We start from the raw sequence: 57,671 nt of genomic DNA on the forward strand, positions 1-57,671 counted from the left end.
CTTCTTTTATCTTATTTGTATCCATGATGTTTTCTTATAAAGATACTACAATAAAACGCTATTGTAAACTACAGCCAAGATGTTCTGTATGCCATAGATAGTGATGATTTTATGGAATATACCGATCCGTTTTATTTGCCCGGTAAAACAGGGAAGCATACCGTTAAATATTTTGCCAGGGATAATGTGGCAAACGATAAAAAACATTCGGAATATAAGCATGTGGTTGGAGTAGTATATGTAGATTTAACCGGCCCAAGTTTGTCATACGACTTTAATGGGGCCCGGTTTAAAAAAGGCGAAATGAATTATATCTCGGGTAAAACAGATATAGTGCTGAGAGCTACAGACCAGGAATCCGGTTTGAAGGAGATCAAGTATATGATTGACGGAAGCGGGGAGGTGGCCTATGATAAACCGTTTAACATTGAAAAAGACGGACTTCACAGCATTACTATTGTGGGGTATGATCACGTCAACAACCGAAATGTGGATAATTTTGAATTTACCGTTGATAATGTTCCCTCGGATATTTTTGTAACCTATTCGGCTTCCCCTACCGATACTATAAATAATATTCCGGTATACCCTTCATACACCTCCATCTTTTTGGCCGGAACAGATACAGGAACGGAGTGTCATAGAATAACATACTCCATTAACGGGCAGCCTCTTCAGGTTTATGACAACAAAATTACGGGGTTTAGAAAAAACGCCCATGTAGAACTGAAAATTTTTGCCGAAGATAAACTTCTGAATAAATCGGAAATTGATATCGAGTTCAAAACAAATGCGTTGTAGGATGTTATAATCAGGTACGACTTTGAGCGGAATATATAGGTCGTACCCAGGCTATTTATTTTTTATTATTGGAGAGACTCCTGCATCAACTTACTCACCTTCAAAACTGATAGATCCCCTGTTATCTTCATCGGCATCGTAGGCATAAATTTTGCGGAGCAGGTCGGCGTGTTTGTTGTACAATACTCTGCGTTTAAGCTTAAGTGTAGCTGATAGCTCTCCGGAAGCTGCGGTCCAGGGTTCGTAAACTACCCTAAAACGCTTGATCTGTTCGTGTTGTCCCAATTGTTTGTTGGCTTTGTTAACTTCTTTCTGGAAAGCTGTAAGGACTTCCTTGTTTTTTATCAGTTCCTTATTGTCGCGGTAATGTATTTTATGGTCGTGTGCAAACATATGCAAGTGGTCGAAGTTAGGAGAAAGCAGGGCGCTGGCATATTTCTCGCTTTCACCAACGACCATTGCTTGCTCAATGAATATGGATTCTTTCAGCAGGTTTTCGATGGCCTGCGGTGCAATGTACTTTCCGCTCGATGTTTTAAACATCTCTTTTTTCCGATCGGTAATTTTCAGGAATTTGTCGTTGACCAGCTGGCCAACATCGCCCGTATGGAACCAGCCATCCTCGTCTATTACTTGGGCAGTAAGTTTGGGAGCCTTGTAATAGCCTTTCATGATACACGGGCCTTTGGTAAGTATTTCGCCATCCTCATCAATCCTCACTTCAATGTTTTTCAGTACAGGGCCCACTGTTCCTATCATTAAATTGCCCCGTTTGCTCGTATAATTTGTCGCAATTACCGGCGATGTCTCTGTTAGTCCATACCCTTCCATCAAGTGAATTCCTGCCGCAAAGAATAGCCTGCTTAATCGTGGCTGAAGGGCTGCTCCGCCGGAAATGACAAAATCCAGGTGGCCTCCAAATGATTTTTGCCATTTGCTAAAAACCAGTTTGCGGGCAATATTTAGTTTCAAACGATAATAGATGTTGTTCTTGTTTTCTTTGCTATAACGCTCTCCCAATCGCATGGCCCAGAAGAAGATGATTTTATTAATGCCCGATAGGTCTTCACCTTTTGAAACAATTTTATCGTATATGCGCTCAATTACCCGCGGAACGGTAGCAAACGCATTGGCTTTAACCGAAGCCATATCGGCAGCAATTGTGCCCAGGCTTTCCGCGTAAAAAATACTGCATCCCTTCGCCTGAAACAGGTAATTAACCAATCGCTCGTACACATGGCATAGCGGTAAAAAACTGAGAACCCTGGAGTCTTCTCGCAAATCAAATAAATCCCACACACCATGCACGTTGGTCATAAAATTGCCGTGTGTCAGCATAACGCCTTTAGGCAACCCTGTTGTTCCAGAGGTATAGATGATCGATGCGATATCCTCTGATTTGATACTCTTTTTTATTGCTTTATAATGGCTATTGTATTTTAACTTGTGTTTGGTTCCAGCCTCGGTGACAATGCTCCAGGATTGAGCCCCTTCCACGTTATCATACGTGAGCAGTTGAGATACGGAGTCAATGTTATCGGTTAGGGGTTTTATCTTTTTGTACAAAGAAACATCCGAAACAATCACCATTCTTGCCCCGGCGTGTTTAAATATATGTTCAAATTCCTCTTCGCTAATGGTTGGGTAAACGGGAACGTGAATCACTCCTACCATGGCCATTCCCATGTCAACAAAGTTCCATTCGGGACGATTGTTTGAAACGGTCGCAATTTTATCACCGGGTTTAAAACCCATGCTCAAAAGCCCCAGAGCAAATTTCTTGGCGTTATCGTGATATTCTTTTACACTGAACTTGTACCAATGACCATTGCTTTTTGAGCAAAGGATTTCGTTTTGGGGGTTGTTTGTTTTAAGGTGTTTTAAAATGTCGAATGTTCTTTCAAAAATCATCTTATATCACTATTTACAACGCAAAATGAGTTATAGGATCTGACATTGCCTGCCTCTTATACCTCATTCATTTTATTACTTTCCAATGTCTGCATTCAAGAAGCGCAATTTAATATTTATTTGAATAAATCTTTAACGGGTATAAATTGAAAATTTAAACCCGTTAAAGAAAATAAAAGTTGCAGGCAAAAATATCAGATTAATCAAATGTAAATTCCAAGGCTATAAAATGATGATTGTATAATTTAATAGCTTAAACCCGCAATATGCATTAGAAATTCTATTACACATTGAATTTACTTCAAAACAAGACACTTCGTTGCATCACTTCAACTCACCAGAACGATGCTCCCGAAAGTAATCGGGACAAGTTATGCCTCGTTTCGGTAAAGCCTTGTTTTATTGTACTTGCAATGCTCATGACGAACCCCCAATACATAATCCGGGTTAAATCGGTAAGCATTTTATATTTGACTTTCAAAAATGCTTATGGGTTACCTCCGATTTTGCAACTCACTCTTTGGAGGATTGTATGCGAGCCAAGGAGATGGATGCTCCTAATTGAATCCACAAAAGATACAACCAGATAGCTGAGAGATTTTTTGCGGATTTTGGCGTAATACTTTTTATATTGCTGTAAACTATTCTGGAATATACTCGTTTAAGATTATATTTACATTTTCCTTTAAAAAGATGGTGATGGCACATAAAGTTCCGGTTATAGTATTTATCGTTTTAGCAATTAGTATTCATTCTTTGCGTTCTCAGGAAACATCGAAAGTATCCCTTGTTTTTATGGGGGATGTGATGGGGCACGGAACCCAAATAAAAAGTGCATTCAACCCTGAAACCAAGCAATACAGCTATGACGGATGCTTTAAGTATGTTAGCAATATTTTTGAAGATGCCGACTTTGCCATCGCAAACCTGGAAGTAACATTAGCCGGTCCCCCGTTTGAGGGATATCCTCAGTTTAGTTCGCCCGATGCGCTGGCCGTTGCCATGAAAGATGCGGGTATAGATGTTATGGTGACCGCTAACAATCATTGCGTGGATAGGGGAAAACAAGGATTGGAAAGAACCATTGATGTGCTGGATAGTCTGCATATTCCCCATACAGGAACGTTTAAAGATGAAACGGAAAACCAACGTAATAATCCTTTGTTGTTGCAAAAAAATGGAATAAAAATAGCTGTCATTAATTATACTTACGGAACGAATGGAATTCCTGTGACGAAGCCCAATGTGGTTAACTTTTTGGATAAGGATGTGATTGCTCGCGATATAAAGAAGGCCAAGAATCTTAAACCTGACAAGATTATCGCTTTTGTTCATTGGGGGCTGGAATACCAAACCCTGCCCAACGCCGAACAAAAAATGTTTAACGATTACTTTAAGGAGAACGGTGTTGATGTTGTCATCGGTTCACATCCTCATGTACTACAACCCATTCAATACGAAAAGGATCATTTTGTGGTATATTCCCTGGGTAACTTTATTTCCAATCAACGAACGGCTCCCCGGGATGGAGGGGTTATCATTCGGCTGGAGTTGTCCAAAACAGGGAATAAAACGGAGGTTAGCGATGCGGGCTATTACCTGACCTGGGTTCATGCACCACTGGTAAATGGTAAAAAAGAGTTTATGATACTACCAGTCACTGCCTTTGAGCGGGAGGCCCAGTTTATGGATCAAGAAGCTTATGAAAGATTACAAGAATACGGACAAGAAGCCCGTGATATCTACAAACAAAATACCAATATTCAGGAATATTTTTTCGATAAGAATCTACCTGGCTGGGTTAGGGTCGGTGATCAGTCAATAGTGATCAGTCAACAGTAACCCGGAGATAATAGATGTTGGAAACTAATTGTTTAAAAGTATTGCCGGTGAATCAATGCTGTGATGTCTGTTTTTCCTATCTTTGCATTAAATTAGGATTCCATGAAGCTTCCAAAAATCAATTTGCCATCGTACCTAAAAAACAAGTACATACTTACACTTGCGGTTTTTGGCGTTTGGGTGGGTTTTTTCGACCAAAATAACCTTTGGGACAGGACCAAGCTTTCGTCAAGGATACGTCAGTTAGAAAAACAGAAGCACCACTACGAAATAGAAATAGAACAGAACGAGCGCAAGCTGAGCGAAATCAAGGAAAGCCCGGAAAGTCTTGAGAAGTTCGCACGTGAAGAATATCTGATGAAAAAGAAAAACGAAGATATTTTTGTGGTGATCGAAAAAGAAGATTAAAGCTTGATTGAGTTACAATTGATTGCTTCGGACTGGCTATATATGATCTACTCCAATCATTTTCTTCTTCTTACTTCTCTCGTACTGCCCGCAGCATTTCTCTCTTACCGGGAGGGCCGGGCAAACGTTCCACAGTGAATCCTACTGCCTGCATGGTTCTGCGAACCACACCTTTGGCACAGTAGGTAGTTAAGATCCCCCCTGGCAACAAAGAACTGTACGCTCTTTCAAATATCTCTTTGCTCCAAAGTTTGGGTTGGATATCCGGTGCAAAAGCATCAAAATAAATGAGGTTGTATTTTGGTTCGAGTCTTACTTCCTTAAAATCAACTTGCTGTTTGTTAAGGTAAAAACCGTCCTTTATTTTGTTTTCTTCTTCCCAGTTTGATTGATGTAAGCGCTTAAAAAGTTCCTTATGTTTTCCCTCAAAAAGATCACCATAATTGAGTTGATTGATCATGCTTGATTCTATGGGATATTTTTCCATGGAATGATAATGGATTTCATTACTCTCTTTATTTAAAGCCGTTAGAAAGGCATTAAGACCCGTTCCGAACCCAAATTCCAGGATGTTTATTTTGTCCGCGGTAACCAGTCTTAAACCAGCATTGATAAACACGTGCATCGATTCCTGCACGGCGCCATTGGTAGAATGATAGTGCTCGTTTAAATCAGGTACATAAAGTGTATGGGAACCATCTTTGGATGTTATTATTTTGTGTTTCATTAATATGCTTAATCTATTTTTTTTTATTTTTCTTCAATCTATATTCCTTAAAGTAGTCATTAATTATACTGATATAGGATTCATAAGCATTTATGCCATTTTCTGTAATAGTACAAGTTGTAAGAGGGTAATTGCCTTTAAGCGATTTTTTTATATCTACATACGCTGCATCTTTTAGCTTGCTCAACTGAAAACTTAAATTGCCTTTTGTAGTGTTTATATTATCCAAAAGATAAGCAAACTCAGCACTTTCAACACCAACCAAAATGGACATAATAGCAAGCCGAATTTGTGAATGCAATATGGGGTCAAGATCTTTAAACATTATTTTTTTCTTTGCGTTGAGCATATAACATATGTCCGGGGATCACAAATGCAACAAACCAGGCAATAGCTTCAATAAGCATTTGACTAATTAATAAAAAATATGACGCTGTTAATCCCAATATGGCAAATGAAATACCCCCAATGATAATCATTTTATACCTGATAACAACGCCTGAAATAGTAATGGCAAAAGCAATTAGAATCATAAAAATTGGGTGTTGAAGTTCAAAATTTATCTTCTGCAATACGTTGAATTGAATAAGATTAATAAATACCATACAAATGAACATTGACACCCAAATATACCTAAGCGAAATTCCTATGTAGGTTTTTACTTTCTTTCGCTCTTTGGTGATATAATATATGGTGAAACCAATTGCAAACAAAGGTAATAGTATTCGCAAAGGACGAACTATTGACATAACTTGCTGAGAAGTAACCAGAATACTTGTCAGATAGTTTAGAAAGAAATAATTGATAAACATGGTCCAACCCCAAATGATAAAAAGAATTCCGTCATTTTGTAGTTTTTTACGTGAAACTTCAATCATATCCTTAATTACCCTTATGGATTGTTCTTCATCGAATACATGTATGTTTTCATCTGGTTTCATAATTAAATAATTTAGTATACAGACTAGTTTGTAATACAAACTTAATAAAGTTTGTATTACAAACCAAAAATATTTGAATGAATAATTAATAACAAATCTTTACGGAGGTGTTTAAACAAAAGCTATTTTTACATGATACATGAAGAAGGAAGCGCAAATAGGAGAAGAGGGAAAAGTAAGGAAGATTATCCATATTGATATGGATGCTTTTTTTGCTTCGGTGGAGCAGAGAGATTTTCCGGAGCTAAGAGGTAAACCGGTTGTTGTGGGTAGTCCTTCACCACGGGGGGTAGTTGCGGCAGCTAGCTACGAGGCACGTAAATTTGGGGTAAAATCGGCCATGCCTTCGAAAATTGCACTAAAAAGATGCCCACATCTAATTTTTCAGCCACATCGGTTTGATGTTTACAAATCTGTTTCGGCACAAGTAATGGATATATTGTACGAGTACACCGATTTGGTAGAACCATTAAGCATTGATGAGGCTTTTTTAGATGTTACCACCAATAAAAAGAACCATAAGTCGGCCACCATCATAGCGCGTGAAATTAAGCAGCGTGTGCGGAAAGAGACTCAGCTGACAGCCTCGGCCGGAATTAGTGTAAACAAGTTTCTGGCTAAAATAGCATCCGATCAGGACAAGCCCAATGGCCTGTTTGTGATTAAACCCGATGAGGTACTTCCATTTATCGAAAAATTATCTATCAGGGATTTTTTTGGTGTAGGTAGAAAGACGGCGGAAAAAATGAACAAGCTGGGGATTTATACTGGCAAGGATTTGCAGGCCTGGAGTTTAAACGGACTGGTAAGGCATTTTGGGAAAGCGGGTAATTTCTTTTACTCCATTTCCAGAGGGGTAGATAACCGACCGGTTGTTCCCAATAGAGTAAGGAAATCTGTAGGTATTGAAAATACGTTTGGTAAAGACCTGGAAACTGATGCTGAGCGAAACGATCAGTTAGGCATACTTAAAACGGGTTTATGGCAGAGAGTCAATAAATCGAGGAAATTTGGAAGAACGATAACACTTAAAATAAAGTTCAACGATTTTAAGCAGATCACCCACAGCAAAACGGTTTTGCATAAAATTGAAACTGAGGAAGAAATGTCGAAACTTGTGATGCAGTTGATGGAGGAGGTGAAGTTCGACAAGAAAGTTCGTTTGATGGGATTAAGTATTTCCAATCTGGAAGGAGAGAAGACCCATCATAATCCGGTTCAGTTGACCATTGACTTTGACTGACCGGAAGAAACTTTTCCAAAGTTCTAAACTTTGGAAAAGTAGCAGTTGGTTATTTGATTTCTTGAATTTTTTCAAGCAGTTCTAGGGATTTGGTCATGAGGTCGCTACGGAGCTTGGTGTAGTATTTTTTCACCAATTTTTTGTTGTGTTTGCCGTCAGGGTGATTGGCTCTTGCAACGAATTCGTTTCTCATTTCAATCGCTTCGGTTAATATAGGCGTAAGATCTTCTTCTTTTACGTTTTCCATCAGCGTCAGCTTCAAATACCCTTGCGTTACAATTTCTGATGCCAGGTAATTAATATCTTTTTTAAGTTCTTTAATGTTTGCCATTGCATAAATTTTTACGATAGAATAATAATGCAAGATACATTATATTTTACAGGCGTCAATTAATACTATACGAAAAGTATTAATTGATTTTAAAATTAATCAGACAATTAAACGTGTTTATAAAAATATATATCTACTTGGCCTTTTAATAATATATTTAAGAATGATTATTACTATTTTTAGGGTAATTATGGGATTGTGTATCGAGCATGATGGGGTTGTAAGTTGTAATTTTTACAATTACCATTGAATTATTCTTGCTTAATAATGCCGAAACTCCCTTTTGTTTTGAATACGCAATGAGACCAAGTATTCTTTTTTGATGTTCGTTGGTTGTAATAGCGACTAGAATGTAATAGATGAATAAAAAGACCTAGCCTATGAAGAAAGTATATTATTTATCCACTTGTTCTACATGCCGCAGGATAATTAGGGAGGTGGAGCCAGATAGCGAATTTGTATTCCAGGATATAAAGAATGAAACGATAAGCAAGGCGCATTTGGATGGTATTTACAAACTTTCGGGCAGCTATTCAAGTATATTTAATAAGCAGGCCCGTAAATACAGGGAAATGGGATTGCATTCGCAAGAACTGGGCGAGGAAAGGATGCGCCAATTGATATTAGAGGAATATACTTTTTTGAAGAGACCTATCTTTATCATTGACAACCAAATATTTATTGGAAACAGCCGTAAAGTTGTGAATGAGCTAAGCACATTTATGCAGATTCATAAAAGGCATTCGGTTTCACCCAACTAACTGTCTAGCCACTCCTTAAAAACGGAGGCTTTAGCTCTGCTTACCATAAACTTTTCATCGAACTGAGGTAGTAGCTTAACCACCAGTTTACCGCCAAAATGATTTTCGAGCGAGTGAATAGCCTTAAGGTTAACTATTGCTTGTCTGTTGGCTCTTATAAATACGGCAGGGTCAAGTTCTTCTTCCAGCTTGTCGAGTGTGAAATTAATAATGTGTTGTTTCCTGTCAAAAGTCACCACATAGGTTATTTTAGCCTCAAAGTATATGTAAGCAACATCTTCTACCGGAATGGCAAAAAAAGCATCTCGTTTAGATACTAAAAAACGCTTGCGATAGTTGGCCTTCCCTTCCTTAATCCCCTTAACCAGCTCGGCGTAATTAATGTCCGGTTTATTCTCTTCCTCAAAGCGTTTAAGTATTTTTTCTACTTTTTCAATAGATTCCAGCAAAGATTCTTTTTTAACCGGTTTCAATAGGTAATCAATACTGTTTAACTTAAAGGCTTTTACTGCGTATTCGTCATAGGCTGTCGTAAAAATTATCCCACTCTCCACCTTTACCTTGTCGAAAATTGAAAAACTTAAGCCATCGGCTAGTTGAATATCCAAGAATATTAATTGGGGATGCTCGTTGCTTTGTAACCAGTTAACCGTATCTTCCACACTATCGAAAATACCAAGTATGTTCCAGTCAGGGCGTAGTTCTCTAATCATGCTTTCCAGCATTTGTGCGCTAAACTGTTCGTCTTCTATAATTATGGTGTTAAAAGCCATGGTCATTTTTTTAAGGTTAATCAATTAGCGGTATTTCGACCTTGAAGTTATACTCGTCTTCGGTAATCTTGTATTCCTCGTCGGTTAGTATTTTCAACCTTTTGCCAAGGTTGGATAGTCCCGTTTTAGTGGAATATGTAGATTCTTTCTTTTGTTTGTTATTAATCACATAAAGTTTTCCGTCCTCGGTACCAATTTTAACAGACAGTGGTTTTGAACGCGAGGTAATATTGTGTTTTATCGCATTTTCAACCAAAACCTGCAGTCCGAGGTGCGGTAACCGTTTGTTGAGCATATCGTCGGGTACATTCACTTCAACCTCTAATCCGTCCCCAATTCTGGCTTTATGCAATGTGGTATATGCTTCAACAAAAGCAAGCTCTTCCTTTAAACTAATGGCTACCTGTCCTTCTTCAATTAAAAGATATCGGTAAACATCGGTAAAGTTTTCTGCAAAATCAATGGCTTTTTCCTTATCTGTTCTGATAATAGCAATCAGCGTACTTAAGTTGTTAAATAAAAAATGCGGGTTCACCTGATCTTGTAGCGCTTTGTAATCGGTTAGTATTTTGTCCTGCTTTAGCTTTTCATTTTCCACCATAAAATACTCCATGCTTTTATGAAAGTTTCTTGCTATTATCATAATTAGGAAGATAGCCATATATAGAATACCAAAAGCAAAGGTGAGGTTGTATTTTTCGAGGTCGACTATGGGTCTGGATACAAAATATGGTTCGATTTGTGGTGCTATCCATTTTGTAAGTAGCATCCAAATGATTGCAAAAACTATCAAAAGGAAAGTCCTTGTTTTGACTTTTTCGTGCCAGGGGAATTTTTTTTCTATGAATTTATCGAATAAAACAACTGATTCTATGTAAAAAACAAAAATACCCGAGGTAAACACAAGACCTCCCCAATCAAATGTTTCACTACTGAAGATAAGTTTATGTACTATAATATAAAAAGATATGTTCATCATCAGCTCAAACACAATTCTTCTTCTGAAACTTACAAATCCTTTGTCTCGATGTAACTTTCTCCAATGTTTACACTTATCGTCTATGTTCAAAAGCTTTTTCATTCCCATGCATTAAAATTAAAGGTTACCCGCAAAAATCCAATAATTATGAAAAGATTATTTACACTGCATTTTAAAACCTAATTGTTAACATACCTTTGTATGCTTATTTTCGCAGGCAACCTTTTTCTTATAATAAACCTAATGCTTTTTGATATCTTGTTTTTAACACCTGAAAGTTTGTCAATGCTTCAATTTCTTTTGAATACGCATTTTGCCACGAAGCCTGTGCATTTAATAAATCTGTTGTGGTATTTAACCCCACATCGTAACTAGCCTGTGTTTCCTCCAGGCTTTCCTGTGCTTCTTGTTTGTTTTTTTGCGCCCAAAGTATCGATTCGTACTCTTCCTGTAGTTGAATCATCACTTGTTGAACCTCCAATGTAACCAGCTCCTGTGTATCGTGCAAGTTAAGTTGAGCCTGTTGAATACGGGCCTGCGCAGCCGACTTTCTGTGTTTCTTTTCTCCCCAGTGAAAAATAGGTATGGATAAAGAGGCACCCAAGGTTACCATTCCGTCTTGGTACAAATCGCCATACTGATTATATTGGTATGCCACCTGTGCCCCCAATTGAGGCAGAAACTCGGCATTAACCATCTTCTTTTGGTAATCTGAAATTTGAGCCTGACCATCCAATATTTTTAATTCCTGACGTCCGGCAAGGGCTTTTTCCTTACTGTCCGACATGTTGGGTAATGTTGGGTTTGGATTCACCTCCTCGGTTATGTCAATTTGGGTATTTAGGGGTAAGCCAATAATCCGGCACAAATTCATTTGCATAATACGATAGCCGTTACGGGCTTTTAAAAGATTCAGTTCTGCTTCATTTTTCTGAACGGTAACCCTTAGTTTTTCACTTTTGGGTATCAGGCGTAACTCGTACATGTCGTTTAGCTGGTCTTCCAGACTATCCAACATCTGCACGTATTTCTCGGCAAGTTTTACCGTTTCGTTCATGGCCGCCAATTGCCAATACGCTTCATCTGTATTTAAAATAACCTGGGCTTCCTGCAACTGATAAGCCTGCTCGCTGATTTCAACACCCGTTTTGGCCATCTTATTACCCAGGCGAACTTGTCCTCCGGCATATATCGCTTGCTGGGCAGTAACCCCAGTCTGAAGTATAGATAAATTTTCGGTTTGAAGAGCTATTCCCGGGAAATACGCATCACTTGCAGCTGCACCTTCTTCAGGTCCTGTTGGTAACTGGAAACCTGGCAGTTCAATATTATCCAATGTGGGTATTAAGGAAGCAGACCCGTTACCATCGATACTTGGTAAGTAATTGGTGAAAGCTTCTTTTCTTTGTGCTTCTGCTTCTACTTTTTGCAAGGCAGATATCTTTAAACTCTTGTTGAACTCCAACGCAAGGTTACGAGTCTCCTCAAGGTTTAAAGGTTTTTTTTGAGCTTCGGAGGATAGTCCAAAAACTACCCATCCTATGCCTAATATTATAATTTTTAAATAACCTTTCATATGTTTAATAATTTATTCTGGTCATGCCAGTTAATCATGTAAAACTTTAGTGTTCACTCTGTAAAGAATGGCGTACAATACAGGTACTACTAATAAGGTAACCAATGATCCGATTAACAGACCAAACATTACCGCTACTGCCATACCCTTAAACATCACATCAAACAATAATGGCATCATACCTAAAATAGTAGTTAAAGAAGCCATCATCACAGGACGCATCCTTGAAAGTGCGGAATTGATGATAGCATTCAACTGATCTACCCCCTGATTAATTTCAAAGTTGATTTCATCGAGTAAAACAATAGCATTTTTAATCATCATTCCAATTAGTCCCAGTGTACCAATAATTCCCATAAAACCAAATGGGGTGGCCATTACGTGATGCCCAAGGGCAACACCAACTAAAGCCATTGGTACAACGCCCATTACAATCATTGGCTGTTTTAAGTTGTTAAACAGTAGGATGATAATCAGTACCATAAGTCCAAGTGCCAATGGTAACAGAGCAAACAAATTCTTGTTTGCTTTTGCACTATCTTTATGGTCACCTAACCATTCTAGTTGGTAACCATGAGGCAGTTCTATAGCCTCAACACCTTCGTGAACAGAGTTCCATAACTCAGGAGCGGTAACGTCTGCAACCGGGTTGCATTGTGCCTTGATGGCTCTGATACCATCGTATCGACGTATGGTTCCGTCCTGCCAGCTTATGTTCACGGAATCGATAACCTGACCAAGCGGTGTGCTCGTCATGGCGTTACTCCAAACCGGTACCGACTCTATGTTTTCAACATGATTTCCAATAGGTTCTTCCATTTTTAAAATTACCGGGAGCATGTCTACTCCTTCGTATAATGCACCTACAGGCATGCCGTTAGAAGCTATGGCCAATGAATTAGCCACATTACTCCTGGAGATTCCTGTTAATCTTGCCTGATCAACAGAATATTCAGGTGTTAATATTTTGGATTGGTTTTTCCAGTTATCGGTGGCCACTTGCGTTAACGGGCTGGCTCGCATCGCTTCTTTTGCTTGTTTGGCCAGGTCGCGTAATACGGCTGGATCGGGTCCTGTAAATTTAGCTTCTACCAGATACTCGCTAAAAATTGGGCTGTAGGTTCTCACCCTTACAAACGCCTGCGGATATTTTTTCTGCAGAAATGGAAGGATTTCAGCTGATGATTTTTGATATGCTTCAAAATCCGTTGCGTCGATAATCAACTCGCCATAGTTGCTGTTCAATGTATTCATCGGACGTAATAACGTATACCTGGCAGGTGTTTGTCCTATGGCCATGGTGATGCTTTCTACGCCATCCCAATCTTTCAAATCTTCATATACATTGTCCAGATCTTCTTCTACCTGATATATATCACTACCTTGTGGTAACCAATACTCAATTACATACTGAGCATAGTCGAGTCCTGGCATAAACTCTTGCCTAACAAATTTGAAGGACCATAAGGATATAAACAATAGTATAGTTGTAATGGCTATAAATACTGATTTGTGCCATAACATTTGCTTCAGGGTATTTTTAAACCATCTGTAAATACCATTATCATATGGATCTTTGTCTTCACCGTCCTTTTTCAGCCCATCCTTTTTATAAAACCAACTGGCCATGTAGGGTGTTTGAATCATGGCAAATACCCAGCTCAGGAAAAGAGAAATGGCCAATACGTAAAAAAGTGACTTTAAAAATTCACCGGCCCCTCCTGGAGAAAACCCTAATGGCATAAAGGCCAGGATGGCAATAACCGTGGCTCCTAATAGTGGAACAGCTGTTTTTTGAGCGGTATTGACAAAAGCTTTTTTGCGCTCCACACCTTTTTTAAGGTCTATCAGAATTCCATCGGCAATCACAATGGCATTATCTACCAACATACCCATTGCCACAATGATGGCTGCCAAGGATACGCGCTGTAGTTCAATCCCCATAGCCTGCATCACAATAAATGTAGCCAGTATGGTAAAAATAAGTCCACTAGCAATTAGTAAACCGGAACGAAGCCCCATTGCAAATAACAGTACAACGATTACAATTAATACCGATTCAATCAGGTTGATCATAAAACCTTTGATGGCAGTACTAACCGCATCGGGCTGAAAGTAAACTTTGTTGATTTCGATACCTACTGGTAAATCTTTTTGAATATCTGCAATTTTTTCGTCAAATACCTTTCCTATCTTAACTACGTTTACTTTACTTTCTACCGAAATAGCCAACGACATGGCAGCTTTCCCGTTGTATTTAAAAGCACTTCTTTGTGGCGTATAAAAACTTCTTTCTATCGTTGCAATTTCGCCTAAAACAAAAGAACCACCTTCTGGCACCTGCACCAATAAGTTCTTGATATCATCGATACTTTTAAATTTGGCACCGAGGCTTAATCTGATACGTTCGGTACCCACTACCACATCTCCCGGATTTACGATACTTGCCTGGTCATTGATAGATTGAACAATTAACATTGGGTTAATACCCAGTGAAGCAAATTTCTCAGTAGAGAACTTGATATCAATTGTTTCTGTTTGTTGACCGAAAATTTCGATTCTACGAATATCATCAACCAACAATAATTCACGTTTAATATACTCTACATAATCGTTCAGTTCACTGTACGAATAACCATCGGCACTGACCGATATAAATATACCATACACATCACCAAAATCATCCACTACTATCGGTTCGCTTGCTCCTTCAGGGAGGCTACCCTTGGCATCGTTAATTTTTCTTCGCAGATGATCATACAACTGCGGCATTTGGGGTGTTCGTACTTTGTCACTAACATTTACAGTAATCTCAGACATGCCATCAACAGAACGGGATTCCACAAAATCGATGTTCTCTAGTTTTTGTATAGCTTTTTCCAGTACATCGGTTACTTCTAACTCTACTTCTGCTGCAGAAGCGCCTGGATAAGGAGTCATCACAACGGCCGACTTAATTGGAATTTCCGGATTTTCTAATTTTCCTAAGCCATCAAAAGCAAGAAAACCTCCCAAAAACACAGTAAACAAAAGGGTGGTGATAAACGCCTTTTGATTCAATACCTTTTCTAACATTCCTTTACTCATTATAGTAAACCTCCGATATTTGTTTCAGATTGTTTAGGTAAAACTTTTACTTTTTGGCCTTCGATTAAAGAATGCACACCGGCAGTTACTACTTGCTGGCCTGCTTTGATATGGTTTTTAATTTCGATTAAACCATTTTCGCGAACTTTAGATGCAAAGACTTCATGTTTCTCAACAGTTGAGTCTTCAGAAATAATCCAAACATGTTTTTTCCCGGCTTCGGCAAAAACAGATTCAATAGGAACCAACATTCCGTTTTCACCTTCTTCGAATTTTAAAACGTTTACTTTGGCCACCATACCGGGTTTAATGCCTTTGTTTAGGTCGTTGCCTTGCAATAGTATTTTAGCTTCAAACATACGATCGTCGCCAGTCTTTTTGCTTAAGGTTTTTACTTTAGCAGGAATATTGAACTGGTTCGCATTTTTAATATCGCAAGTTATTTTGCTTATCTCGTTCATCGCATTGATCTGTCCTTCAGGGATACTGACAACCACTTCTAAATCTGAAAAGTCAAGCAACTCCACGACAGGTTGACCGGCGCCGACTGTTTCAAAGTTTTCAATTAGCTTTTGGTTTACATATCCGGCAAAAGGAGCTCTTAAATCGGTGTCGGTTAGAGCATTTGTGGCAGCTTCATATTGGCTTTTAGCCATTAGATAACCTGCTTTTAGCTGATCTAAAGTGTTTTCCGGAAGTTTTTTGCGTTCGTAAAGTTCCAGGTATCGTTCGTATTCCGCTTTCGCCTGGGTGTATCGGGCTTCCGTGGCCTGAACTTGTACATTGTAATCACGTTTATCTATACGTGCTAGTACTTGACCTTTTTGCACATAGTCACCTGCATCTACTAATAACTCTTGAACCGGGCCACCCACTTTAAAGGATAACGTAACTTGTCGGTTTTCCTTTACCACTCCATTGTAAATTAGTTTGCTGTTTCCGTTGGCGGGCAACACTTCACTTGACTTTACATACCTTACTTGTTCTGCTTCCTGTGTTGCGCACTTATCGCCACACGATGTAAATACTACGGCAATCAAAACTAGCATTGAGAGCCATAAACTTTTACTTTTCATCTTAATTATTTTAGGTTTTATTTTTATCGGTTTTATGACGTTACAAATGTATTATTTGAATACGTGCGCGTAATGTTTAAATAAAACGAAATGGTTAAATTTCTGATTGAAATAAATGATGACGGAATTGGATGGGAAATGGTTGGTGTCTTCTTAAATATAAGGGAGGAAGTGTTTAAGAATGTTAAACCCGGATTATGCAATAGAACTTCGTCGTGAACATTGAAAGTGCAATCTTACTAGGTTTTCATCGTTATGGTGAGTTGAAGTGAAGCAGCGGAGTGTCTTGTTTTGAAACAATTTTAATGTGTAATAGATTTTCTAATGCATATTGGGGTTAAAGATAAGGTGGCTTTTAAAGCCAGGTGGCATTTTATAATGATAGGTGAAAATGATCCGGCTAGTCACTTTTGTTCAAGCAATGCCCACTTTTGTTCAAGCAATACTTTCTATAGTTCAAACAATGCCCATTTTAGTTCAGGCAATAACCTCTTTAGTTTAAACAAAGCCTTCTTTAGTTCAAGCAATGCCCGCTTTAGTTCAAGCAAAGCCTACTATTGTTCAAGCAAAGCCTACTATTGTTCAAACAATGCCCACTTTAGTTCAGGCAATAACCTCTTTAGTTGAAGCAATGGCTTCCCATTGTTTTATGGCAAGAGAATAAAACAACCATACCCCTTGGTAAAATTGCGGCATAAATGCTTAGTTTCGAATCATTAAGTTTTATAATTTAGGTTCATTCTAATAGGAGCGGCTATGATCAACATTTGAGCAGTATCTATATCTATAATAAGTTAGAAAGCTACTTACTTTACCGGTACGGTAAATTTAAATTCACTACCTTTCCCAAGTTCGCTTTCCACCCAAATTTTACCGTTGTTTTTTTCAACAAATTCTTTGCAGAGGATCAAACCTAAACCTGTACCTCTCTCCCTGGCAGTTCCTGTTTCCGATAGTTTGCTGTCAATTCTAAAAAGTTTGTCGAGATATTCTTTTCGGATACCGACTCCGTTGTCCGAAATTCCGAATTGGATGCCGTGTTTTATGCATTGTGTGGTTATTTGCACCGTTCCTCCCTCACCTGTAAATTTTAAGGCGTTGGAAACCAGATTTCGCAATACGGTTTTAAGCATGTCCTGGTCTGCCCATATTTCAAGGTCACATTCTATTTTCGACAACAATTGAATCCCCTTTGCCTTTGCTTGTTGATCTGCTTGTGAGATGATTGCGTTGATGGCTTCCGAAGGTCTAAATCTATGCGGGTTTGTATTCAGCTTATTGGATCTAAGGCGAGACCAATCCAGCAGATTTTCAAGCAATTTAAAGGTGTGTGTAGCCGCTTCGGTAATTGAATTAGCATACTGTTGTATTTGATCTAAGTTGCCGTTTTTTACGCTGTCGGACAGTATTTTGGATAATCCCAGTAAAGAATTGAAAGGATTTTTGAGGTCATGGGCTATTATCCTAAAAAACTTATCTTTTGTAGCATTTAACTGGGATAGTTGATCAATCTGGTCGCTAATCAACTCCTCGATTTCCTTTCGTTGGGTAACATCTCGTTCAATATACAACACCCCAACAGGTGTATCGTTCCCATCGCGCAGCACATTGGTGTTGACCTCGCTATAAAACTTGCTGCCATCCTTACGGACCATTAAATATTCGGCGGCACCGGTTAAATTGCCTTTTATCACTTCCGAAATAAAGAATACCGATTTGTCGTGAAAGCTTGGGTCAACAAATTCCAGTGCATTCCTACCGATGATCTCATCTTCATAATCATATCCCCACATCGAAACTATTTTAGCGGTAACAAATTCTACTTTTCCGTCCAGGTCTGTTATCGCAATTCCATCAGGAGACGTTTCGATGATGGTTTTGAATTTTTGCTCGCTTTCTTTCAGTGCTCTTTCAACCAATTTTCTTTCCTGTAACGTAAAAATAAGTTTGTTAAAATAGAAGGATGTGTCTCCCAGGTAACTAAAGTCTTGATGCAGATCGCCTTCCGAGATACGCTGAATTTGCCACATTAAGTGGTTTAGGTTGGTTTGCAGTTGCTTGAAAAGAGCTATGTATGGGTTGTTTTCCGGAGCCTGTGTTTCAAAGTTCCCTTTGGATAATTCTGTAATAAAATTCCGGGATTCGTTGTTTTTGTGGGCAAGATCGATGATAGAATAATATAGGTCCTTTTCGTCACGATCCGCGATTTTTTCTAGGTCCGATTTGAGGTTGTGGAGAGAAAGATCGACACTTTCGCCTTTTGATATTTGCTTTATGATTTCGGTTAATTTTTTTTTCAATTTGCGGATGTTATATGATGAGAGCAATGTTATATCGACAAACTGCGTGCCAGTCGACCGATAAATTATTTCTCTTACATTTTATAAAAATAAGCAGGCGCCACAACTAAATAAACATCGATTTTGACTATTCCTCACCATTAAACCAACAACTGGTATAGGAATAATCAACAGGTTTTATTGGGGCGTATTCTGTCGCGCTAAATTAACACAAAAAATCAGATTTTCATTAAACATTGATGCAGGCATCAGTTGAACGTATCTCATCCAATATTATTCAATCGTAAGGTTATAGGCACCTTTGGTAAGTACTTTTCCACTGAGGTTTATTTTTTCTTTCAGTTCGGAATAAAGGTTATTTTCGCGAACTATATTTACTTTTACCTTTTTAAAGGAATAACTTTCATTGGTTTCATTATGAAGGAGTAAAATAAATCGATCATTATCGCTATTTAAAACAGCGGATGTATTTATGGCCAAAGCGGAATCTTCTGTTAATATGATATCTCCTTCAACATACTGATGGTTTACCATATTTGTAACATTCTCTATGTTGGCAAAGCATTCGACTGCCTTGGTGGTTGAATTTATGGTTTTTCCAACATGAGTGATTTTACCGTAATAAGCATTGCGGCTACTACCGGTAGTATTAAATTCAATTCTTTGTCCGTTAAATATTTTCCCGATGTCCTTACCGAAAATAGGAATGGATAAACGAAAGGTAGATTGATCGACAATTTCGGACAATGCGACCTGCGGTTCCACAAATTGACCAATAACTGCATTCAATTGCGTAATATAACCATCAATTGGTGTTTTTAAAGTATAGCTTGCTGAGAATTTGCCATTGGCAATTGGCGTAGTGTTTAATCCGGCGTTTTCAAGTTTTATTTTAAGTGCATTGTTCCTGGCCAATTCCACCTTATATTCACTTTCCGATTGCATAAAGTCTTTTTGGGCACCAATGTTTTCCTGAAACAAATTACTGGTTCGTTCAAACTCTTTTGTTAGGCGATGAAGGGTAGCCGCAGACTCGGCAAAATCTTTCTGTAAATCGATAATGTCCAGGCCTGAAATCTCAATTACGGGAGTTCCCTTTTTTACCTGATCACCATTGGCAACACGAATACTTTTTATGGTTCCTGCAATAGGTGCGCTGATGATCGCTGTTCCATTGGGAGAAGAAACAACTGTTCCCGTAAAATGGAGCTTATCTGCAAATGGAATGGACTCTATTGATCCTAACTCCATGTTTTCCGACTGAAATTGTAGTTTGCTAATTTCAATCAGTTCTAAACCAGAATTGTCATCAGACTCAACCGCCTGGTTTTTGCAGGCTGTCAAGAGCAAGATAATGGCGAATAGGAGGGTGTTTATTCTATTGTTCATGGCGGAGTTGTTTATTCGGATATGTACATTAATTCAGATGTGCAGCGGTTATACTGATAAAGGTTTTCTAAATAATCGATTTTTATTTTTAGGGCATTTTCATACCCGTTGATAAATTGATGAAAGCCGATTTGTCCCAACTGGTATGATTTTAAAGTGGTTCTGGTCAGTTCTTCTTGCAGCTCTTTTCCTGACGAAATATAATTGTCAATCAGGGTTTTGTGTTTTAACTGTTCGTTTTTCAACGCTTTCAAACGGGTTTTGAACGCAATGGATTTATATTCGTTTTGCAAATGTTGTGCGCTGCTGGCAAATTTAGCCGCTTTAATTTTGGCAGAGTGACTCCCATAAAATAAGGGCACGGCCACACCAATTTCAAAACCATGATAGTTTTTAGCGTTGTCGTAGCTATTGCTGCCTACAAAATAGTTGAGTGACAAATCGGGCAGTACCTTCTGTTTTTCTATTTCTATTAAGGCATTGGAATAATCGTTTTTGTACTGGTAAAACTGCTCTAGGTGAGATGTGGCTTGTGTGCCTTGTGGCGTTTCAATCATCTCTGGGAGATTGGAGATCTCAAAGTCATCCTGATAATTCATCAATGTTTTCAGGTTGCTGTATTCGCTCTGAATATCTAATTGGGTGCCATTTAGCAACGCCAAGATTTCATTGCGTTTGGCTTTTATGTTAAGCATCTCCAAATAACTGGCGTCTTCCTGTTTCAATCGTTTTTGTGTTTGCAGATGCAATTCATAAAACAGGCTATCCAGATCGTCATACACCAGTTTTTTATTGAGCAGCATTTGGTATTTATAGAATACATCGGCTATATTTCTTTTAAGCTCATTTTTTAGTAATTCTAATTCTAGCTCAGCAATTGAAATATTAATCTTACCGGCTTTTTTGTTTTTCAAATACAAAGTAGGAAAACTAATTTCCTGACCTATTGCCCATACGTTGAGTGGATGGTTGTTTTCTGCGATGTTATTTTCGTCCGTGCTATACGCAATACTGGTTTTGTTAATATCAAAAGAAGCTTTTTTCAAGCTTTTGCTTTGCTCAATATTTAAGGTATAAGCCTTTATTTTCTGATTGTTCTGCAGGGCAATATCAACAATCTGATTCAGGTCCAATTGCTTTTGTTGTGCTGTGCCTGTAACGCTGAAAAATGCGAATAAAAGAATGACAACGGTGCATTTGCTTCGTATCACCCTAAAAGGAAAAAGTTTAATAGCTGTTACATTGTAAAATATTTCAAACAATAAAGGCAAAGCGATCATAGTGAGCATGGTAGATGTGATAAGGCCTCCAATTACAACCGTGGCTAGGGGACGCTGTACTTCGGCTCCCGCACCTGTGGAAATGGCCATGGGCAGAAAACCCATGGCGGCAGCACCTGCCGTCAGCATCACAGGGCGTAATCGATCTTTGGTTCCTTTTATTATTAACTCCCGCATGGTGTGTTTTCCTTCTTTTTGCAGTTCTTTTAGGTGTTCTATCAATACTATTCCGTTTAAAACCGCAATACCAAACAATGCAATAAAGCCAACCCCCGCCGATACGCTGAAAGGCATGCCTCTAAGCCAGAGTAACAGTACACCACCAACTGCCGACAAGGGAATGGCCGTGTAAATCATAATGGCATCCTTGACCGACCGAAAAGCAAAATGAAGAAATATAAATATAAGCAACATCGCTACGGGAACAGCTAACATCAGTCGATTGGTAGCGTTTTTTAGGTTCTCAAATTGTCCCCCGTATTCAATGTAGTTGCCTGGTCTCATTCGTACGTTTTCGTCAATTTTGGTTTGGATATCTTCGATAACGGATTGCAAATCGCGGTTTCTGACATTGACACTGACTACCACACGCCGGTGCGTATTGTCCCGGGATATTTTGGCTGGGCCGGTTGTATATTTAATATCGGCCAATTCAGATAAGGGAACTTGGACTCCGTTGATGACCGGTACCTGTAGCTCGCGTATGTTGTTAATATCGGTTCTGCTGTTCTGGTTGAAACGCATCGCCATATCAAAGCGTTTTTCTCCTTCGAATACCACACCGCTTATTTTTCCTCCAAAAGCCGTGGATATATACGAATTCAAAGTATTTATATCTATGCCATAGTAGGCCATTTTATTTCGGTTGTAGCTTACTTTTATTTGCGGCAACCCGGTTGTTTTTTCAAGGATAATATCTCCCGCACCCGGAATGTCAGCTATCAAGTTTTTAATTTCAGCCGCTTTCGTATTGATATAATCCAAATCCTCACCGAACACTTTGATAGCGATATCGGATCTTACCCCCGTAATCAGTTCGTTAAAACGCATCTCTATGGGCTGGGTAAACTCGTATTCAATGCCCGGGATAATCTCTAAAGCTTCTTTGAATTTGTCGGCAAGTTCTTCCTTGTTTTCAGCATGAATCCACTCGTTTTTTGGTTGGAGTTTGATGATCATGTCAATTTCCTCTATCGACATAGGATCCGTTGGGACTTCGGCAGCCCCAATCCGCGAAACGATTTGATCGATCTCATCAGGAAAGGCTTTTATTAGTATTCCTTCCATTTTAGTGGTGGTTTCAACCGTTTTTGTTAGGGATGTCCCGGTTTTTAACACGGGCTGAATAACAAAGTCGCCTTCGTCCAGTGTTGGCACAAATTCTCCACCCATGTTGTAAAACAGCCCTCCGGTCAAAACCAATACAGCAACGGCTACCCCTAGCACAAGTCGTTTATTACGGCACGACCAATGCATAACGGGTGTATATGAGCGCTTAACCATTTCCATAAACTTATCGGAAAAATTGGGTTGTTCACTTTTCTGGGGGCGCAAAAATAACGAAGAGGCAACGGGCAACCAGGTTAAGCCCATGACCATGGCACCTATTATGGCAAATGAAAAGGCCAGCGCCATAGGCCGAAACATCTTGCCTTCAACGCCTGTAAGGGACAAGATTGGAATAAAAACAATAAGTATGATGACTTGACCGAAAATGGCTGAATTCATCATTTTGGACGAGCCTTCAAAAGATATTTTATCCATTAGGTTTTGTCGTTCCTCCCCTGAGCCATTGATAAGATCCTTTCTTTTGAGCGTGGTTTTAATAGCAATATATTCCACTATTATGACCGCTCCATCAATGATAATTCCAAAATCGAGTGCGCCCAGGCTCATCAGATTTGCATCCACCCCAAAAACATACATCATGGAGATGGTAAATAGGAGAGCAAGGGGTATCATAGAAGCTATGACCAAAGCAGAGCGCAAGTTCCCTAGCAATAAAAGTACCGTCAACATAACGATGATGGCACCCAGAATTAGGTTTTCGGCGACAGTGTTTGAGGTTTTCGAAATCAGTTCACTACGTTCTAATATTGGATTCACGAAGACACCTTCGGGCAGGTTCTTTTGAATTTCTGCTACCCTGGTTTTTACTTCGTTTATAACTTCTTTTGAGTTTGCATTCTTCAACATCATTATTTGGCCGAGCACGGTTTCGCCTTTTCCATTTGCGGTTATTGCTCCATAACGATTGGCATAACCAAAATTCACCTCTGCAACATCTTTCACCAGAACAGGAGTGCCTGAATTATTTTCTATTAATATATTTTCTATGTCGCTGAGCGACTTTACCAGCCCATCTCCACGGATGAAATAGCTCTGGTTGGTTTTTTCAATATAAGAACCTCCGGTAATGTTATTGTTGTTTTCCAGAGCTACAAATATTTGCATCAGGGTAATGCCCATGCTTTTTAATTTGAACGGATCAATAGCCACTTCGTATTGTTTCAAAAAGCCGCCCCAGCTGTTAATCTCTACCACGCCATTTATTCCGGATAGCCGGCGCTTTATCACCCAATCCTGAATGGTTCTTAATTCCATGGCTGTATATCTGCCCTCGTATCCGGGTTTAACATCAACGATATATTGGTAAATTTCGCCCAGGCCGGTGGATATGGGGCCCATTTCGGGAGTGCCGTAGGCTTCAGGAATATTGGCGGAGGCGCTTTTAATTTTTTCAGCAATGAGCTGTCTTGGCAAATAGGTGCCAAGATTTTCTTCAAACACCACCGTCACCACCGAAATGCCAAATTTGGAAATCGACCGGATTTCTATAACTCCGGGTAAGTTTGCCATCTCCATTTCTACCGGAGCCGTGATAAACTGCTCAATTTCCTGGGTGGAGAGATTTCCTGATGTTGTGATTACCTGTACCTGGTTGTTGGTGATGTCAGGTACGGTTCCTACCGGTATTTTAAAAATGGCATGTACACCAAAGAGCACAATGGATATCGTAAAAAGAATGACGATGAGCTTATGCTTTACACTGAAATTAATTATTTTTTCAAGCATAGTAATGTTGTCCGGGTTATACTTTTAGCATATCTGTCTGTATCAACGGTATCAAACTATTGAACAATACGTTTATGAATCTGAAAATTTAGCGATAATTTTAGTTTTTTGCAAATCGCAAAACATAGGACATGAACAAATAGTTCAAATAGTAAAATTATGCTTTACAGCAGATATGTATGTTTTTTGTTTAGGAAATCTTACTATTTTGCCAACGAAATTGGGGATAAACAATTAAGAATGGTTTGGTGTTACTTGTACATCGAACAAACCAAATACGCGAAAAATAATTATTATTTAACGAATTACTTGATTAACTTCGGTTACTGAAAACATTTTCGGTAGCCACCAATACAACTATCAACTAAGTATATACCTATGAACGACAATAGGATTCCATTTAAGAAGTTTCATTTACGAAACGAAAGCCTTCAAAGCCAGTACGATGAAACTTATTTTTCGAAACAACATGCCAAGGGAAAACTGACTGCCAGAGAGAGAATTGAATTTTTAATGGACGAGGGCAGTTTTCGTGAAATAGATGCTTTTGTAAAGCCATTGGGAAACGAAAGTGAAAAAAAATATGGCGATGGCGTTATAGTAGGAAACGGAACCATCAATGGCCGAAAAGTATTTTTGTTTGCCCAGGATTTCACTTTTATGGGTGGTTCTTTAGGAAGTGTTCATGCCCGTAAAATTCAAAAAGTACAGGAAATGTCGCTAAAAATGGGACATCCCATTATTGGCCTGATAGATTCCGGGGGTGCCCGAATACAGGAAGGAGTGGCCAGTTTAGCCGGATATGCCGGTATTTTTATGCAGAATGTTAAGAGCTCCGGTGTAATTCCGCAGATATCTGTAATACTGGGACCCGCAGCAGGTGGAGCGGTGTATTCCCCTGCGCTCACTGATTTTCGTTTTATGACCAAGGATACCTCGTATATGTTTGTTACAGGCCCCGAGGTTGTTAAGGAGGTGTTAAACGAAGATGTTACTTTCGAAGATCTGGGAGGTGCAGAAGTACATGCCACGGAAAGTGGCGTGGCCGATATGATTTTTTCCGATGAGGAGCATACGCTGATGGGTGTTAAAAAACTTTTGAGTTATCTGCCATCCAACAATGTGGAGCATCCGCCGGTAAATCGCGACGAGGATATTGAACCGGGTAAACCTGAAAAACTCTCTTTGTTATTGCCTGATGATGCGAACAAACCGTATGATGTGGTGGATGTAATTCGTTTGATTGTGGATAAAGGATCGTTTTTTGAGATTGCGGAAAAACACGCCCAAAATATTGTAATAGGACTTGCCCGGCTGAACAACCATGTAATTGGCTTGGTGGCCAATCAACCCAAAGTAATGGCAGGATGTTTAGACATCAATGCATCTAAAAAGGCTGCACGTTTTGTGCGTTTTTGCGACTCGTTTAATATCCCTGTACTGGTATTGGAAGATGTTCCAGGATTTATGCCAGGTAAAAGTCAGGAACAAAATGCGATTATTATGCACGGCGCCAAATTGTTGTATGCTTTTGCAGAGGCTACGGTACCTAAAGTTACGGTAATTTTGCGAAAAGCATTTGGTGGGGCTTATATTGTAATGAACAGCAAAAATATGGGAGGAGACTTCAATTTTGCATGGCCAACAGCTGAAGTAGCTGTTATGGGACCCGAAGGTGCCGTAAAAATATTGAACAGGAAGGAACTGGCAAGTGCCAAAGATCCCGAAGAGTTGAAACGCAAGTTGATTGCCGATTACAAAGAAAACGTGGCCAATCCGTATGTGGCCGATGAAAAAGGGTATATCGACGAGGTAATAGATCCTTCGGAAACCAGGGCAGTAATTATTAACGCGTTTGCTTTACTCGAAAACAAAGTTGAACAAAACCCGGCACGTAAACACGGGAATATACCGCTTTAGATAATAGATATGTAGATGAACTGCATTTGGTTTCAGAACTATTATCGGTACTTAAAACAATTAAAATTAACAGACTTGAGCATTGTAAAGAGCCTATTATCTCTTATCTTCCAGTCTCTTATCTAATAAAATCATGAAAATTAATTCAATTTTAATTGCCAATCGTGGCGAAATAGCTATTCGAATTGCCCGAACAGCTAAAAGTATGGGTATTAAAACCTATATGTTTATGTCGCACCACGAACCTAATGCATTGCATCTCGATCATGCCGATGAGGTGATTGATGTATCTGACAATACCTTTATAAATGTTTATACAAACATCGATAAATTAATAGAAACAGCATTAGAATATAAAATTGACGCTATACACCCCGGATATGGGTTTCTTTCAGAAAATCCATTTTTGCCCCGGGAATGCGAACGTAACCAAATAATTTTTATTGGGCCTTCTTCAAAAGCCATTAGCAAAATGGGTAACAAGGGTATGGCACGGGATATGGCGGTTAAGAACAAAATCCCTGTGCTGCAGGGTAGTAAGGGCGTAATTACTACTTTGGAAGAGGCGGAGGAAACCGCTAAAAGTATTGGGTATCCAATAATTCTTAAAGCCGTTGCCGGAGGTGGGGGTAAAGGGATGCGTGTGGTGCGCAAAAAAACAGAGCTCCCGTTAATGTTTAAGCTGGCTACCAATGAGGCCAGGTCGCTTTTCGATAACGATTCTATGTTGATTGAGAAGTATGTGGAGAATCCTCGCCATGTTGAGTTTCAGGTACTGGCCGACAAGCATGGTAATATTATTCATTTGTACGAAAGAGAATGCAGTATTCAGCGCAAACACCAAAAGCTGTTGGAAGAAGCACCATCCGCAGCACTGACCGAAGAGCTTCGACAGAAGATTGGTGCCGATGCGGTGAAGATATGTAAAGCCACCAAATATTATAGTGCGGGTACGGTTGAGTTTCTTTTGGATGATGAGCTGAATCATTATTTTATGGAGATGAATACCCGGGTTCAGGTAGAACATCCAATCACAGAGGAAATTACCGGTGTGGACATCATCGAACAGCAAATTAAAGTTGCACAGGACGAAAAGTTATCGTTAAAACAGGAAGATATTCAAATTAACGGATGGGCGATAGAACTGCGGGTGAATGCAGAAGATGTACAAGCGGGTTTTGCCCCATCTACCGGACTGATTGAACATATGGAAGTACCTAACAAGAAATACTTACGCTGTGATTCCGGTTATCAAACCGGTAAAGTGGTGGTTTCTAGTTTTGATTCGCTGGTGGCAAAACTAATCATTACCGGGAAAACAAGGAACGAGGCGATCAAGAATTCCCGTTTGGTTTTAAATGACACCATCATTAAAGGAGTTAAGACTACCCTTCCGTTTTTTAAGCAGGTAATGCAAACCCCTTCTTTTGTAAAGGGAAAATATACCACTTCATTTATTGAAAAAGATTTGGAACAGAGTTACTACCAGGAGGATAATGAGATTGTTGCCGCTGCCGCCTTAGCCATGGAAGCCTATTTAAACGAGCAGGCTAAAATTAATTCCGGCGAGCTGGACGATAAGCAAGTGTCTGCCTGGGCCATGAGTAAAAAAATTAAAGGATAGTTTTTAATTGTGAATCGGTAGCCAAATACAGCATTATTCTCGTTTTTTTTAAAAAAAACTGACATTTACAAAAGTAAACTCCTTTTTTTAATATCGAAAGTCTTGTATTTTGACTCCCGCTTACATGAAAAACGCTTTTCTAATTTATTTTTAACACAGTGTATTGTGTTCGTTATCTTGGTATTTAACACCTATGTCTTGACACTAAAAACAATTATATGAAACTGATACATCATACAAAAAATTATACACTAACTGGTGATAAGAAAGTAAACATACAGGTTAGAGATAATAAGTTACATAAAATAAATAACCGCAGAGCAGATATCGAAATTGAAGACATTGAAAACGATGAGTTTTTGATTAAGATAAATGACAAAACACACGTAGGGGAGGTGCTAGACCTGAAGCAAAACGAGGTTTCTGTGATGATCAATGGTAATACCTATCACTTCACTATCGACACAGAGCTTGCCAGCAGAAGGAAACAAAAATTGGCAAAAGATTCGGGTAAAAAAGTTTCAAAAGTAAATGCACCATTGCCAGGCGAGATTGTGGCTGTGCTTATGAGCGAAGGCCATGAAGTGCATAAAGGTGAACCTGTGTTGATTTTAGAGGCCATGAAAATGCAAAACGAAATTACCAGTCCGGTGAATGGAAAAATAAAAAACATACACGTTAAGGCCGAAGAAACTGTTATGAAGGACCAGATTTTATTTGAGGTTGATCCGGGTAAGTAATGCAATCAACAGTCAGCAGTCAGCAGTCAATCACACTGTGGACTGTAGACTGTGAACTGATAACTATTTTTAAACAATTCTTCTCAATCATGGTTTGAATATCTAAACATATAAAAATACGACCATGAGAAATCCAATGTTAATTATACACCTATTATCTGTAGCGACTTTTGTTGGTGCTGCACTTTCGGCCTTTGTTTTAAGTAGGGTAGCCAGTAAATTCGATTCGGAAGGAAAATTAAAAGTAAACACCGCCTTGCTCTCTTTGAATTATTTAGGAAAAACAGGTTTAACACTTCTTATAATAACAGGCGGCTATTTAATGACCCCGTATTGGGCGGCTTTAGGAGCAATGCCTTTGTTGGTGGCTAAATTAGCCATTGTAGTGATATTGCTTGTCGTTTTGGTGTTACTCAGTATTAAAGCTAAAAAGGCCAAAAAAAATCCAACAGAAGGCAGTTTCGCAGCAGTTAGTAAAATTAATACTTTAAATCTTATTTTAGGTGTTGTTGTAATTGTTCTTGCGGTTTTAGTGTTTGGTTAAAATTAGGACTTCGACCCAATGGAGAAGGTCTTCGTTGGGTTTTGTTTTATTAAAGCGGTGACCGCATCTTTGGCGGTACAATTAAACTTTGTTCGCCTCTATTCTTTGCGCTCAGCCACCTGATCTCCTCCCTCATTCTCCTCCCTTGTGGTATGAATTGTTAATCCTAGGTTAAAGATTTTTGTCCTGTTTGTTTTCCATCTGCTAAAAGCCTATATTCGCCACCGTTAAAAATAATAGGAACAAAGATAAATGGAAAAGTTAAGTTATTCGTTAGGACTAAGCATTGCCGGAAACCTTCAAAAGTCGGGTGTTGCTGAATTGGAATATGAATCGTTTGCAAGAGGGGTGAAGCACCAACTTGAAGCCACAAAACCGGAAATTGCTCCTGAAGAGGCTAATCAAATTATCAATGAATTTTTTACGGCATTGCAAAGCAAGCAGTTTGAAGCAAACATAAAAGCAGGACAGGATTTCTTGGCGGAAAATGCTAAGAGGGAAGGTGTTGTTACATTGGAAAGTGGATTGCAGTACGAGGTTGTAACTGAAGGGGACGGTGCTAAACCAGCTGCCACCGATCAAGTAAAATGTCATTACCATGGTACTTTAATCGATGGCAAAGTATTCGATAGTTCGGTTCAGCGAGGTGAGCCTGCTGTATTCCCTGTAAACGGAGTTATTGCCGGATGGGTTGAAGCGTTACAGTTAATGCCCCTGGGTTCAAAGTGGAAGCTTTATGTGCCATCGAACCTGGCTTATGGTGAGCAGGGAGCTGGACAGGATATTGGCCCGCATACCACTTTGGTATTTGAGGTAGAATTATTAGAAATTGTTTAATCATACACAATAAACCATGCAAATAAAGAATTTTATTTTAGGTCTTGGTGCAGCAGCTGTTATGGCTGTTTCCTGTACGCAAGCGCCAAGTGTAAAGAAAATTGAACTTAAAAACGAGACGGATAGTATTAGCTATGCATTAGGTTACTTAAATGCGTCACAAATGAGTCAGCAAGTTAAAGGGCCTTTCGATTCAATCGACACCAAAGCAATGGCAGCCGCTTTTGTAAATGCAGAGTTCTCTCAGCAAATGAAAGATGGTTTGGGTCAGAGTTTCGACAGTATTTCCTGGGATGTGATGAAAGCAGGTTTTATTAACACTTTAGTAGGTGAAGATGAAGCAGCTTTTGATCAACAGACTGCGAATACTTTTCTTCAAACGGCATTTCAAGCTGCTCAAGATCGTAAGAACCTGATGCCGGGAATGCCTGCATTCGAAAATAAAAAAGCAGGAGCGGAGTTTTTAGCTCAAAACGGAAAAAAAGATGGTGTTGTTACCACAGCCAGTGGTTTACAGTACGAGGTGATGAAAGCGGGTAAAGGTGTTAAGCCTACTACTACCGATAAAGTAAAAGTGCATTATCACGGTACTTTGTTGGATGGAACTGTTTTTGATAGTTCAGTGGATAGAGGAGAGCCTACTTCCTTTGGAGTTACACAGGTTATTCCGGGTTGGACAGAAGCATTACAGTTAATGCCTGTAGGATCGAAGTATAAGCTTTATATCCCGGGAGATTTAGCTTACGGCTCAAGAGGCCAAGGCCAGATAGGACCAAATCAACTTTTGGTATTCGAGGTTGAGCTATTGGATATCGAAAAATAGTAGGTGTCCATTAAAATATTACCTGCCTGGAGACAGATAGGGATTTTCTAAAGAGGGCTTAGTCCCTCTTTTTTTATGGGCCCAAACGAACTTCATATAGGAGATGGGTTTGTAAAAAGATGATAGTTCGGATAAACGGCAGGTCTGCTTGAAAAGTATGCATCACTTATTTCAAAATCTCAAATCTCTTATCTTTAACATTTGAACTTGCTACTTTATATTGTACCTTTGTTCTTCTTAAAAATTAAACCGTTTGCAAGATGATTAAAGCAGAAATACATACCGAAAAAGGTGTTATGAAGGTGGATTTATACGAAAAGGAAACACCAAAGACAGTTGAGAACTTTGTGAAGTTGGCCAAGGAAGGGTTTTATGACGGGTTGGCTTTTCACCGTGTTATTCCTGATTTTGTGATTCAGGGAGGATGCCCCCATTCAAAAGATATGAGCAGCCCAAGGGTTGGAATGGGTGGTCCCGGATATAATATTGACTGCGAAACCGACGCAGACAGGCAATATCACGATAGAGGTGTTCTTTCAATGGCGCATGCAGGTAAAAATACCGGGGGATCACAATTCTTTGTTTGCCATAGCCGCAATAATACGGCTCACCTGGATGGAAACCATACTTGTTTTGGGATCGTGACGGAAGGATTGGATGTGGTGGATGCCATAGAGGCAGGAGACGGAATTGAGACAATTAAGATTATTGAAGAATAACCATTTACAAGCTGGATAGATGAATTTTGAATTAGTAGGAAATTTGATTGTAAAGGATAATGAGCAAACTATTAGTGCATCCTTTAAAAAGAGAGAATTTGTAATTGAGGTGATGAACGAGCGCAACTCGGATTGGAACGATTATATCAAGTTCCAATTGACACAAGACAGATGTGCCCAACTTGATCCTTTTAACTTAGGAGATCCGATCAAGGTGTCTTTTAATATTCGTGGTCGTAAGTGGGAAAAGGATGGGAAAGTAAATTACTTTTCTAACCTGGAAGCTTGGAGATTGGAGAGCGTTCAGGCAACGGCTGAGCCCGGTACACCCCCACCGCCTTTTACCGAAGCGGAAGTGCCACCGGCGGGAGATAAAGAAGATTTGCCGTTTTAACCGTGCGACGGCATTAAATAACTTAGATACTCGGAGTGCGACTTGGAGTCGTGCCCCGAGTTTTTTTGGCTTAAATCTCAACCCGCTAATCTATACCGGTTATTATTGCATGTTCTTGTGAACCTCAATTCGTTCTCCATCGCATGGAGGGCTGTGCGACATGTAAATTGTTATTCGTTCTCCATCGCATGGAGGGCTGTGCGACATGTAAATTATTAATCGTTCTCCATCGCATGGAACTAGTCGTTAAAGACGAATATGCCGTAACCTCCCGGATCCTGTAGTACAATATTGTCGGCAATACCCGCCCGGTTAAATGCAGTTATTTCTTCTTTAATCGGAATATTAACCTCACGTATTTTCGCAATATTCTCAAGATTCTTTCCATCGTTAAAAAAGGTCATTGAAGGATTAGTAAACGAATGGGGACAACTTAAAGGCAACATAAAACTAACGGCAAAACCATCGGGGTTAGCCAATACAATCCAGCCATGTTCGGCAGTTCCGCTCACCTGTACAAAGCCTAATTTATTCCAAAAAGCATGTGAAATGTCGAAGGAGGTTGTTTCTACGCTAATACCCATAAATTTTCCGAGGTGACTAGGTGATTGTTGTTTGTCTAATTTGATATCTAAATCATTTCCTTCTATTAAATAAATCCATATTCCATTGTTATCCCTGACTAAATAACCATTATCAATGGGAAATGACGGATAGGTGTCAGTGAGCGATTGGACTTCTTTTTCCCAACTATCCTGAATGATTTTAATTCCTGTCCTGGCATACTTATCAGTATTGATTTCAATAAGAAATTTCCCGTCGGATAAAATATTAGGTTTTTCCAGTAGGGTAATAAAATTCAGTTTTTTGTAAAAATCAAGACTGGCCTCCAGGTGAACGATGGGTGAAAGTACAAGCGTTTGCATGACGAAAGATTTTATTAAAAAGGAAAGAGAATAGAAAAAGTTCAATGGGTTTTTAATGCGTTTGAGAAGGTTGTAACAAGTTAATTAAATATAATGCCGATCGACTTCTAATGGCGCAAAACGGGAGTATCATGAGTTATGCGGTATTTTTGAAGCAAACCGGTATTGTTTTGCGTCTTTTCTGTATCTTTTCGTCTATTTTAATAAAACTAAAAATGATAACAAAAAAGATATGGGATAACTTTAGTTTGCAATTACTTGGGTTTATTAAAAGCAGGGTTCACAATAATGTGGTTGCGGAAGATATTTTGCAAGATGTATTTATAAAAATCCACCTGAAAAAAGATTTATTAAAAGAAAACGACAAGATTACAAGTTGGGTGTATCAAATTACCCGTAATTCCATTATTGATTACTATCGAAAAGTAAAACCGGAAAAATCGGAGATAGACAGCAACATCATAATGCAAGAGGATAACGAAAATACCCCGGATTTTTCGGTTTGATTAAGGCCATTCGTTCATCAGCTGCCTGAGAATTATAAAGATGTTCTTGATAAAACAGCCTTTGGCGATATGTCGCAAAAAGATTATGTTCAATTAATGAACATATCGCATTCCGGGGCTAAGTCGAGCGTGCAGAGAGTCCGGCAAAAACTGAAGGATTTGTTTTTGGAATGTTGTCCTGTGGTTCAAGCTGATAAATATGGAGATATAATTTCGATAGAAAAAAAGAACTGTAAGTGTTAAATTTTGCGTCCTTTTATGGAGGGCACGTCTATTTAAGTGACCATAGAATTATCATCTAAAAAAATGAAAATGAGCGAAAAAGAAAAATGTTGTAATAATGAAGAATGCAACTGCAACTGCAACTGCAACTGCAACTGCAACTGCGATTGCAAGGGGAGCATAAAACGTACATGCGAATGCGAAGATTATACGGATGGCAAATGTAAGTGTGATTGTTGTTAATGTACAATTGTAGCCAGCGTTTCTGCCGGGAAACTAAACTAAAAATGGCTTTAGCAGTGACTTTTCCATCATTGCTATAGCCATTTCATTTTCGGGTAGTCATCATCTGTTTAGACGATACAATTTGCCCTGTTTCCCGGATCTATTCGGTAATTCCTTCCAGCATAAACATAAAGCTGTATTCGAGTGCGGTCTCGCGATATCGTTTAAAACGACCCGATGCGCCGCCATGTCCGGCTTCCATATTGGTATGCATTATCAAAAGGTTATTATCTGTTTTTGTGTCTCTTAATTTGGCCAACCATTTTGCGGGCTCCCAATACTGAACCTGTGAATCGAATAAGCCAGTTGTGATCAACATGTTCGGGTATTCCTGGGCCTTAACATTATCGTATGGGGAATATTTCAGCATATAATCATAGGCTTCCTTGTTTTTAGGATTGCCCCACTCGTCAAACTCATTGGTGGTTAGCGGAATGGTTTCGTCCAGCATCGTGCTGATCACATCCACAAACGGCACGGCCGCAATAACACCATTGTATAATTGGGGTTCCATGTTAACAATGGCTCCCATCAGCAATCCTCCGGCGCTTCCTCCCATAGCATACAGATGATCGGGCGAGGTGTATTTTTTCTCGATCAAGAATTTGCTGCAGTCAATATAATCGTTAAAAGTATTTATCTTTTTCATCATTTTACCGTCTTCATACCATTGACGACCCATGGATTGTCCGCCTCTGATATGGGCAATGGCAAAAACAAACCCTCTGTCAAGCAAGCTCAAGCGGGTGGAACTAAAACCCGGATCCATTGTCGCGCCATACGAACCATAAGCATACAATAATAAAGGAGCTGTCCCATCTAGCTTGGTTCCTTTTTTATATACGATGGAAATAGGCACTTGCACTCCATCGCGAGCGTGAGCCCATTGCCTTTCCGTATGATAATTTTCGGGGGTGTGACCACCCACCACCTCACTTACCTTCTTTACGTCCTTGGTTTTTGAATTCATGTTGTAATCGATGGTTGAATATGGGGTGGTCATGGAACTATAGCTATACCTCAAAATCTCAGTGTCGAATTCCGGATTTGTGGTGGTGCCTGCAACATATACCTCTTCACCAAATTCCAGATAATGCTGCTCTTTCGTTTTTTGGTTGATGATTCTGAGGTGGTTTAAGGCGTTTTTACGTTCGCTGAGCACCAAATGGTTTTTAAAGATATCGATGCCTTCCAACAGCACGTCTTTACGATGTGGAATTACCTCTTTCCAGTTGCTTATATCAGTAGCATCTTCTGTAGTTTCCATCAGCCTGAAGTTTTGGGCCTTGTGATTGGTGACAATAAAAAACTTGTCTTCAAAGTGGCTTATCGAATATTCATGTTCCGTTCCTCTAGGCGTAAACTGTTTAAATTCTCCGGTAGGGTGGTTGGCATTCAAAATATGATAATCGCTCACCAATGTGCTGCTTTCACCAATGATGATGTACTTGTCCGACTTTGATTTGGTAACACTGATGTAAAAGGACGGATCCTTTTCGTGATATACCATGACGTCTTTTGAAATATCGTTGCCCAGCTTATGCCGCCATATTTTCTCGCTTAAAAGAGAAACCTTGTTTTTTGTGGTATAAAAGAAAGTCTGGTTGTCGTTGGCCCAGGCACCGCCGGCAGAAACGTTTGGTATTTCATCTTTGATGATGTCTCCGGTATCCAGGTTTTTAAAACGAATGGAATAAATCCTTCGACTTACCTTATCCTCGGTAAAAGCCAGCAGTTTATTATCCAAAGAAACGGTTAAGCTTCCAATGGCATAGTATTCATGACCTTCTGCCAATTCGTTGACGTTTAAAAAAATATTCTCAGGATTATCCAATGAATCTTTTTTTCTACAGAAGATGGGGTATTCCCTGCCTTCTTCGTATCGAACGTAATACCAATACCCGTTAGAAAAGTAGGGCACTGATTCATCGTCCTTTTTAATACGACCCACAATTTCATGGAACAGGTTTTCTTGTAGTTGTTTGGTGTTTTGCATTACCGTATCGGTATATGCGTTTTCTGCATTTAGGTAGTCAAGCACTTTTTGAGTCTGCTCATCCGGACTTTGTGCATTTTTTTGTTCGTCGGTCAATCGCATCCAAAAATAAGGATCTATCCGGGTGTGGTTGTGAAAAGTAATGGCGGAGTCCTTTTTTTCTGCCATCGGAGCTTGAGGAAGTTGGTGGGGTATCATTGATTTCTTTTTTGAACAGCCCAAAGCAAATAGTGAGGCTGAAAGCCATAATAAAAATAGTCTATACATAATATGAATGATGATTTGGTGTATTAAGTAAAGATATTTCCTTTTTAGAAATAATCAATACATGCATTGAATATGAACAATAGAATTATGAGCTACAGATAATGATTAATTGTGACGATTATTGGATTTTTTTATGAAAAAAACATGAAAATAATTTGGAGTTAATACAAATTACAGTATATTTGTATTAACTCATAGTTTAGGGTTAGGTTTGGTTAAAGATTGAGGGCCGCTGTCAGAACGTTGACAGCGGTTCTTTTTTTTACTAAAAGGTAATATGCATGTTTTTAAAGAATTGTGAATTATTTATGATTTTAATAGAAAAAAAAGTTAAAAATAATTTGTAAATAACAATACAGTAGCTATATTTGTAGCACTCATAGTTTAGGGTTAGGTTTGGTTAAAGATTGAAGGCCGCTGTCACAACGTTTGACAGCGGCTTTCTTGTTTTTAACATTCTACAATAAAAACTTTATGGCACTTGTGTTTCATTGTAAATGATGCTGTTATGGACTGGACACCGGTTTTAAGATCTAAATACTCCTCCTCAAAATTAAAATATCATTTATCGTATTTGTTATTGACGTTGGCCTATTGGAATGTTGTGATCCGAATCGCTATTTTTATCCGGGTGTTAGGTACTAAAAGTGGTAATATTCGCGATATAATGTCGAGGGGAATGGAGTTTGTAGCCGATGAAGTTTTACTGTCTTCGGTGGTGGTTTCCATTTTTGCGGTTTTGAGTTGGTATGTGCGTAATTTCTTGTATCCCGTTTTAGTCCGTAAATACCATATCAGGCGTTTGGCAGTCATTGTCATTTTTATGGATACAATTGTTTTTTTGGCTTTTGCTATTATGCTTGGCTTTGCGCATTACATGGTAGATATGCAGTTGTCAGTGGCTGAAGCTTTTAATGCTTTAGGGCGTTTTTTATTTAATCCAACTATTCTTTTCTTTTTGATTGTGTTGTCCATAGGTAGCTATGTTAATCAATTGTTGCACACTTTGTTTCATCAAATTGGTTTTGCCAAGCTGGGAAGGGTAATGATGGGCTATTATCAAAAGCCCAGAGAGGAAAACTTAATTTTTATTTTTCTGGACTTAAGGTCTTCCACCACTTTTGCCGAAAAACTTGGACATGAGGAGTATAGCGATTTTATTCAGGATTGTTTCAGAATATTATCTGACCCATTGCTGTTGACTTATGGCAGAGTTTATCAATATGTTGGCGACGAAGTTGTGGTCACGTGGAATGCCAATAAAATAGAAAATTTTAACAAAGCGGTTGATTTCTTTTTTTTATATAAAGATGAGCTGGAAAAACATAGAAATCATTTTGAGCAAAAATATGGACTGATGCCAATTTTTACCGCTTCCATCAATTCGGGAAGGGTAATGGCAGCTGAAGTTGGTGAAATAAAAAGTGAACTTGCCTTTCATGGGGATGTGTTAAACACGGCGGCACGCATCCAGAAACAATGTAAGAAATATGGTAAGGAGATAATCGTAACAAAGAGTTTCGCTGAAAACATTAGCATAAAACCCAATGGATATCAGGTAACCTTTATAGAACGTGCAAAACTGTCGGGTAAAGCAAAGGACGTGGATCTATACGATGTGAGTTTGCAAAGTTAAAGTGGAGCTTAATGGAGTCGTGTAATTTAAATATGCTTGTTATTACATAGGATTTTTATTTTATGATGAGGTCATCTTTTTATGGAATAAATTCAATACTTTTATTATCCTTTAATCGCTGCCTTTTATTTCTTAACTTGCATTTATGGAAAAAAATCTGGTTTTTATTTCTGCCTGTTTGTTGTTGGTTTTTGGTGTCGTGTGCTATTGGGGCAAGGAAGAATCAGTTTCAAATAAAAAGCTGATACCAACAGCATCATCCGATATACTAAAACAACATATCAATAAGAAAATTGAACGCAGAAAAAATGGCTATGCCAAACCGGACAGGCCCGATAAGTATATGGAGTATTTGAAGTCGCTGGTTTCGCTGAACGAACAAAGCGATTATAAGGAAGGTTATAAGATTAAGGCTCTGAAATCGGCCATTGCACATCGAAATTCTCTAAAATCGGCCTCGGAAACATTGGCGTGGGTTCAGCGTGGGCCCGGAAATATTGGAGGTAGAACCAGGTGCGTTATTGTTGATCCTGACGATAAAAGTACCTGGTTTGCAGGAGCTGTATCTGGTGGAATATGGAAAACTGCCAATGCAGGTGCTTCCTGGGATATCATTTCACCGGATATACCCAATCTGGCAACGGTATGTTTGTCTATGGCCCCTTCCAATCCGGATGTGATTTATGCCGGAACGGGCGAAGGATATTATAATATAGATGCCGTGCGCGGCGACGGTATATTTAAAAGTGTTGATAGGGGAAACTCCTGGTCGGCCTTAACATCCACCACAAGCAATAGCCAGTTTTACTACGTAAATAGCATAGTGGTTGCGCATAGCGATGAAAATAAACTATGGGCAGCCACCAACCAAGGAGTCTTTAAGTCGGTGGATGGAGGAATATCCTGGGACGGTACTGCGCTCTCTCAATACCACAGATATCAGAGGATTATAATTCATCCTGTCAATGAAGATATTTTGTGGGTGGCCAGAAACGGCAAGGGGATTTTCAAAACGGAGAATGGAGGTGAGGACTGGTTTCTGGTTTATGATATGTCTTCGTTTGATCCGGAAAGGATTGAGATTGCGGTTTCCGGCAACAACCCGGATGTACTATATGCCATGGATGTAAATTCAAAAGTATATTATTCGCAGGATGGCGGCACGGAATGGGCCAAGGCAACCGAGTCGGGAACGCCCACTGAATTTTTAATGAGTCAAGGATGGTACAACAATGTGTTGGCAGTTAATCCAATGGACACCGATAGGGGTTTTATTGGAGGAATTGATTTATATAGCTTTGAGCTGGGAAATGATATTTCCTCCACAGGGACTCAGGCTTTCAGCGTTTCAAGTACCTTCAGTTCCGTATTGGATTTTGAATATTTTGGTGGAAGCTATTCTAACGGAGGGGTGTGTGTGTTATCTGGGTTTAACAATAAACTCAACGAAGTTCAAATCCAGTTCGGTCCCGGAAAATCCCAAAAGGCACATCGTTTGGTAAGGAAAGCTTCGGAATCGGATTTTACCCATGTTTTTGCGGAAGACTCGAGTAAGCTGGAATATGTGGGTTATGGGGATATTCCGTTTGAGGTAATAAATACAACAACTGGGGAACAGTTACATGTGTCCATTGTTGATGGCAATGAAAACGGGAAGTTTGACGTTTACCCGGGTGGGTATGAGTTGATATGGGTTCATGATGTGCTATATGAGGCAGAAAATAAAAGTGATTCGGTTAGTTTAAATAATGGCAATTACCAATTAATGACGGCTATTTATCCAAAGTTGGCCGAGAGTGCCACGTGGGACGAACCCAATTTGCCCGAAGGCTATATCAGTATTCGTTCGTATGACCTAAAGGATAGGGAGTTAATGGCTACGCAAATAAGCGATTGGTCAAAGAACCTAACGGCTGACAATTACGCCCATGCCGACCATCATCATATTACGGTTTTGGAAGGTGTCGGCAATCCGTTCTCTGTAATTGTGGGTAACGATGGAGGTGTCGGTTCTTCAAGCGATGGCGGCGTTACTTGGACATCAAAGTCAAATGGATATGTTACGTCGCAGTTTTATGGTATCACGCGTCACCCCAAGCAATATCAGTATTTTGGTGGACTGCAGGACAATGGTTCCGCCCTTTCGGGAATCAATCCCAGTAAGTTAAGCGATTGGGAGGACCTTCTTGGTGGTGATGGTTTCGATGTGGTATGGCATCCTCGCAAGCCGCAATTAATGATGGGAACATATTACTATAACCAACTGAGGAAAACGGAAGACGGCGGTGATTCCTGGACGATAACCTCCGATTTATTTGCCGATAGTGATGATGGGGAGTTGGCCCCCTTTGTTACCTGCATTGCAAGTTGCCTGGCCGATCCTGACCTGCTGTTTGTGGGCGGAAATTCCGGTTTGTGGAAATCGAGTGATTTTGGAGACAGCTGGAAGAACATATCTATGGGCACATATTGGGGCTACACCTCAAATTCTACGCCTAAAATAGCTATCAGCAACGCCAATCCCGATATTGTTTGGGCAGGGGTTCGAGTGAATGCGCTGGATGGTTTTACCAAAGGAAGAGTTCATGTTTCAACAGATGGAGGAGAAACTTTTAGTTCAATTGTGCCTTTTGCCAATATGGGGGCGATAACAGATATTGTAACCCACCCGGTTGATCCGGAAACGGCCTATTTGGTTTTTTCGATGGCCAATCGCCCCAAAATAGTAAGAACGACAGATCTGGGTGAGACGTGGGAGGATTTGTCGGGTTTTGGTTTAATTGGGTCGAGTGCGACAAGTAGTAATAATTTCCCCAATGTGGCAGTAAACACAATGCAGGTAATGCCATTCAGTACCCCTACTATTTGGGCTGGGACAGAAATAGGTTTGTTTATAAGTGAAGATGATGGATTATCCTGGGCCTATGCAAACAACGGGATACCGGCCGTATCCATTTGGGATATAAAGATTGTTGGTGATGAGGTAATTTTGGGAACCCATGGGTTAGGGGTTTGGACGGTTAAGATGGCCCAGTTGAGCAACGAGATAAAACACCCTTTCATAGATAACGCCGGGATTAACCCGAGAGGCGATTATGTGTTAAGCACGGTGTTTGATGTTGAACTGGATTCTTTTGAGCTATATAACGACAAAGGGTTGGTAAAAACCTATAGGAATGTGGGCGCAGGAAATAGGATAGATACGGTTTCAAGTTCGATAGAGACTTCGGAGAAACTGCAAGTATATGGTTATTTGAACGGGCAAAAGTATAGCTCAAATGTTAAGCATCTGGAAGTTGTTTCAGTTGAGCAGCCCATTACTTCTTATATCAATAAGTTTGATGATGAGGTTAACTTAGATCATTTTGTGGGTAGTTATTTTTCAATTCAAAAAGGAGAGTTCAGCAATGATGCCATCCACTCACCCCATCCTTATCCGGAAAATGTGGATCTAATTTATACTTTAAAATATCCTATCATTATTTCCAACGACGAAGAAATGGCTTTTTTAAAATACTATGACATAGCTTACCTGGAAACAGGTGAAACAAATTCTGAATACCCTGATGAAGATTTCTTTGATTATGCAGTTGTGGAAGGTTCTAAAGATGGATTGGAATGGAAAGCATTGGCACCGGGTTACGACTTCTCATACGAAGATATCTGGAATCAGGGTGTCAATGATTATAAAGCCACTCCTTCGGCAAAAGATTTTACGGATCATCACGTTAACTTATATGATACTTTTGCTGCCGGGGATACCATATTGATCCGATTTAAATTGCATTCGGATCCATTTGAAGATGGTTGGGGATGGGTAATTGATAATATTCGAATTCAAGGGCAAATATCCAGTGTAAACCAAAATAGCACAAGTGATTTTGAAGTTAGTGTGTTTCCTAACCCTACGAAGGGCAACCGGGTAAGGGTTTTGCTAAAAGATGTTTACATGGGTGTATTTGAGGTTAGTGTTTTTGGTTCATCGGGTCAGCAATTCATAAAGAAGGCATATTTTAAAGGTTCTGAAATATATGAACAGGAAATAGAACTGCCGGAGTTGCCGAAAGGTTTTTATCTTGTAAAAATACGAATGGGTCATAAACAGATGACCGAAAAATTACGGGTTAATTAGTAAGTATTTAAAATACAGACGATACCTTGGGGTGACGCCATTTTTTTTGTTTAATCTTTTACAAAGTGTTTTTTGCAACCGAAATTAATCGTAATTTAGATTTTGCTTGAGTTGTTCATTAATTTACCTGATAAACAGGCAAATGTGATATCGTTATTTAGAATGAGTAAAAATAAAATAATAAAAGAGTTTAAAATCCTTTGGTATCGTTTATAGATGTCGTATATTTGTTAAACAATCAAAGCAAATAGAGAATAGTAACAAACAGGCCAAAAACAATACACCATGACAGCAATGCAATTCAACGAAAGCTTACTGAGCTTACAGGATAAGCTAAGGTATTTTGCGCTTAGTTTAACCGCAAACGAAGAGGATGCCAATGATTTGTTGCAAGAAACAACGTTAAAGGCGCTTACATATAGAAAACAATTTGTGTCGAACACGAATTTTAAGGCATGGGTGTTTACCATCATGAAAAATACCTTTATCAACAATTATCGTAGGATACAAAAAACCAGAAACACATTTGAGTCGGCAGAAGATGCGTATAGGGTTGCATTCAAGGGCAACTATGCGTCAGAAACACCGGAAATGGTACAGTCTGTAAATGAAATGAACCAAAGTATCGAAAGATTGGAGGATGAATTTAAGATTCCTTTTACCATGCATACCTCGGGTTACAAGTATAAGGAAATTGCTGAGAAGCTCGAATTGCCCATTGGGACGGTAAAAAGTAGAATTTTCTTTACCCGTAAAAAATTACAAAGTATGCTTGAAGATTAAAATAATAGCGACATAGTTTTTAATATTGTGCAAGATAAACTTTAGTGATTATCTTGCATTTTTGTTTCCATTAATCTCGTCTTTTTCGTCGTTTCAAATTTTGGGAAAAGATAGTTATACATATTCATGAAAGTTTTAAAAGATAATTAAACATGAGAAAAGAATCGCCTAAATTAGCCAAATATAAAAGGTTATATGCCCAAATAGAAGAGTTAACAGCTCCTGTTAATAATCCCATATCCCGGATGTCAACTATGGCTGCTCTGCTTCATCATAAAATGAAGGGCTTTTATTGGACAGGATTTTACTTGCTGGAGAATGGGGAGTTGCTGGTTGGGCCTTACCAAGGGCCTGTGGCCTGCCTGCGTTTAAAAAAAGATACCGGAGTTTGCTGGGCTGGTATAAATTCTAAAAAGACGGTTCTTGTAGATGATGTAGAGACCTTTCCTGGTCATATCGCCTGTAGCTCACTTTCGAAATCGGAAATAGTGGTGCCTCTTATTAAGGATGGCGAGGTAGTTGGTGTGCTGGACGTGGATAGTCGCGACCTGGCTCAGTTCGACCAGGACGATCAGGCTGGTCTTGAGTTGCTTCTTGAGTTGATTTATAAGTAAGAATTGGTCTACACCAAATAACGTGAAATTTCTACCTGCCCCTCGTTTGTAACGAGGGGTTGTGCTGCTCAATCGTTTATAACGATAAGGGGTTATGTCACAACATGTATTTTAACCAAACCTTGTTCGTTTGAATAACCTACTGCTGAGCTATACAAATATTCACGAGGATGCATAACTATCAAACCCGAGCAGGATTTTCATGAATATAGTTTATCCGCTGTTCAATCTTCTGATTGGTGTCCAATAAAACAGAGTGGCTGGTTTATTGCCAAAATTTATATTTCTGAATATGGTTATAGAAGTTCCCTACGAACTCAAACCTATACAACATCCAATGTTTTCTGCTTTCCGGAATTTGCTGAATAGAATTTACGATAGCCTTAGCGGTCTGCTTTTTAAAACCCCTTATTATTTCGCTTAGCTTAAAACCATCTTCAGCCTTACAGGCTAAATGAAGGAGGTTGGACATCGCCCACCAAGCAAAAAGAGTTAAGCCTTTGTTATTAATACCATAATTTAACAAATTTACAATTTCAAATTTGTATTCCTGTCGAGTAAAAACATCAACCCAATCAACAATCGTAAATGTCAGAAAGCAGTTTGCATTTTGGTCTAGTATGCATAGTTTTCTGCAGATATTTTTATTTAAAATTTAAGGATTTAATTCTTTGACATCAAATCCTCAATGATGAATATCGTTAAAAACGATTGACCAATACCCCCTCGTTGCAAACCGGGGGGTAACGTTTTGGTTTTAATTTTGACTTTAGCTCAGTAAGTGCATGCACTGTTTGAGCTAAAGTCATTATTCATGAATTCTCATGAATAAATCCGCTTAAATTCTTACATTTATTTTTTTTACCGGATAGCTGGAGAATAATCTACCATGGGAACATTAAAAATTAAAAACTTATTAGTACGGAGCAATGTGGGGTTTGAACCGCATCTCCAGGATTATCAACAGGATTTGTTGGTGACAATTACCGTTCGATATAATAGTGTTTTGGAAGAGGGGAGTGACGATCCTTCGGATGCGATAGACTTAAAGCGTATGGTGAAGGAAATTATGGGAAGGGCCGAATCCGGTCATTTTAACTTGATCGAAGCTTTTGCCCGTATGGTGTTGAATACGGTATTGGAAGAAACTAAAGTGGACAGCGCCGAAATTGAGGTTAAAAAAGTTAAGTATATGCAATTTTCCGGAGAGCTGTCGTTTAGTTTGTCAGGATCTAACAGGTAACAAAGCATGAAGTTTCTGCTGAAATACGGATTTGTTGTTCTTTTTGTTTTTAGTGTTCAGCTCAAAGCAGAGGAGTCCGTTATTAATCAGCTTCATCGAAAGCTGAAAAATGCCTCCTTGCCCGAAAAGGTGGAGGTGTACAACCAACTTTCGGCCTATTATATTTCTTCCGATGCCGAAAAAGCGATTCAATATGCCAACCAGGCGCTAAAGTTGGCCACCTCCTTAAACGATCAGGAAGGAAAAGCCAAAGCCTACGGTAATCTGGGGATGGGGTATTACTTCCTGAATGATTATGAAAATCTCTATTCGTACTATAAAAAATCACTTTCAACTTATGAGTCGATAGGTGACCAGAGCAGTGTAACTGCTTTAGCGACTAAGTTTTATCGTCTTAAAACATTTCAAAAAGCTCTCGATAGTTATAAAAACTCCTTGCTGATTTATTTAAAGGAGAACGATGTGTCCAACATTATCTCTACCTATCTGGATATGGGAAATGTGCACAAGAATTTGGGAGAGAACCAGATTGCGCTCGAAAATTATACAAAAGCCCTTGGGTACATAACGGAAGAGGGAAAAGGTTATGAGCTGGAAAAAACAGCATTATGGGAGAGTATTGGTGATATTTGGTTTAATGAGGAAGAATATGACAAAGCGTTAGAGTATTTTACTTTATTGCATAAGGAATATTTGCAAAGGGGCGACAGTCTTAGTTTTGCCTCGGTGCTGAACAATATGGGTGGGGTATATTATCGTAAAAATATGCTTAGCGAGTCCCAGGATTTCTATCGGGAAGCGTTAGAGCTGCAGGTTCAACAAAACGATCATTTGGGAGCTTCAGTATCGTTTTTAAACCTGGCCAGAATATATGGCAAATTGAGCAATAATAAAAAAGCCATCTTGCACCACCAAAAGAGTATAGCCTTGGCCAAAGTGATTGGGAGTAGGGACGTGATACAGGATAACTATCGGATGTTATCATTTATTTACAAGACTATGGGAGATTATAAAAAGGCATATGAGTATCAGGTGCGGTATTCGAATGTTTCGGATGTACTTGCCGGAGAGCAGAATGTGGCACAATTTGTAAATACGCTGGCAGTGAGCGATCTGGAAAAAAAGAACCGGGAAAACGAAATTTTGGAAGCCAAAAATGAGAACTACCGGTTAAGGCTGGAGAAAGAGAACCTGTCCGTGTGGCGGCTTTCTTTTGGGTTTACCATAGTAGTGGTGTTGATATTGGTTTTCATCATTTATTACCGGTATTACTTAAAACGCGAGGAAAACAAAAACCTGGAGATCAAAGTGAAGGAGGCGCTACAAAAACAAGTTGAGCAGCAACAAATCATTGTGCATCAGGCAAGCCTGTCTTCCCTGGGCGAATTGGCAGCCGGAATCGCTCACGAAATAAACCAGCCCATCCAGAATATTTCATTATCGGCCGAAGGGATACAATTTGAACTGGAAGAAGAGGTGCCGGACCAAAACTACGTAAAAAAATCGGTGGGTGAAATATTTGAAGACATCGCTCGTGTCCGCGAAATAGTTGACCATATCAGGGTATTTTCCAGCGGCCAAAAGGAAAGTGTCTACGAGCGGTTTTCTGTGTCAGACTGTGTGGGTTCAGCAGTTTCCATGCTCCGCCGACAGTACCAAACACACAATATCGATTTACGGCTCAGCCTGAACAATGGAATACCGGATATTTTGGGGAACCCGCATAAGGTGGAACAAGTAATTCATAACCTGCTTTCCAATGCAAGAGATGCGGTGAGTGAAAGGGAGATGGGTGAAACTGGTTTTAAAAAACAGATACTCATAGAAACGGGTTCTGAGGGAGATGAAGTGTTTATAAAACTAATGGACAATGGGGTAGGTATTCCTCACGAAAAACAAACCGATATATTTCTGCCCTTTGTAACCAGCAAACAGCTGGGGAAAGGAACGGGACTTGGTTTGTCTATTTCGTATAGTCTGGTAAAAGAAATGAAAGGACGTATTGAGGTGCAAAGTCGTGTAAAGGATGGCACTATTATGAAGGTGATTTTTCCTGCGGCGAAATAAAAACCAGTCTTTCTACTTGTTACTCTAATATTGATACGATGAACAACCTAAAAATATTAATCCTGGACGATGAATCCCGGATCACGGAAAAGCTAAAATATCATCTCGACAAGAGAAACTTTGAGGTATTTACGGCCAATATGCCCAATGAGGGTTTTGCCTTGCTTGAAAAGGAACAACCGGGAATACTGATTCTGGATGTGTTGCTTCCGGGTATGAACGGACTGGACGTGCTGAACAAAGTAAAAGAGGATTTCCCGAATACCGAAGTTATCATGATCAGCGGCTATGGCGATATGGACATGGTGATTGAAGCCATGCGTAGCGGTGCCTCCGACTTTATCCGTAAACCATTTCAGGTAATGGATATTCAGGTGGCTGTGGAGCGAACCGGAAAGTTTGTGGAACTTCAGAAAAAGCTGGAGAATGCTGAAAATATTGGATCTTTGGTTTCAAAGGAGTTGGAAGGAATGATCGAGAAAGATTTTGTCGGAGAAAGCGAAGCCATCAAACGTGTTATAAAAATGGCACTAAAGGCTGCCAGGGATAGGGATGTTAATGTATTGGTGACAGGTGAAAACGGAACAGGTAAAGAGATTATTTCCAGGATAATTCATTACGGAAGTCCCAGGAACGAACAGGTTTTTGCCCCGGTTAACAGTTCCGCTATTCCTGTCAGTCTGCTCGAAAGCGAATTTTTTGGACACGTAAAAGGAGCTTTTACAGATGCCCGCGAGGATAAAAAAGGGTATTTTGAGCTGGCCAACAAGGGAACCCTTTTTCTGGATGAGATAGCCGATATGCCATTTGCGTTGCAAGCAAAGCTGTTGCGCGCAATTGAGGAAAACAAGGTGAAGCGGGTAGGAGGTACCAAAGAGATGCCGGTGGATGTGCGGATTATTTCGGCCACCAATAAAAACATTGAGCAGTTGATAGAAGAGAACAAGTTTCGCATCGACCTGTATCATCGTATCAATACCATTGAAATAAACATACCTCCGTTGCGCGAAAGACCGGAAGATATCCAACCGCTACTGATGCATTTTGTGCAATCTTTTGCACGAAAAAAGAACATCGAAGTACCCGCTATCAGTGTCGACATAATTAAAAAACTGCAAGCCTATTATTTTCCGGGCAATGTGCGCGAACTCCGCAATATGGTGGAGCGTGCACTAATATTACTGGATGGGGATAAGTTGACACCTGAAGATTTTCCGTTAAAAGGAGATGTTAAAAAAGTAGCCATGGCTTATGATACCTTGGATTTGGAAAGGAACGAACACAAGTTAATAATGGAAGCCCTAAAACGCTGTGATATGAACCAAACGCAGGCAGCGGAACTTCTTTGTATTTCGAGGGATGCGTTAAAACGAAAGATTAAAAAGTTTGGGATTGAGATTGATAAGAGTATTGCGTGATATTCGTTGTTTGCTATTGACATCCATGTTTTTTGTTAAGAAATTAGGACCCTAAAGATTTTGAAAATTCTATTGACGGTGTCCGCGATTTAGTGAAGCAATTGCTAACACTATCTTCCGGAATCATGGCTATAACGATCTCTTTTTCTAAGGATTTTGTTTCGTAAGACAGTATTTCTGCATCCATTAAATTGGAACTGCCACAGCGCTGACTTCATAGTCAAAATGTTGTAATAGCTTTTCTAATGCATATTGCGGGTTGAACCTTATTACCCGAATCACAAACCATTCTGCTAAAACTGTATCCTTTATTGATTGAATCACAAACCTTATTGATTGACTTCCGAACCTCATTGTTTGAGTCACAAACCTTATTGATTGACGTCCAGACCTCATTGTTTGAGTCATGAACCTTATTGTTTGACCTCCGTACCTCATTGATTGAATCGCAAACCTTATTGTTTGGCCTCCGAATCTCATTGTTTGGGTCTCTGACCTTATTGTTTAGCCTCCGAACCTCATTGTTTGAAAAAAAGAGGATGTAAAGAATACAACCTCTTTTTGTCTGCAAATTTTGTGAACCTTTAATATAAATCACATAAAATATGTTGTTAATACTATAAGATAACGAATAAGGTTACGCTACAGTGCGATTTTGTTGCTGCCATTCGTATCGGCGATTTACTTTCAGTTTTGGCCATTATTCTAAATACTTTGGAAAGGGTTACGATTAGACGTTTACGTTTTGTTCCTGTTGTTTAATGGCTTTTTTTAATAGTGCTGTTCCGGTTTTATAGGCAGTAACACTTCCCGGCCCGTTCATACATCCACCTTCGCATCCCATTACTTCAATAAAATTGTAATCGGGTGCTTTTGTACTAAAGGCCTTCAGTAATTTGATGTTCTTTTTGTGCAGACCATCGATCAAAAACTCTTTAAAGGCATATCCGTTGGGTACGCTATTTTTAATGGCTTGGGCTACGCCCCCGCTTAATGCAAAACCCCGTGCTTCGGCAGAGATGTTCGAACCTAATGTCACATTCTCGATAGTCGCAAAATCTATTTCATAAGCGGTAAAAAAAGAGTTTAGTTCTTCAAATGTCATCACAAAATCAATTTCTCCTGATGCACTGGCTTCATGTCGTTTGGCCAGGCATGGGCCAATAAATACACGTTTGGCGTTTGGGAATTTCTTCTTCGCTATGTGTGCAGTATAAATCATGGGCGATTTGGTATGCGATACCAATGGCTGAAGTGTTTTGATATGTTTTTCGCTCAGTAAGGTGTGAGCAGGACAACAAGATGATGTCAGAAATGGATCATTTTTCTGAACTGTTTCGATCCATTCTTCCGTTTCGTTTTTGGCGGTAATATCGGCACCTTCGGCAACCTCAATTATATGTGTAAAACCAATGGCTTTGAGGGCCCCTAATATTTGTTCGGCACTGGCTTTAAACTGCCCCAGAATAGCGGGGGCAACCATGGCGACGGTCTCCTCCTGGCTTTTTAATGTTTTGGCCAGCTGAAGCACCTGTGACTTTTCCATGACAGCACCAAACGGACAGGCAGTCATGCATTTACCGCAATATATACATTTGCCCATATCAATCACCTCAATACCCTCTTCGTTCTTTTTGATCGCTTGCACGGGACAGGCTTCTTCGCAGGGTACAGGCAAATAGGCGATTGCATGAAAGGGGCAAGCCTTTTGACATAATCCGCAGTTCACACACTTTTGGTTGTCGATAATCGCTTTGCTATTCACCACTCTAATGGCATCTTTGGGGCAGTTGACCTGACAAGCACGTCCGGCACATCCCTGGCAAAGGTTGCTAACCGTATAATTTACCTGTACACAAGAACTACAAGCCTCGTCGATAACAGTTAAATGCTCTTTGGGGATTTCCGTTTTTTCCAAAGCTTTCTGGGCATATTCACTTAGTGGTGTAAGTTCGTCTTCTTCGTCCTCGGTGCAAAAGCCCATGATAGCCATCGATTTGTACTTGATCACAGCCCGGTCCTTATGCACGCAGCACCTAATGGGCGTTTTCGATTTAGGTCGCATTTCCAAAGGTATACGATCTATTTTTTCGATAAGTTGATCTTGCTTTAATAGTTTGATTAAGGTAGTTTGTAGCTCCCTTTTAGTTTGAATTGCGTTGTTAAAATAAGTCATTCGCTAGTTCAAGTTTATATTTTCAGATATTTTATTATGATCTCTTAATCTACAGTCTGGGTCATAAAAAGTGACGTGCTTTTCCCGAATAAAACAAAGTTTAAATATGGGATGTTTTTCGAGTACCCCCGGAAACGCTACAAAATCATTGATTTTGATATTTTCGGGACTGCGTACAACCGACTGCTGACCGGTAACTGTTAACTTTTTACTTCTCATTCTGCTTTGTTATAGATACGTGATAGAGGTTTTCTTTAAAAATTTGTTTTCCAGACGGTGTGAAATCCTTTTGACAACGTTACGTCTGATTTCCAACTCTACCGGAAGGTTGGGGTCCTGGTGTGCGTTGTTCACTCTTGTGCCGGAAATAAATTGTATCTCATCGCTTTCCATCATCATCTTAATGATTTCGCCGGATGTGGAATTGGGCACTTGCCCGATAGAATTAATGGTTTCAAGTTCTTCGGAGACTTTAGCCAGGGTGATAATTCCTTCGGTAACCAGGTCAACACCCTTCATGGTAGCTTTTGGGGGCAAGCCTGGAACATAATTGTTCAGGTCAATTTCAACTTCACTTCCTAATTCCCGGGCAACAATTTTAGATGTTGTTCCGCCGCAAACAATTGTCTTGCCATAAAAATCGCTGATGGAGCGGGCCAAAACAGTATCGTTTTCTTTATGAAAGGGAGGGCCCGTTACAATAAGCAATTTCCTGGGTCGCCTGTAATATAGTACGCAACAGGAAGCATCATCTTGTAAAGTGTTGTTGTCAATGTGCATTGATTGTGCAATAATGTCTCCCGCCAGCTCATGCGCTGATATGTTGGGTTGTTGGTTGATGGTTTTCCGGATAAAAGATTTTAATCCAGAGAGTTGCCATCCAAAGTGCATCTCGTCACTTCCCATGCCGCATTGTGTTACCCCATCGGTCACCATAATGATGCGATCTTCCTTCTCGAGTTTAAAATCGTATTGATAAATCTTGTTTCTGCAAGATTGAATATTGCTGAGCGTTTTTTCTTTTTTATGGAGTTCGATAAATTCACCACGTCTAAAAACCAATATAGGGGGATTATCATATTCGATAACTTTAACCTTGCCTTTGTAATTAATGTCAAGTATAGAAAAAGTAGAATAGCTCACTTTTCGTTTGGAATCCAGGGGCAAAGTGTTGGTAATGAATTCTGCAGTTCTTTCAACCGGCTCTCCGGCAATGGTAAACTGAAGTGCCATAGTGCTTGTCATCGTAGCCGAAATATTGGCCTTGACACCACTTCCCAGTCCATCAGAAACAACGGCAACCAATCTGTTTTCCTCCTTTATCTTGCTAAACAGGATGGAGTCGCCACAGGTTGATTCACCGGCCTTTGCATGGCTGATGTGTTCAGCTTCTATCACAAAAGGACTATTCATTGTTGGCCATAATTTTTGGTTGTGCCGAAATTCCCTCCGAGGAATAGTCGTTCAGGATGGAGTTGAGCAAGGAATCGGTATGTGAAGCGTTTTCGCCAAGTAAAGCAGCAATCTTCTGAACTGTTTCCATGTTCTTTTTAATCACTTCTCGGGTCCTGTTTTCAATGATGTCCGCTTTAAACTCTTTGTTTTTGAAATTTTGAATGATTCCGGTAATCAGCTTGTGTTTTTGAATGTTGAATATGGAGAGCTGAAAATTATTTCCGTTTTGGTTGATAGCGATTTGGTTATATTCTTTACCGGTGTGAATAGCTGTTTTAAAATGCTCTGTAAAATACCCCAGGTCGTCAATGGTGATGCCCTTTAGTCCATTGTTTTTTAAATAGCTTTTTTCAATGTCAGGTCCCAACATTTTTGCGCAACTCAGGTTCATTTCTGTCACCATGAGGTCTTGGTTGACAACCATTACGCCCGATGGAATCTTTTTAAGTAATACAGTGGCCTGGTTGTGGGCGATTTTTCTAAGATGTGAAACGCACATGTTTGTCTCCGCCATACCCGCTAAAGTTGCTTGGGCAAACTCCCGGCAGGTATTGTAACCGCAACTCCCACAGTTCAGCTCTTCGGACGGATCCGATTTCCCGATACTGTAAAGTGTCTCCTGGATTTCTTTGGGCGAAAACTCGGGTTGTCGAATAGGTTTTGCACCAAAGTAATCACATTCAATATTTATAAGAACGGGATCATGTTCTTTTTCTACGGAATTATTTTGGCTGTAAAGTATATCAATCTTTTTTTGGACGGGGTTTGCTTCGCTGATGCAACCGGGGCCGTTGATGCAGCCTCCTTCGCATAACAGGAGTTCCAGGAAAACAGGGCCATTATGTTGAATATTGTCCAGATTTTCAAGCACCCGTTTTACTTCGTAGATACCTGAAAAAGAAAGGCTTAAAATATTGCTGTCCTTGGTTTCGGACAATGTCTTAATCATCCCGCCATCTACGGGATAAACGTTTCCGGTATTGGCGCGGTGAGGAAAAAACGGAGTGTTTTGTAACTCCTTGTCCATTTTTTCCATTATTCCCTCTTCTTCCATCCACTGGTTCAGTTCCGTAAACGAGATGGCCGTGTCTATTAGTTTGGGCCAATTGTCGGCTTCGGCCTTTTTGGCAATGCAAGGACCTATAAAGACAACAGAAATATCATCGCCCAGTTCTTGCTTCAGCATTTTGGCATGTGAAAGCATGGGAGACAGAAAAGGGGTGATGTTGGGAATGTGTTGTGGATAATATTTTTTTATGAGTTCAACAACACCGGGACATGCCGAGGAGATAAATACACCTTTCTTGCGGGCTTTCAAAAACTGCCCGGTGTGCTCGGTCACTATTTGAGCGCCTAACGCAGTTTCCGAAATGTAGTTAAAACCCATTGCTGTTAACGCGGCAATTAATTGTTGTTCAGATATGTTTTTAAACTCCGAACGAAATGAAGGGGCTAATGACACCACGGTTGTTGTGTCTGATTTAATCAGTTGTTTAACCCTGGAAACACCATCGCGCACCTGCTTGGCACCTGCAGGACAAATAGAAACACAATGGCCGCAGTAAACACAGCGTTCGTCAATAATCGAAGCTTTTTGCTCCGTTATTTTTATAGCTTTCGACGGGCAATTGCGAATGCACTTGTAGCAATCCTTGCAGTCGTTTTCTATGGTATAGATGGGTTTTGTGTTCATGGTCTATCCGAGTGTTTCCTCAAGCAGTTTTTCTACCTGAAAAGGTTGCACTTCTTCGTACGATTGGTCATCGATGGTTATTACCGGACCGCGGTTGCAGTTTTCGTTGCAAAGGTGACCTCTGAAGTCAAGTGAAGCGCCAATGTTTCTTTCTTCCACAAAAGATTGAATAATCTTCAGGTTTTCGGCATTACCCCTTGTATAACAAGAACTTCCCAGGCAAATTCTTATTGTATGTGTTTTTTGATTTTGACCCATGACATCCATAATTTAAACTTGTGATATCCAATTGTGTGCCAACTTGCTTAAATGGAAAGTATTCAGAAAGTTAAGAAGGTGTCGTGTTGCATGGTAAATTAGCAATGCACTAAAATAGGACATTTATATTTGTTCAGAATGTCCTAAAATAATACATTGTCCTAATAAAGGACGCTATGTGTTTAGCTGAATCTGAATTTCGGGAATGGAAATTTCGTATTTCTTTGATTTCAGGTACAGGGTGTTTCTGCTAATGCCTAAGGTTTTGGCCGTTTTTGTCATATTTCCCTTGTGCTGTTTCAGGGTGTTGATGATATGATTTTTTTCTACTTCTTTAAGCGACTGAGGAGCGGCGAATTCCGATTGTGCCTGGACGAAAGGAATATGGGTGATCAATTGTTCTTCTTGTTTAAGTTTTTGAAAGCTGTCCAAAGAAATTTTCCCGTTAAAGTTGACCAGTTGCTCGATAAAATTCTCCAATTCCCGCACATTGCCCGGCCAGTCATAGTCCAACAACTGTTGCAGGGTGGAATATCCCATTTGAGGGATATCTTTTTGAAGCTTAAGACTTTTCTGGTTCAGGAAAAAACGGATTAAAGATGGCAGGTCGCTTTTGCGTTCACGTAACGAAGGGATGTGCAAAGGAATAACGCTTATCCTGTAATATAAGTCCATTCTGAAATTGCTTTTTTCAACCTCTTCGGCCAGGTTTTTATTGGTAGCGGCAATGATTCTCACATCCACAGGAATCACCTTGTCGCCACCAATTCTGGTAACACTGCTTTCCTGAATGGTTCTGAGCAGTTTTACCTGCATGTCCGGTTTCATGTCTCCAATCTCGTCCAGAAACAGGGTGCCCTTGTTCGCCAACTCAAATTTTCCGGACTGGCCACCTTTCTTAGCACCGGTAAAGGCACCATCGTCATAACCAAAAAGTTCGCTTTCAATCAAATTTTCTGGTATGGCCGCACAGTTAATGGCCACAAATGCGTTTTTTTTGCGATTGCTGGCATTGTGGATACTTTGCGCAAAAACTTCTTTCCCAGTGCCGCTTTCGCCTTCGATTAAAATCGTAGATGGACTATTCGCAATGGTTTCGGCATACTCAATCACCTGTTTCATCGCTTTGCTCTTGCCAATAATATCTTTAAAACGGTACCTGGCTTCCATTCCCAAATTCTTTGAATACGACGATTTCATTTTCTCCAAAGTGCGGAATACAATGCAAAAGCCTATCATGCTATTATTTTGGTCGTTAATTGCAGCAGCATCCATATTCAATTTAAGCAAGCTTGCCTGATTGGTAATTATAACCTCTTCATTTTTGACGAGATTCCCCGCGCTTAATTTCTTAAAAATAGTGCTCCAATTGGGGATCAATTTGCGAATAGATGTTTTTGTTAGGGATTCCTTATTGATTTTTAGTGTTCTGCAAATGTGCATGTTGGCATAAAGAATATTACCGCCCTGATCGGTGGCGATCATGCCTGCTTTTACGGAATCAATCATCGCCGAAAAAAAAGCCTCGCTTTGTCCTAGCATATTCAGGGTGTGGCTTTCCTTGATGTGCTGATCGATATTCTCGCAGATTAAATTTAGATAAGTAACTACATTGGTCTCCTTATCCATTAATCCTAGTGCCAAAAACATTTGTGAACCATATAATGCTTTTGACACGATCGTAAAATCGTTGGTCGTAAGGTTTTGTTGAGATTCCCGGATGTGTTTTAGGAATGAAACCTTATAAGGCGCAAGTTCCCCGGTAATTCTCGTGTAAACCAATTTCTTTTCAGCGTCAAGAAGAGCAATCGCACAAGGACAGGGAAAAAAGCTTGTGAGTCGGTCTTCTAAAAAACGATGTATCAAAGATAAGGTCGTATGCACGTTCAATCTGTTCGTAAAATCAATAGGTTGAGTACAAAACTAATTAAAAAATAAATATTAGGCTTGCAATTACTGATTCATTGAAAAATAAATATTGGGTGGGCTATTGCGCCCAGTCGGGCGGTTTTACATTATTCTACTTGTATTTGGTTTGTCTGGCTTAAGAGTGGTAATATTCAGATATGCAGATACATGCGATTATTGAACTCCCCGGTTTTGTTTTTTGGTATAAGGCTTGGTTAAAAGAAAGTGTAGCTGAATATTTCAGTTACATAATCTTTAAAACGTTAGACAATGGAAGTGAAAAAAACGAAAGAAGCCGACCTGGAGCGAAAACGGTTTATGTTTTTACAGATTGGTTTAGTGGTGGCTTTGGGAGCTTCGCTAGTAGCATTCGAATGGAAGACTATCCGTCAGAATCCCGGAGTACTGGTCGATAACTCGATTTTTGATAACGATGAAGAAATGATCCCTGTTATTAGGGAGAAAGAACCTGAAGTAGAGCAGCCGAAACCAAAACAGATTGTTTTGGAAGAGTTGCTTATCGTTGATGATGAGTACGATTTGCCAGAAGAGGAGTTGGAAATTAATTCAGAATCATTGGAAGATATGTCCATCGCACTGGAACACATGGGAGAACAAGAGGAAGATACCGATCCAATACCGTTCTTTGCCGTGTCCGACAAACCAGAGTTTCCGGGCGGAGAAAAGGCGTTGAGATCCTTTCTGGCTTCCTCGGTAAGGTATCCGGTAATAGCCGCCGAAAACGGCATTGAAGGTACTGTTTATCTGAGTTTTGTGATTAGTGAAACCGGCCAGGTTGAAAAAGTTAGCATACTCCGGGGGGTCGATGCTAATTTGGACAGGGAGGCTTTACGGGTGGTATCGGGTATGCCCGATTGGAAGCCAGGTAAACAAGGCACTCGCGCGGTGCCCGTGTCGTATCAGGTACCAATAAAGTTTGCTTTACGATAAGTTGTTAATATATAGTGATTACCAATAATTCCCAAGCAAGCAATAAAAATAAAATTCTTAGATATAGCTGCCTCGTTTTCCCTTTTCGAGGCAGGTTTTTTTTAACTAAAATATGAACTCCATGATTATTCTTAATGTACTTTCTTTGCGTAATTTTAACGTAGTGTTCGTTGCCTTGTTCTTTTATATTTCCGGCTGTCAGACTTCTGGAGATTCCATTAAAAGCCGATCGGTTGGTGCCCCTGGTGAGCTTTTGGTGGTGATGGATAAGGGCTTGCAAAAAACAGAAGTAAAAAGAGTTATAGCTGCCTTTGCCAACCAGGAATTCCCTTGCGTACCGCAAGCGGAACCGACCTTTAAAGTATCTTCCATAACGCCCAATGACTTTGAAGGGCATTTTAAGGCATATCGAAACATTATTATCGTGCAACAAAAAGCATTAGATAAACCTAAGATTTTATTCCGGAGAAGTGTTTGGGCAAGGCATCAGCAGGTTGTTGAAATTGAGATCCCAAATATAGCTTCTTTCTCGAAAGTATTTAAAGATCATCAATCACAAATATTTGATTTTCTGTATTATGGTGATATTAAAACCATGAAATTGGCTAACTTTAAAGGTGCTGATACCGCAACAAGACGATATATCCACGATAAGCATGGGGTGAAAATGGTGCTGCCCAAAGGTTATAGATTGGTTAAAGATACAGCTGACTTTAGTTGGTTTAGGTTCGATCGATTAGAAACATCCATGCACATTGTGCTAAAATCTTTCGAACTGGAAAACATATCGTCCATTAGCGATAAGGACTTGGTACACTTGCGCGATTCGGTAGGCAGGGTATTTATTCCCGGACCTTCGGAGCTAACTTGTATGCAAACGGAGAAAACAATACCTGTAGTTTCTAAAAGGATGGTTGTGAATGGTTTAAATGTGATCGAAGTCCGAGGATTATGGAAGGTGGAAGGTTTTTTTATGGGAGGGCCATTTGTCGATTATTTTATAATAGATGATGCCAATGGCCGGTTATTGATGA

The 57,671-nt window shown here is 39.6% G+C and carries 44 protein-coding genes (1 of these 44 running past the window's edge); 24 read left to right on the forward strand and 20 right to left on the reverse strand.

Features of this window, described 5'->3' with window-relative positions; all coding sequences use genetic code 11:
* The first annotated feature begins 111 nt into the window (after positions 1-111).
* Positions 112-801, forward strand: coding sequence for an OmpL47-type beta-barrel domain-containing protein (locus ACT29I_RS20455; protein WP_444794300.1), 690 nt, complete (start codon positions 112-114; stop codon positions 799-801).
* Between the two features lie 90 nt (positions 802-891).
* Here the strand turns inward: ACT29I_RS20455 and ACT29I_RS20460 are convergent, their stop codons facing one another.
* Positions 892-2,712: an AMP-dependent synthetase/ligase gene (locus ACT29I_RS20460; RefSeq protein WP_444794301.1), complete on the reverse strand. Its 1,821-nt coding sequence runs from the start codon at positions 2,710-2,712 to the stop codon at positions 892-894.
* Positions 2,713-3,411: 699 nt separating this feature from the next.
* Between ACT29I_RS20460 and ACT29I_RS20465 the strand changes: the two genes are divergently transcribed.
* On the forward strand, positions 3,412-4,554 hold the full coding sequence (locus tag ACT29I_RS20465; protein ID WP_444794302.1) for a CapA family protein: 1,143 nt from the start codon (positions 3,412-3,414) through the stop codon (positions 4,552-4,554).
* Positions 4,555-4,656: 102 nt separating this feature from the next.
* The gene (locus ACT29I_RS20470) at positions 4,657-4,962 is read left to right on the forward strand and encodes an FtsB family cell division protein (RefSeq protein ID WP_444794303.1); all 306 of its coding nucleotides are present in this window, start codon (positions 4,657-4,659) and stop codon (positions 4,960-4,962) included.
* A 70-nt stretch (positions 4,963-5,032) separates the two neighbouring features.
* Here the strand turns inward: ACT29I_RS20470 and mnmD are convergent, their stop codons facing one another.
* Genes mnmD through ACT29I_RS20485 form a run of 3 tightly spaced genes read right to left on the reverse strand, consistent with a single transcriptional unit; the run spans position 5,033 to position 6,630 of the window.
* Entirely contained in the window at positions 5,033-5,689 is a 657-nt protein-coding gene (gene mnmD / locus ACT29I_RS20475) for a tRNA (5-methylaminomethyl-2-thiouridine)(34)-methyltransferase MnmD (protein WP_444794304.1), read from the reverse strand.
* Positions 5,690-5,702: 13 nt separating this feature from the next.
* Positions 5,703-6,014 (reverse strand): transcriptional regulator, encoded by a 312-nt coding sequence (locus ACT29I_RS20480; RefSeq protein ID WP_444794305.1) that lies wholly within the window; start codon positions 6,012-6,014, stop codon positions 5,703-5,705.
* Positions 6,007-6,630, reverse strand: a complete 624-nt coding sequence (locus ACT29I_RS20485; RefSeq protein WP_444794306.1) for a hypothetical protein — start codon at positions 6,628-6,630, stop codon at positions 6,007-6,009. Before ACT29I_RS20485 ends, ACT29I_RS20480 begins: the two co-directional genes overlap by 8 nt.
* Positions 6,631-6,769: 139 nt before the next feature.
* Between ACT29I_RS20485 and dinB the strand changes: the two genes are divergently transcribed.
* Entirely contained in the window at positions 6,770-7,873 is a 1,104-nt protein-coding gene (dinB, locus tag ACT29I_RS20490) for a DNA polymerase IV (protein ID WP_444794307.1), read from the forward strand.
* Positions 7,874-7,922: 49 nt separating this feature from the next.
* On the opposite strand, the gene ACT29I_RS20495 is transcribed toward dinB, so the two are convergent.
* Positions 7,923-8,204 carry a hypothetical protein gene (locus tag ACT29I_RS20495; RefSeq protein ID WP_430934780.1) on the reverse strand — a complete coding sequence of 94 codons (282 nt, stop codon included), beginning with the start codon at positions 8,202-8,204 and terminating at the stop codon, positions 7,923-7,925.
* A gap of 380 nt (positions 8,205-8,584) precedes the next feature.
* Between ACT29I_RS20495 and ACT29I_RS20500 the strand changes: the two genes are divergently transcribed.
* Entirely contained in the window at positions 8,585-8,965 is a 381-nt protein-coding gene (locus ACT29I_RS20500; RefSeq protein ID WP_444794308.1) for an arsenate reductase family protein, read from the forward strand.
* On the opposite strand, the gene ACT29I_RS20505 is transcribed toward ACT29I_RS20500, so the two are convergent.
* The 5 genes from ACT29I_RS20505 to ACT29I_RS20525 all read right to left on the reverse strand — a co-directional run bounded on the left by ACT29I_RS20505 (position 8,962) and on the right by ACT29I_RS20525 (position 16,456).
* Complete coding sequence (locus ACT29I_RS20505; protein WP_430934782.1) at positions 8,962-9,738, reverse strand: LytR/AlgR family response regulator transcription factor; 777 nt, start codon at positions 9,736-9,738, stop codon at positions 8,962-8,964. The two genes, ACT29I_RS20500 and ACT29I_RS20505, sit on opposite strands and share 4 nt — an antisense overlap.
* Positions 9,739-9,754: 16 nt before the next feature.
* Positions 9,755-10,819, reverse strand: a complete 1,065-nt coding sequence (locus ACT29I_RS20510) for a sensor histidine kinase (protein ID WP_430934783.1) — start codon at positions 10,817-10,819, stop codon at positions 9,755-9,757.
* Positions 10,820-10,946: 127 nt separating this feature from the next.
* A complete protein-coding gene (locus tag ACT29I_RS20515; protein WP_444794309.1) occupies positions 10,947-12,293 on the reverse strand; it encodes a TolC family protein in 1,347 nt (448 codons plus the stop codon).
* 30 nt (positions 12,294-12,323) lie between these two features.
* A complete protein-coding gene (locus ACT29I_RS20520; RefSeq protein ID WP_430934785.1) occupies positions 12,324-15,368 on the reverse strand; it encodes an efflux RND transporter permease subunit in 3,045 nt (1,014 codons plus the stop codon).
* An 11-nt stretch (positions 15,369-15,379) separates the two neighbouring features.
* Entirely contained in the window at positions 15,380-16,456 is a 1,077-nt protein-coding gene (locus tag ACT29I_RS20525; protein ID WP_430934786.1) for an efflux RND transporter periplasmic adaptor subunit, read from the reverse strand.
* Between the two features lie 90 nt (positions 16,457-16,546).
* Between ACT29I_RS20525 and ACT29I_RS20530 the strand changes: the two genes are divergently transcribed.
* Positions 16,547-16,675, forward strand: a complete 129-nt coding sequence (locus ACT29I_RS20530; RefSeq protein WP_444794310.1) for a hypothetical protein — start codon at positions 16,547-16,549, stop codon at positions 16,673-16,675.
* A 587-nt stretch (positions 16,676-17,262) separates the two neighbouring features.
* Here ACT29I_RS20530 and ACT29I_RS20535 read toward each other — a convergent pair.
* The 3 genes from ACT29I_RS20535 to ACT29I_RS20545 all read right to left on the reverse strand — a co-directional run bounded on the left by ACT29I_RS20535 (position 17,263) and on the right by ACT29I_RS20545 (position 24,500).
* Entirely contained in the window at positions 17,263-18,756 is a 1,494-nt protein-coding gene (locus ACT29I_RS20535; protein WP_444794311.1) for a PAS domain-containing sensor histidine kinase, read from the reverse strand.
* A 273-nt stretch (positions 18,757-19,029) separates the two neighbouring features.
* Positions 19,030-20,145 (reverse strand): efflux RND transporter periplasmic adaptor subunit, encoded by a 1,116-nt coding sequence (locus ACT29I_RS20540; protein WP_430934788.1) that lies wholly within the window; start codon positions 20,143-20,145, stop codon positions 19,030-19,032.
* Between the two features lie 11 nt (positions 20,146-20,156).
* Positions 20,157-24,500: a CusA/CzcA family heavy metal efflux RND transporter gene (locus tag ACT29I_RS20545; protein WP_430934789.1), complete on the reverse strand. Its 4,344-nt coding sequence runs from the start codon at positions 24,498-24,500 to the stop codon at positions 20,157-20,159.
* A gap of 378 nt (positions 24,501-24,878) precedes the next feature.
* On the opposite strand from ACT29I_RS20545, the gene ACT29I_RS20550 reads away from it, so the two are divergent.
* The 8 genes from ACT29I_RS20550 to ACT29I_RS20585 all read left to right on the forward strand — a co-directional run bounded on the left by ACT29I_RS20550 (position 24,879) and on the right by ACT29I_RS20585 (position 32,101).
* Positions 24,879-26,420, forward strand: a complete 1,542-nt coding sequence (locus ACT29I_RS20550; protein WP_430934790.1) for an acyl-CoA carboxylase subunit beta — start codon at positions 24,879-24,881, stop codon at positions 26,418-26,420.
* Between the two features lie 133 nt (positions 26,421-26,553).
* Entirely contained in the window at positions 26,554-28,044 is a 1,491-nt protein-coding gene (locus tag ACT29I_RS20555) for an acetyl-CoA carboxylase biotin carboxylase subunit (protein WP_430934791.1), read from the forward strand.
* 218 nt (positions 28,045-28,262) lie between these two features.
* Positions 28,263-28,784 carry an acetyl-CoA carboxylase biotin carboxyl carrier protein subunit gene (locus ACT29I_RS20560; RefSeq protein ID WP_430934792.1) on the forward strand — a complete coding sequence of 174 codons (522 nt, stop codon included), beginning with the start codon at positions 28,263-28,265 and terminating at the stop codon, positions 28,782-28,784.
* A gap of 124 nt (positions 28,785-28,908) precedes the next feature.
* On the forward strand, positions 28,909-29,328 hold the full coding sequence (locus tag ACT29I_RS20565; RefSeq protein WP_430934793.1) for a hypothetical protein: 420 nt from the start codon (positions 28,909-28,911) through the stop codon (positions 29,326-29,328).
* A 252-nt stretch (positions 29,329-29,580) separates the two neighbouring features.
* Positions 29,581-30,165 carry an FKBP-type peptidyl-prolyl cis-trans isomerase gene (locus ACT29I_RS20570; RefSeq protein WP_430934794.1) on the forward strand — a complete coding sequence of 195 codons (585 nt, stop codon included), beginning with the start codon at positions 29,581-29,583 and terminating at the stop codon, positions 30,163-30,165.
* Between the two features lie 16 nt (positions 30,166-30,181).
* The gene (locus ACT29I_RS20575; protein ID WP_430934795.1) at positions 30,182-30,988 is read left to right on the forward strand and encodes an FKBP-type peptidyl-prolyl cis-trans isomerase; all 807 of its coding nucleotides are present in this window, start codon (positions 30,182-30,184) and stop codon (positions 30,986-30,988) included.
* A gap of 260 nt (positions 30,989-31,248) precedes the next feature.
* Entirely contained in the window at positions 31,249-31,707 is a 459-nt protein-coding gene (locus ACT29I_RS20580) for a peptidylprolyl isomerase (protein WP_430934796.1), read from the forward strand.
* Positions 31,708-31,726: 19 nt separating this feature from the next.
* Positions 31,727-32,101, forward strand: coding sequence for a DUF3127 domain-containing protein (locus ACT29I_RS20585; protein WP_430934797.1), 375 nt, complete (start codon positions 31,727-31,729; stop codon positions 32,099-32,101).
* 239 nt (positions 32,102-32,340) lie between these two features.
* Here ACT29I_RS20585 and ACT29I_RS20590 read toward each other — a convergent pair whose 3' ends face one another.
* Positions 32,341-33,027, reverse strand: a complete 687-nt coding sequence (locus ACT29I_RS20590; RefSeq protein ID WP_430934798.1) for a hypothetical protein — start codon at positions 33,025-33,027, stop codon at positions 32,341-32,343.
* A 215-nt stretch (positions 33,028-33,242) separates the two neighbouring features.
* Between ACT29I_RS20590 and ACT29I_RS20595 the strand changes: the two genes are divergently transcribed.
* Positions 33,243-33,533: a sigma factor gene (locus ACT29I_RS20595; RefSeq protein WP_430934799.1), complete on the forward strand. Its 291-nt coding sequence runs from the start codon at positions 33,243-33,245 to the stop codon at positions 33,531-33,533.
* Positions 33,534-34,140: 607 nt separating this feature from the next.
* Here the strand turns inward: ACT29I_RS20595 and ACT29I_RS20600 are convergent.
* A complete protein-coding gene (locus ACT29I_RS20600; protein WP_444794312.1) occupies positions 34,141-36,234 on the reverse strand; it encodes a S9 family peptidase in 2,094 nt (697 codons plus the stop codon).
* Positions 36,235-36,811: 577 nt separating this feature from the next.
* On the opposite strand from ACT29I_RS20600, the gene ACT29I_RS20605 reads away from it, so the two are divergent.
* The 7 genes from ACT29I_RS20605 (at position 36,812) to ACT29I_RS20635 (ending at position 48,196) form a co-directional block, all read left to right on the forward strand.
* A complete protein-coding gene (locus tag ACT29I_RS20605; protein WP_430934801.1) occupies positions 36,812-37,939 on the forward strand; it encodes an adenylate/guanylate cyclase domain-containing protein in 1,128 nt (375 codons plus the stop codon).
* Between the two features lie 145 nt (positions 37,940-38,084).
* Positions 38,085-42,071: a T9SS type A sorting domain-containing protein gene (locus tag ACT29I_RS20610; protein WP_444794313.1), complete on the forward strand. Its 3,987-nt coding sequence runs from the start codon at positions 38,085-38,087 to the stop codon at positions 42,069-42,071.
* Between the two features lie 285 nt (positions 42,072-42,356).
* Positions 42,357-42,854: an RNA polymerase sigma factor gene (locus ACT29I_RS20615; protein WP_430934803.1), complete on the forward strand. Its 498-nt coding sequence runs from the start codon at positions 42,357-42,359 to the stop codon at positions 42,852-42,854.
* A gap of 152 nt (positions 42,855-43,006) precedes the next feature.
* On the forward strand, positions 43,007-43,468 hold the full coding sequence (locus ACT29I_RS20620) for a GAF domain-containing protein (protein WP_430934804.1): 462 nt from the start codon (positions 43,007-43,009) through the stop codon (positions 43,466-43,468).
* Between the two features lie 889 nt (positions 43,469-44,357).
* A complete protein-coding gene (locus ACT29I_RS20625; RefSeq protein ID WP_430934805.1) occupies positions 44,358-44,711 on the forward strand; it encodes a dihydroneopterin aldolase in 354 nt (117 codons plus the stop codon).
* 6 nt (positions 44,712-44,717) lie between these two features.
* Positions 44,718-46,778: a tetratricopeptide repeat-containing sensor histidine kinase gene (locus ACT29I_RS20630; protein WP_430934806.1), complete on the forward strand. Its 2,061-nt coding sequence runs from the start codon at positions 44,718-44,720 to the stop codon at positions 46,776-46,778.
* A 38-nt stretch (positions 46,779-46,816) separates the two neighbouring features.
* A complete protein-coding gene (locus ACT29I_RS20635; RefSeq protein ID WP_430934807.1) occupies positions 46,817-48,196 on the forward strand; it encodes a sigma-54-dependent transcriptional regulator in 1,380 nt (459 codons plus the stop codon).
* A 730-nt stretch (positions 48,197-48,926) separates the two neighbouring features.
* Here the strand turns inward: ACT29I_RS20635 and ACT29I_RS20640 are convergent.
* The 5 genes from ACT29I_RS20640 to ACT29I_RS20660 form a co-directional block, all read right to left on the reverse strand.
* Entirely contained in the window at positions 48,927-50,372 is a 1,446-nt protein-coding gene (locus ACT29I_RS20640) for a monomeric [FeFe] hydrogenase (protein ID WP_430934808.1), read from the reverse strand.
* 228 nt (positions 50,373-50,600) lie between these two features.
* A complete protein-coding gene (locus tag ACT29I_RS20645; protein ID WP_444794314.1) occupies positions 50,601-51,785 on the reverse strand; it encodes a SpoIIE family protein phosphatase in 1,185 nt (394 codons plus the stop codon).
* On the reverse strand, positions 51,778-53,520 hold the full coding sequence (locus ACT29I_RS20650; RefSeq protein ID WP_430934811.1) for a [Fe-Fe] hydrogenase large subunit C-terminal domain-containing protein: 1,743 nt from the start codon (positions 53,518-53,520) through the stop codon (positions 51,778-51,780). Before ACT29I_RS20650 ends, ACT29I_RS20645 begins: the two co-directional genes overlap by 8 nt.
* Positions 53,521-53,523: 3 nt before the next feature.
* Positions 53,524-53,778 (reverse strand): (2Fe-2S) ferredoxin domain-containing protein, encoded by a 255-nt coding sequence (locus ACT29I_RS20655; RefSeq protein WP_430934812.1) that lies wholly within the window; start codon positions 53,776-53,778, stop codon positions 53,524-53,526.
* Positions 53,779-53,952: 174 nt separating this feature from the next.
* Positions 53,953-55,455 carry a sigma-54 interaction domain-containing protein gene (locus ACT29I_RS20660; RefSeq protein ID WP_444794315.1) on the reverse strand — a complete coding sequence of 501 codons (1,503 nt, stop codon included), beginning with the start codon at positions 55,453-55,455 and terminating at the stop codon, positions 53,953-53,955.
* A gap of 501 nt (positions 55,456-55,956) precedes the next feature.
* Here ACT29I_RS20660 and ACT29I_RS20665 point away from each other — a divergent pair.
* Together ACT29I_RS20665 and ACT29I_RS20670 are read left to right on the forward strand one after the other, a co-directional pair.
* Entirely contained in the window at positions 55,957-56,637 is a 681-nt protein-coding gene (locus ACT29I_RS20665; RefSeq protein WP_430934814.1) for an energy transducer TonB, read from the forward strand.
* A 121-nt stretch (positions 56,638-56,758) separates the two neighbouring features.
* On the forward strand, positions 56,759-57,671 hold the 5' portion of the coding sequence (locus ACT29I_RS20670; protein ID WP_430934815.1) for a DUF4837 family protein. The gene runs 89 nt beyond the window's last position; the window shows 913 of its 1,002 coding nt (coding positions 1-913); its start codon is at positions 56,759-56,761; the stop codon falls past the right edge of the window.

Source organism: Saccharicrinis sp. GN24d3, assembly GCF_052400645.1.
Classification (GTDB): Bacteria; Bacteroidota; Bacteroidia; order Bacteroidales; family Marinilabiliaceae; genus Saccharicrinis.

Excerpts from the sequence above, each read along its gene's own strand:
- ACT29I_RS20455 (WP_444794300.1), top strand. The coding sequence starts at position 112 with ATGGAATATACCGATCCGTTTTATTTGCCCGGTAAAACAGGGAAGCAT.
- ACT29I_RS20460 (WP_444794301.1), bottom strand. The coding sequence starts at position 2,712 with ATGATTTTTGAAAGAACATTCGACATTTTAAAACACCTTAAAACAAAC.
- ACT29I_RS20465 (WP_444794302.1), top strand. The coding sequence starts at position 3,412 with ATGGCACATAAAGTTCCGGTTATAGTATTTATCGTTTTAGCAATTAGT.
- ACT29I_RS20470 (WP_444794303.1), top strand. The coding sequence starts at position 4,657 with ATGAAGCTTCCAAAAATCAATTTGCCATCGTACCTAAAAAACAAGTAC.
- mnmD (WP_444794304.1), bottom strand. The coding sequence starts at position 5,689 with ATGAAACACAAAATAATAACATCCAAAGATGGTTCCCATACACTTTAT.
- ACT29I_RS20480 (WP_444794305.1), bottom strand. The coding sequence starts at position 6,014 with ATGTTTAAAGATCTTGACCCCATATTGCATTCACAAATTCGGCTTGCT.
- ACT29I_RS20485 (WP_444794306.1), bottom strand. The coding sequence starts at position 6,630 with ATGAAACCAGATGAAAACATACATGTATTCGATGAAGAACAATCCATA.
- dinB (WP_444794307.1), top strand. The coding sequence starts at position 6,770 with ATGAAGAAGGAAGCGCAAATAGGAGAAGAGGGAAAAGTAAGGAAGATT.
- ACT29I_RS20495 (WP_430934780.1), bottom strand. The coding sequence starts at position 8,204 with ATGGCAAACATTAAAGAACTTAAAAAAGATATTAATTACCTGGCATCA.
- ACT29I_RS20500 (WP_444794308.1), top strand. The coding sequence starts at position 8,585 with ATGAAGAAAGTATATTATTTATCCACTTGTTCTACATGCCGCAGGATA.
- ACT29I_RS20505 (WP_430934782.1), bottom strand. The coding sequence starts at position 9,738 with ATGGCTTTTAACACCATAATTATAGAAGACGAACAGTTTAGCGCACAA.
- ACT29I_RS20510 (WP_430934783.1), bottom strand. The coding sequence starts at position 10,819 with ATGAAAAAGCTTTTGAACATAGACGATAAGTGTAAACATTGGAGAAAG.
- ACT29I_RS20515 (WP_444794309.1), bottom strand. The coding sequence starts at position 12,293 with ATGAAAGGTTATTTAAAAATTATAATATTAGGCATAGGATGGGTAGTT.
- ACT29I_RS20520 (WP_430934785.1), bottom strand. The coding sequence starts at position 15,368 with ATGTTAGAAAAGGTATTGAATCAAAAGGCGTTTATCACCACCCTTTTG.
- ACT29I_RS20525 (WP_430934786.1), bottom strand. The coding sequence starts at position 16,456 with ATGAAAAGTAAAAGTTTATGGCTCTCAATGCTAGTTTTGATTGCCGTA.
- ACT29I_RS20530 (WP_444794310.1), top strand. The coding sequence starts at position 16,547 with ATGGTTAAATTTCTGATTGAAATAAATGATGACGGAATTGGATGGGAA.
- ACT29I_RS20540 (WP_430934788.1), bottom strand. The coding sequence starts at position 20,145 with ATGAACAATAGAATAAACACCCTCCTATTCGCCATTATCTTGCTCTTG.
- ACT29I_RS20545 (WP_430934789.1), bottom strand. The coding sequence starts at position 24,500 with ATGCTTGAAAAAATAATTAATTTCAGTGTAAAGCATAAGCTCATCGTC.
- ACT29I_RS20550 (WP_430934790.1), top strand. The coding sequence starts at position 24,879 with ATGAACGACAATAGGATTCCATTTAAGAAGTTTCATTTACGAAACGAA.
- ACT29I_RS20555 (WP_430934791.1), top strand. The coding sequence starts at position 26,554 with ATGAAAATTAATTCAATTTTAATTGCCAATCGTGGCGAAATAGCTATT.
- ACT29I_RS20560 (WP_430934792.1), top strand. The coding sequence starts at position 28,263 with ATGAAACTGATACATCATACAAAAAATTATACACTAACTGGTGATAAG.
- ACT29I_RS20565 (WP_430934793.1), top strand. The coding sequence starts at position 28,909 with ATGAGAAATCCAATGTTAATTATACACCTATTATCTGTAGCGACTTTT.
- ACT29I_RS20570 (WP_430934794.1), top strand. The coding sequence starts at position 29,581 with ATGGAAAAGTTAAGTTATTCGTTAGGACTAAGCATTGCCGGAAACCTT.
- ACT29I_RS20575 (WP_430934795.1), top strand. The coding sequence starts at position 30,182 with ATGCAAATAAAGAATTTTATTTTAGGTCTTGGTGCAGCAGCTGTTATG.
- ACT29I_RS20580 (WP_430934796.1), top strand. The coding sequence starts at position 31,249 with ATGATTAAAGCAGAAATACATACCGAAAAAGGTGTTATGAAGGTGGAT.
- ACT29I_RS20585 (WP_430934797.1), top strand. The coding sequence starts at position 31,727 with ATGAATTTTGAATTAGTAGGAAATTTGATTGTAAAGGATAATGAGCAA.
- ACT29I_RS20590 (WP_430934798.1), bottom strand. The coding sequence starts at position 33,027 with ATGCAAACGCTTGTACTTTCACCCATCGTTCACCTGGAGGCCAGTCTT.
- ACT29I_RS20595 (WP_430934799.1), top strand. The coding sequence starts at position 33,243 with ATGATAACAAAAAAGATATGGGATAACTTTAGTTTGCAATTACTTGGG.
- ACT29I_RS20600 (WP_444794312.1), bottom strand. The coding sequence starts at position 36,234 with ATGATACCCCACCAACTTCCTCAAGCTCCGATGGCAGAAAAAAAGGAC.
- ACT29I_RS20605 (WP_430934801.1), top strand. The coding sequence starts at position 36,812 with ATGGACTGGACACCGGTTTTAAGATCTAAATACTCCTCCTCAAAATTA.
- ACT29I_RS20610 (WP_444794313.1), top strand. The coding sequence starts at position 38,085 with ATGGAAAAAAATCTGGTTTTTATTTCTGCCTGTTTGTTGTTGGTTTTT.
- ACT29I_RS20615 (WP_430934803.1), top strand. The coding sequence starts at position 42,357 with ATGACAGCAATGCAATTCAACGAAAGCTTACTGAGCTTACAGGATAAG.
- ACT29I_RS20620 (WP_430934804.1), top strand. The coding sequence starts at position 43,007 with ATGAGAAAAGAATCGCCTAAATTAGCCAAATATAAAAGGTTATATGCC.
- ACT29I_RS20625 (WP_430934805.1), top strand. The coding sequence starts at position 44,358 with ATGGGAACATTAAAAATTAAAAACTTATTAGTACGGAGCAATGTGGGG.
- ACT29I_RS20630 (WP_430934806.1), top strand. The coding sequence starts at position 44,718 with ATGAAGTTTCTGCTGAAATACGGATTTGTTGTTCTTTTTGTTTTTAGT.
- ACT29I_RS20635 (WP_430934807.1), top strand. The coding sequence starts at position 46,817 with ATGAACAACCTAAAAATATTAATCCTGGACGATGAATCCCGGATCACG.
- ACT29I_RS20640 (WP_430934808.1), bottom strand. The coding sequence starts at position 50,372 with ATGACTTATTTTAACAACGCAATTCAAACTAAAAGGGAGCTACAAACT.
- ACT29I_RS20645 (WP_444794314.1), bottom strand. The coding sequence starts at position 51,785 with ATGAATAGTCCTTTTGTGATAGAAGCTGAACACATCAGCCATGCAAAG.
- ACT29I_RS20650 (WP_430934811.1), bottom strand. The coding sequence starts at position 53,520 with ATGAACACAAAACCCATCTATACCATAGAAAACGACTGCAAGGATTGC.
- ACT29I_RS20655 (WP_430934812.1), bottom strand. The coding sequence starts at position 53,778 with ATGGGTCAAAATCAAAAAACACATACAATAAGAATTTGCCTGGGAAGT.
- ACT29I_RS20665 (WP_430934814.1), top strand. The coding sequence starts at position 55,957 with ATGGAAGTGAAAAAAACGAAAGAAGCCGACCTGGAGCGAAAACGGTTT.